The sequence below is a fragment of the Mangrovivirga cuniculi genome, from assembly GCF_005166025.1.
In the GTDB taxonomy this organism is placed as follows: Bacteria; Bacteroidota; Bacteroidia; order Cytophagales; family Cyclobacteriaceae; genus Mangrovivirga; species Mangrovivirga cuniculi.
In genome coordinates, this window is sequence record NZ_CP028923.1 from 403,700 (window position 1) to 461,370 (window position 57,671).

47 protein-coding genes and 3 pseudogenes (2 of these 50 running past the window's edge) are annotated in these 57,671 nt (G+C 35.5%); 21 read left to right on the forward strand and 29 right to left on the reverse strand.

The genetic code is table 11. From position 1 onward, the window contains the following. A protein-coding gene (locus DCC35_RS01900) for a 1-aminocyclopropane-1-carboxylate deaminase/D-cysteine desulfhydrase (RefSeq protein WP_137089193.1) crosses the window boundary here: on the reverse strand, window positions 1-13 show its 5' end (the start). Its footprint begins 887 nt before the window's first position; the window shows 13 of its 900 coding nt (coding positions 1-13); the start codon lies at window positions 11-13; its stop codon lies beyond the left edge, outside the window. A gap of 30 nt (window positions 14-43) precedes the next feature. Here DCC35_RS01900 and DCC35_RS01905 point away from each other — a divergent pair, with 30 nt between their 5' ends. Next, window positions 44-1,069, forward strand: coding sequence for an RluA family pseudouridine synthase (locus DCC35_RS01905; RefSeq protein ID WP_137089194.1), 1,026 nt, complete (start codon window positions 44-46; stop codon window positions 1,067-1,069). Window positions 1,070-1,107: 38 nt separating this feature from the next. Next, on the forward strand, window positions 1,108-2,124 hold the full coding sequence (gene hemH, locus DCC35_RS01910; RefSeq protein WP_317128968.1) for a ferrochelatase: 1,017 nt from the start codon (window positions 1,108-1,110) through the stop codon (window positions 2,122-2,124). Between the two features lie 29 nt (window positions 2,125-2,153). Here the strand turns inward: hemH and DCC35_RS01915 are convergent, their stop codons facing one another. Then, the gene (locus DCC35_RS01915; protein ID WP_137089196.1) at window positions 2,154-3,089 is read right to left on the reverse strand and encodes a DUF6263 family protein; all 936 of its coding nucleotides are present in this window, start codon (window positions 3,087-3,089) and stop codon (window positions 2,154-2,156) included. A gap of 124 nt (window positions 3,090-3,213) precedes the next feature. Between DCC35_RS01915 and DCC35_RS01920 the strand changes: the two genes are divergently transcribed. Next, a complete protein-coding gene (locus tag DCC35_RS01920) occupies window positions 3,214-4,512 on the forward strand; it encodes an amidohydrolase (RefSeq protein WP_137089197.1) in 1,299 nt (432 codons plus the stop codon). Window positions 4,513-4,568: 56 nt separating this feature from the next. Here DCC35_RS01920 and DCC35_RS01925 read toward each other — a convergent pair whose 3' ends face one another. The 3 genes from DCC35_RS01925 to DCC35_RS01935 form a co-directional block, all read right to left on the reverse strand. Beyond that, window positions 4,569-5,705, reverse strand: coding sequence for a cysteine desulfurase family protein (locus DCC35_RS01925; RefSeq protein WP_137089198.1), 1,137 nt, complete (start codon window positions 5,703-5,705; stop codon window positions 4,569-4,571). A 103-nt stretch (window positions 5,706-5,808) separates the two neighbouring features. Beyond that, the gene (gene glmM, locus DCC35_RS01930) at window positions 5,809-7,206 is read right to left on the reverse strand and encodes a phosphoglucosamine mutase (protein ID WP_137089199.1); all 1,398 of its coding nucleotides are present in this window, start codon (window positions 7,204-7,206) and stop codon (window positions 5,809-5,811) included. A gap of 82 nt (window positions 7,207-7,288) precedes the next feature. Beyond that, window positions 7,289-7,528 carry a hypothetical protein gene (locus tag DCC35_RS01935; RefSeq protein WP_137089200.1) on the reverse strand — a complete coding sequence of 80 codons (240 nt, stop codon included), beginning with the start codon at window positions 7,526-7,528 and terminating at the stop codon, window positions 7,289-7,291. An 87-nt stretch (window positions 7,529-7,615) separates the two neighbouring features. Between DCC35_RS01935 and mazG the strand changes: the two genes are divergently transcribed. Next, the gene (gene mazG, locus DCC35_RS01940) at window positions 7,616-8,437 is read left to right on the forward strand and encodes a nucleoside triphosphate pyrophosphohydrolase (protein WP_137089201.1); all 822 of its coding nucleotides are present in this window, start codon (window positions 7,616-7,618) and stop codon (window positions 8,435-8,437) included. 18 nt (window positions 8,438-8,455) lie between these two features. On the opposite strand, the gene DCC35_RS01945 is transcribed toward mazG, so the two are convergent. The 4 genes from DCC35_RS01945 to DCC35_RS01960 form a co-directional block, all read right to left on the reverse strand. Continuing rightward, window positions 8,456-9,163: a DUF4412 domain-containing protein gene (locus DCC35_RS01945; protein ID WP_137089202.1), complete on the reverse strand. Its 708-nt coding sequence runs from the start codon at window positions 9,161-9,163 to the stop codon at window positions 8,456-8,458. A 161-nt stretch (window positions 9,164-9,324) separates the two neighbouring features. Continuing rightward, complete coding sequence (locus DCC35_RS01950) at window positions 9,325-11,649, reverse strand: efflux RND transporter permease subunit (protein ID WP_317128969.1); 2,325 nt, start codon at window positions 11,647-11,649, stop codon at window positions 9,325-9,327. A gap of 164 nt (window positions 11,650-11,813) precedes the next feature. Then, window positions 11,814-13,160, reverse strand: a complete 1,347-nt coding sequence (dgt, locus tag DCC35_RS01955) for a dGTP triphosphohydrolase (RefSeq protein ID WP_137089204.1) — start codon at window positions 13,158-13,160, stop codon at window positions 11,814-11,816. 56 nt (window positions 13,161-13,216) lie between these two features. Further along, window positions 13,217-14,101 (reverse strand): universal stress protein, encoded by an 885-nt coding sequence (locus tag DCC35_RS01960; RefSeq protein WP_137089205.1) that lies wholly within the window; start codon window positions 14,099-14,101, stop codon window positions 13,217-13,219. Window positions 14,102-14,233: 132 nt separating this feature from the next. Here DCC35_RS01960 and DCC35_RS01965 point away from each other — a divergent pair, with 132 nt between their 5' ends. Next, on the forward strand, window positions 14,234-15,100 hold the full coding sequence (locus DCC35_RS01965; protein ID WP_137089206.1) for a universal stress protein: 867 nt from the start codon (window positions 14,234-14,236) through the stop codon (window positions 15,098-15,100). Window positions 15,101-15,168: 68 nt separating this feature from the next. Further along, entirely contained in the window at window positions 15,169-15,738 is a 570-nt protein-coding gene (locus DCC35_RS01970) for a TetR/AcrR family transcriptional regulator (protein WP_137089207.1), read from the forward strand. Here DCC35_RS01970 and DCC35_RS01975 read toward each other — a convergent pair. Genes DCC35_RS01975 through DCC35_RS01985 form a run of 3 tightly spaced genes read right to left on the reverse strand, consistent with a single transcriptional unit; the run spans window position 15,731 to window position 17,441 of the window. Beyond that, entirely contained in the window at window positions 15,731-16,576 is an 846-nt protein-coding gene (locus DCC35_RS01975) for a universal stress protein (protein WP_137089208.1), read from the reverse strand. The two genes, DCC35_RS01970 and DCC35_RS01975, sit on opposite strands and share 8 nt — an antisense overlap. A 20-nt stretch (window positions 16,577-16,596) precedes the next feature. Then, window positions 16,597-16,794, reverse strand: coding sequence for a universal stress protein (locus DCC35_RS01980; RefSeq protein WP_175402679.1), 198 nt, complete (start codon window positions 16,792-16,794; stop codon window positions 16,597-16,599). Window positions 16,795-16,820: 26 nt separating this feature from the next. Continuing rightward, entirely contained in the window at window positions 16,821-17,441 is a 621-nt protein-coding gene (locus tag DCC35_RS01985) for a universal stress protein (protein WP_137089210.1), read from the reverse strand. Between the two features lie 142 nt (window positions 17,442-17,583). Between DCC35_RS01985 and DCC35_RS01990 the strand changes: the two genes are divergently transcribed. Continuing rightward, entirely contained in the window at window positions 17,584-19,146 is a 1,563-nt protein-coding gene (locus DCC35_RS01990) for a sensor histidine kinase (protein WP_137089211.1), read from the forward strand. Between the two features lie 11 nt (window positions 19,147-19,157). Further along, entirely contained in the window at window positions 19,158-20,207 is a 1,050-nt protein-coding gene (locus tag DCC35_RS01995; RefSeq protein WP_137089212.1) for a response regulator, read from the forward strand. Window positions 20,208-20,240: 33 nt separating this feature from the next. Here the strand turns inward: DCC35_RS01995 and DCC35_RS02000 are convergent, their stop codons facing one another. From DCC35_RS02000 to DCC35_RS02030, 7 genes are all read right to left on the reverse strand, one after another. Then, entirely contained in the window at window positions 20,241-21,791 is a 1,551-nt protein-coding gene (locus DCC35_RS02000; RefSeq protein WP_137089213.1) for a glycine--tRNA ligase, read from the reverse strand. A gap of 100 nt (window positions 21,792-21,891) precedes the next feature. Next, the gene (locus DCC35_RS02005; RefSeq protein WP_137089214.1) at window positions 21,892-24,312 is read right to left on the reverse strand and encodes a TonB-dependent receptor; all 2,421 of its coding nucleotides are present in this window, start codon (window positions 24,310-24,312) and stop codon (window positions 21,892-21,894) included. Then, complete coding sequence (locus tag DCC35_RS02010; protein ID WP_137089215.1) at window positions 24,299-25,663, reverse strand: HTTM domain-containing protein; 1,365 nt, start codon at window positions 25,661-25,663, stop codon at window positions 24,299-24,301. Before DCC35_RS02010 ends, DCC35_RS02005 begins: the two co-directional genes overlap by 14 nt. Before the next feature lie 5 nt (window positions 25,664-25,668). Then, on the reverse strand, window positions 25,669-26,784 hold the full coding sequence (locus DCC35_RS02015) for an imelysin family protein (protein WP_137089216.1): 1,116 nt from the start codon (window positions 26,782-26,784) through the stop codon (window positions 25,669-25,671). A gap of 9 nt (window positions 26,785-26,793) precedes the next feature. Beyond that, on the reverse strand, window positions 26,794-27,930 hold the full coding sequence (locus DCC35_RS02020) for a DUF4856 domain-containing protein (RefSeq protein WP_137089217.1): 1,137 nt from the start codon (window positions 27,928-27,930) through the stop codon (window positions 26,794-26,796). A gap of 82 nt (window positions 27,931-28,012) precedes the next feature. Continuing rightward, window positions 28,013-29,941: a cation:proton antiporter domain-containing protein gene (locus DCC35_RS02025; RefSeq protein ID WP_137089218.1), complete on the reverse strand. Its 1,929-nt coding sequence runs from the start codon at window positions 29,939-29,941 to the stop codon at window positions 28,013-28,015. Window positions 29,942-30,016: 75 nt separating this feature from the next. Further along, window positions 30,017-30,487 carry an Lrp/AsnC family transcriptional regulator gene (locus tag DCC35_RS02030; RefSeq protein ID WP_137089219.1) on the reverse strand — a complete coding sequence of 157 codons (471 nt, stop codon included), beginning with the start codon at window positions 30,485-30,487 and terminating at the stop codon, window positions 30,017-30,019. Between the two features lie 156 nt (window positions 30,488-30,643). On the opposite strand from DCC35_RS02030, the pseudogene DCC35_RS02035 reads away from it, so the two are divergent. Beyond that, a pseudogene (locus tag DCC35_RS02035) lies at window positions 30,644-31,888 on the forward strand (cystathionine gamma-synthase family protein); the annotation flags it as partial. Between the two features lie 68 nt (window positions 31,889-31,956). On the opposite strand, the gene DCC35_RS02040 reads toward DCC35_RS02035, so the two are convergent. The 6 genes from DCC35_RS02040 to DCC35_RS02065 all read right to left on the reverse strand — a co-directional run bounded on the left by DCC35_RS02040 (window position 31,957) and on the right by DCC35_RS02065 (window position 37,991). After that, the gene (locus tag DCC35_RS02040) at window positions 31,957-33,030 is read right to left on the reverse strand and encodes an alanine racemase (protein ID WP_137089221.1); all 1,074 of its coding nucleotides are present in this window, start codon (window positions 33,028-33,030) and stop codon (window positions 31,957-31,959) included. Window position 33,031: 1 nt separating this feature from the next. Beyond that, window positions 33,032-34,183 (reverse strand): alanine racemase, encoded by a 1,152-nt coding sequence (gene alr, locus DCC35_RS02045; RefSeq protein ID WP_137089222.1) that lies wholly within the window; start codon window positions 34,181-34,183, stop codon window positions 33,032-33,034. Then, complete coding sequence (locus DCC35_RS02050) at window positions 34,161-35,318, reverse strand: M20 metallopeptidase family protein (RefSeq protein ID WP_137089223.1); 1,158 nt, start codon at window positions 35,316-35,318, stop codon at window positions 34,161-34,163. The genes alr and DCC35_RS02050 overlap by 23 nt, the downstream gene beginning before the upstream one ends. Beyond that, window positions 35,315-35,755 carry a GNAT family N-acetyltransferase gene (locus DCC35_RS02055; protein ID WP_137089224.1) on the reverse strand — a complete coding sequence of 147 codons (441 nt, stop codon included), beginning with the start codon at window positions 35,753-35,755 and terminating at the stop codon, window positions 35,315-35,317. The genes DCC35_RS02050 and DCC35_RS02055 overlap by 4 nt, the downstream gene beginning before the upstream one ends. Window positions 35,756-35,768: 13 nt before the next feature. Next, complete coding sequence (locus tag DCC35_RS02060; RefSeq protein ID WP_137089225.1) at window positions 35,769-37,370, reverse strand: sodium:solute symporter family protein; 1,602 nt, start codon at window positions 37,368-37,370, stop codon at window positions 35,769-35,771. 135 nt (window positions 37,371-37,505) lie between these two features. Beyond that, window positions 37,506-37,991: a MarR family winged helix-turn-helix transcriptional regulator gene (locus tag DCC35_RS02065; protein WP_137089226.1), complete on the reverse strand. Its 486-nt coding sequence runs from the start codon at window positions 37,989-37,991 to the stop codon at window positions 37,506-37,508. A 195-nt stretch (window positions 37,992-38,186) separates the two neighbouring features. Between DCC35_RS02065 and DCC35_RS02070 the strand changes: the two genes are divergently transcribed. Further along, window positions 38,187-38,573, forward strand: coding sequence for a response regulator (locus tag DCC35_RS02070; RefSeq protein ID WP_137089227.1), 387 nt, complete (start codon window positions 38,187-38,189; stop codon window positions 38,571-38,573). Window positions 38,574-38,580: 7 nt separating this feature from the next. Here DCC35_RS02070 and DCC35_RS02075 read toward each other — a convergent pair whose 3' ends face one another. Then, window positions 38,581-40,143, reverse strand: coding sequence for a hypothetical protein (locus tag DCC35_RS02075; RefSeq protein WP_137089228.1), 1,563 nt, complete (start codon window positions 40,141-40,143; stop codon window positions 38,581-38,583). A gap of 330 nt (window positions 40,144-40,473) precedes the next feature. Between DCC35_RS02075 and gldJ the strand changes: the two genes are divergently transcribed. Further along, a complete protein-coding gene (gldJ, locus tag DCC35_RS02080) occupies window positions 40,474-41,670 on the forward strand; it encodes a gliding motility lipoprotein GldJ (RefSeq protein ID WP_137089229.1) in 1,197 nt (398 codons plus the stop codon). Window positions 41,671-41,719: 49 nt separating this feature from the next. Here gldJ and DCC35_RS02085 read toward each other — a convergent pair whose 3' ends face one another. Beyond that, entirely contained in the window at window positions 41,720-42,406 is a 687-nt protein-coding gene (locus tag DCC35_RS02085; RefSeq protein ID WP_137089230.1) for a ComF family protein, read from the reverse strand. 72 nt (window positions 42,407-42,478) lie between these two features. Here DCC35_RS02085 and DCC35_RS02090 point away from each other — a divergent pair, with 72 nt between their 5' ends. From DCC35_RS02090 to DCC35_RS02130, 9 genes and pseudogenes are all read left to right on the forward strand, one after another. Beyond that, on the forward strand, window positions 42,479-42,838 hold the full coding sequence (locus DCC35_RS02090; RefSeq protein ID WP_137089231.1) for a carboxymuconolactone decarboxylase family protein: 360 nt from the start codon (window positions 42,479-42,481) through the stop codon (window positions 42,836-42,838). Further along, entirely contained in the window at window positions 42,831-43,193 is a 363-nt protein-coding gene (locus DCC35_RS02095) for a hypothetical protein (RefSeq protein ID WP_137092575.1), read from the forward strand. The genes DCC35_RS02090 and DCC35_RS02095 overlap by 8 nt, the downstream gene beginning before the upstream one ends. A gap of 166 nt (window positions 43,194-43,359) precedes the next feature. Then, entirely contained in the window at window positions 43,360-46,527 is a 3,168-nt protein-coding gene (locus tag DCC35_RS02100) for a DUF4175 family protein (RefSeq protein ID WP_137089232.1), read from the forward strand. Between the two features lie 2 nt (window positions 46,528-46,529). Beyond that, on the forward strand, window positions 46,530-46,931 hold the full coding sequence (locus DCC35_RS02105) for an ATP-binding protein (protein WP_137089233.1): 402 nt from the start codon (window positions 46,530-46,532) through the stop codon (window positions 46,929-46,931). Next, window positions 46,931-47,380, forward strand: a complete 450-nt coding sequence (ybeY, locus tag DCC35_RS02110) for an rRNA maturation RNase YbeY (RefSeq protein ID WP_137089234.1) — start codon at window positions 46,931-46,933, stop codon at window positions 47,378-47,380. Before DCC35_RS02105 ends, ybeY begins: the two co-directional genes overlap by 1 nt. A 96-nt stretch (window positions 47,381-47,476) precedes the next feature. Further along, window positions 47,477-49,341: pseudogene (mnmG, locus tag DCC35_RS02115) on the forward strand (tRNA uridine-5-carboxymethylaminomethyl(34) synthesis enzyme MnmG). Continuing rightward, the gene (locus tag DCC35_RS02120) at window positions 49,341-50,228 is read left to right on the forward strand and encodes a methyltransferase domain-containing protein (RefSeq protein WP_137089235.1); all 888 of its coding nucleotides are present in this window, start codon (window positions 49,341-49,343) and stop codon (window positions 50,226-50,228) included. Before mnmG ends, DCC35_RS02120 begins: the two are co-directional and overlap by 1 nt. Continuing rightward, window positions 50,218-51,927, forward strand: a complete 1,710-nt coding sequence (locus DCC35_RS02125; protein WP_137089236.1) for an Ig-like domain-containing protein — start codon at window positions 50,218-50,220, stop codon at window positions 51,925-51,927. The genes DCC35_RS02120 and DCC35_RS02125 overlap by 11 nt, the downstream gene beginning before the upstream one ends. Before the next feature lie 318 nt (window positions 51,928-52,245). Continuing rightward, complete coding sequence (locus DCC35_RS02130; RefSeq protein ID WP_137089237.1) at window positions 52,246-54,090, forward strand: tetratricopeptide repeat protein; 1,845 nt, start codon at window positions 52,246-52,248, stop codon at window positions 54,088-54,090. A gap of 55 nt (window positions 54,091-54,145) precedes the next feature. Here DCC35_RS02130 and rho read toward each other — a convergent pair whose 3' ends face one another. Further along, window positions 54,146-55,825: a transcription termination factor Rho gene (rho, locus tag DCC35_RS02135; RefSeq protein ID WP_137092576.1), complete on the reverse strand. Its 1,680-nt coding sequence runs from the start codon at window positions 55,823-55,825 to the stop codon at window positions 54,146-54,148. A 241-nt stretch (window positions 55,826-56,066) separates the two neighbouring features. Here rho and serS point away from each other — a divergent pair. Then, window positions 56,067-57,337 (forward strand): annotated as a pseudogene (gene serS / locus DCC35_RS02140) (serine--tRNA ligase). An 8-nt stretch (window positions 57,338-57,345) separates the two neighbouring features. On the opposite strand, the gene DCC35_RS02145 reads toward serS, so the two are convergent. After that, window positions 57,346-57,671 carry the 3' portion of a hypothetical protein gene (locus DCC35_RS02145; RefSeq protein WP_137089238.1) on the reverse strand. The gene runs 184 nt beyond the window's last position, so the window shows 326 of its 510 coding nt (coding positions 185-510); its start codon lies beyond the right edge, outside the window; its stop codon occupies window positions 57,346-57,348.

Here is a 57,671-nt window from a genome sequence, read left to right on the forward strand (position 1 = left end):
CTGGCTTTTCCATAAATTAAAAATAGACTAACTTCGCAATTCAATGCAAGATATAGAAGAGTATTCAGATAGCGATGAATTATACGAACACTATCGTATAATCTGTGATCCTAAACAAACATTATTAAGGATCGATAAGTTTTTGATGGACCGATTGCCTAATGTAACCCGTTCAAAATTGCAAACAGCCATCAAAGATGGTTTCGTGAAGGTTAATAACAAAAATGTCAAACCTAATTACAAGGTTCACCCTGATGATGAAATTATTATTGCCTTACCAGAGCCTCCAAAAGAATCGGAGGTAATACCAGAGGACATTCCTCTGGACATAAAATATGAAGATGATCATTTATTGGTAGTCGAAAAGCCCGCAGGTATGGTGGTTCATCCGGCATATAATAACTGGAGTGGAACTCTGGTTAACGCCCTGGCTTTCCATTTTGAACAACTGCCGGAAATGCCAGGTAATACAGGAAGGCCAGGTCTCGTCCACCGCATTGACAAAGACACAAGTGGATTACTGGTTATTGCAAAGTCCGAATTAGCTATGACCGGATTAGCAAAGCAATTTTTTGACCACACCATTGATCGAACTTATATTGCTATGGTGTGGGGTATTCCAAAAGAAGAAAAAGCAACAATCAATTCTCCATTGGGAAGGCATCCAAAAGACCGAAGGGTAGTAACTGTGGTGGATGAAGAAAAGGGAGGAAAACACGCCATAACTCATTATAAAGTGCTCGAAGACTTGAGGTATGTATCTCTGGTGCAATGTAAACTAGAAACAGGAAGAACCCATCAAATAAGAGCACACCTGAAATCTATTGGACATCCATTATTTAATGACAGCACATATGGTGGAGATAAAATTTTAAAAGGGGCCCGTTTCTCTAAATATAATAGTTTCGTGGAAAATTGTTTTAAGTTGATGCCAAGGCAGGCTTTACATGCGAAGTCTCTTGGCTTTATCCATCCAATTACCGAAGAAAAATTATATTTTGAATCTGAGCTACCAGATGATTTTAATTCCGTAATAGAAAAGTGGAGACATTACGTTCAATATAATTAAACATATACTTTCTTTTAGTGTTTGATTCAAATATGAATATGAAAAATAAAAAAACCGGAGTTTTACTTATCAATCTAGGAACACCTGATAGTCCAAAAGTATCTGATGTCAGGTCTTATCTATTTCAATTTCTTAATGACCCAAGAGTCATTGACATTCCTGTCGTCTTAAGAAAAGTACTGGTTAATGGAATAATAGTTCCTTTTCGAGCTCCCAAATCAGCAGAGGAGTATAAAAAATTGTGGACAGATAAAGGCTCTCCGCTTCTATACTATAGCGAACAAACTAAAGAAAAACTACAAGAGTCTTTAGGCAACGACATCACTGTGGAACTGGCGATGAGATACAAGAACCCATCAATTCCTGATGTTCTTGAAAAAATGAGAAAAGAAAATTATGACAAAATAATTATCCTTCCTTTATTTCCACAATATGCATCAGCTACAAATGGATCAGCTATCGAAGAGGTTTTCAGAGTCATTAGTAAATGGTGGGTAATTCCTGAGCTTGAATTCGTAGGCCAGTTTTATGACCATCCTCTTTACATACAAGCCTATGCTGAACTAGGGCGTCAATTTAAGATTGAAGATTACGACCATGTGATTTTTAGTTATCATGGACTACCAACAAGACAGGTTGACAAAGTGTACGACAATGGTCTTTGCGAAGACAGAGATTGTGAAAAAGAGGTCAATGAAGAAAACAAGTTCTGCTACAAGGCCACCTCATATGCTACCACTCGAGCTATAGCTGAAGCGTTAAACATTCCTGAGGAAAAATATACAGTTGCTTTTCAGTCAAGGCTAGATAATAAATGGCTTGAACCTTTTGCTGATAAAACCATCATTGAACAAGCACAAAAAGGAGCAAAAAAATTGTTATTTTTTAGTCCTGCATTCACTGCAGACTGCCTGGAAACTATTATTGAGATAGGAGAAGGATATCAGGAACTATTTGAAGAACATGGAGGTGAAAAAGTTCAATTAGTACCAAGCCTAAATGATCATCCGACCTGGATAGAGTGTTTAAAAGATATTGTAAAGAATAGAGTATAAAAAAAGGCTGCAAATGCAGCCTTTTTTATTTATTCCAAGTTTTGTACTTTGATCTGAGTTGTCAATTCCATTGGTATTACCATTAATTGACCGCTGGTTGGTTCAGTGATTTTCACATCTCCTTTAGCTACTTGCATAAATAATGCTTTTTGAGGGATAGATTCAGAATCTAACAATGCCTCTCCCTGGAGCTGTCCGGAAAGATTAATTTTAGCTGGCATTCCCATCAAATTCATGGTTGCACCTTCAGAAGTCTTCATATTTCCCTTGATATCAACTTTAGCCATCTTATTTTCTGTAGAGGCATAATTAAAATCTTTTGTCGCCTTCATACTAAAGCTAGATACAGAAATTTCACTGGTCTTATTCCATGTATCGCCCTTAGAAGCTCCTCCGTCTTTAAGAGTAATGAAAATCTGATTAAACATTTCTGCAATCTGATCTTTTGACATAGATGCTTCCAATTGACTTTTTAACATCTCAACCTGTGCTGGAGGTAAGTTCTCCAGAGACCCTACTATTTTATTAACCAGCTCATCCGCTCCTTCGAGATCTGAAATATTCCCGTTGTTATCTATTTTAAAAGAATATTTATGACCCTTTAAATTTTTATATATCATCCCGGTTTGACCTCCGGCTTTTTCCGGATCTTCTGAATCGTATTCGGATACATTTCCATTCGCTGAGGATACATTCTTGAACGATGAAATTACAGCCTCCATGGTGTATGAGGATCCTGAGGCTTCTAATACATTAATATCAAATACATAAACTGAAGAGTTTTCAATTTCCTGTTTTTGACTCATGATGGTTTGCACCACTTTTGTATCTGAAGAATATGAATACTTGAATTTATCTCCCTCATTAAAATCATAGCTGATTTCATTTTTAATTATAGTGAAAGCAAAAGATATCGCCACACCAATGAAAATCAATACAGGTAATAGTTTTAGTTGTCTAGTCATTTTTCTTATTATTTCTAATTGAATGATCATAAAGAAAAGCTAATTTAATAAACAATTTAGGATTAGATAAGATAAATTTTATATAATCATCTATAATTTGATAAATGGTAAAAACAATACATCTATGAAGCGACATATTATCTCTTTTTTCTTTTTATTACCTGCAATAATCTGTGGTCAAAAGCTAAACGAAAAGGCAGGACAAAAAGCTGAAGAAATTGAACAAAAAGTTATTGAACTAAGAAGATATTTTCACCAAAACCCCGAACTGAGTAACCGTGAATTCAAAACAGCTGAAAAGATTGCAAATCATCTGAGATCATTGGGTATTGAGGTTCAAACAGGAGTTGCAAAAACAGGAGTTGTTGGAATACTTAAAGGGGGAAAACCCGGCCCCGTTGTCGGCTTAAGAGCTGATATTGATGCCTTACCTGTGACTGAAAGAACTGATCTTGAATTCAAAAGTAAAGTAATTGCTGAATATAATGATCAGGAAACAGGTGTTATGCATGCCTGTGGGCATGATACACACATTGCTATTTTAATGGGAGTAGCAGAAGTACTTTCTTCCATGAAAGATGACTTAAAAGGAACTGTAAAGTTTATATTTCAACCTGCAGAGGAAGGAGCTCCTCCCGGAGAGGAAGGTGGCGCTGAATTAATGGTCAAAGAAGGAGTGCTAAAAAACCCAGATGTAGATGCAATATTTGGCCTTCATATTAATGCAGGAACTCCTGTAGGACAAATAAAGATAAAAAAAGGAGGTATAATGGCTGCCTCAGATAGGTTTGTAATAAAAATAAAAGGAAGTCAGACTCATGGTTCTACTCCATGGGGCGGAACTGATCCCATTGCTATTTCAGGACAGATAATTAACGGTCTACAGCATATTATCAGCCGTCATACAGAATTGACTAAAGAAGCTGCTGTTATTAGTGTGGGAATGATAAAGTCCGGAGTTAGGTTTAATATCATTCCGGAAGAGGCTGAACTAACGGGAACGATCAGAACTCTGGATGGTGATATGCGAAAAGAAATACATCGGAGAATGAAACTGGTAGCTTCTAATATTGCGGAATCACATGGAGGTACAGCAGAAGTAGAAATCCAAAAAATGGTACCCGTAACCTACAATAATCATGAACTAACAGAAAAGGTAATGCCTTCTCTTAAAAAAGCAGCGTTAAATGGAGACTTAGTGGTTACACAAGCCATAACCGGAGGAGAAGATTTTGCTTATTTTCAGGAAAAAATTCCAGGCGTATATTTCTTTATCGGAGGAAAAGTCGAGAGCGATGACAAAAGAAAAGAAAAAATCACATCTCAACACCATACTCCCGATTTCATGATTGATGAGGCTGGTATGCTTACTGGCATGAAAGCCTTCCTTAATATTACCCTCGATTACATGAATAGCAATTAATAAAAAAAGCCCTTCAAATAATGAAGGGCTTTTCTATAGTTCCTTAACTATTATATTCAGGCATTTACCCTGTCAAATTCTTTGATTGTATCAATAAGATAATCAGCCTCCTCTATAGTGTTAAACCTTCCAAAAGAAAACCTCACCGCAGCTTGATTTTCATCTCTATCTAATTCAGCCAACACATGAGAACCAGTTGCAGCACCGGAAGAACACGCCGATCCACCGGAGCAGGAAATACCCTTAAGATCTAGATTAAATAACAGCATATCTTTATCCATTCTTTCAGGAAAATTAACCGAAAGGACAGTATATAAACTATTATTTAAGTCTCCGCTCATACCATTAAAAGTAACACCTTCTACCTCTTCTTTCAATCTCTTAATCAGTCTGCTTTTAACTCTTTCAATCTTTGCTCTGTCTTCGTTCATTTCATTGTAGCTTAGCTCAAGTGCTTTAGCAAGCCCCACGATACCATATACATTTTCGGTGCCTCCTCGGAGCCCCCTTTCCTGAGCTCCTCCATGAATAAAGGCAGGAATCCTTTTATTTTTATTGACATAAATAAACCCGGCACCTTTTGGTCCGTGAAATTTATGAGCTGAAGCTGCCAAAGTATTCAGATCTAGCTTTTTAACATCATGTTCGAAATGCCCCATGGTTTGGACCGTATCGGTATGAAAAAACGCATCATATTCTTTGCAGAGGTCAGAAACCTTTTGGATATCCGTTAGATTCCCAATCTCATTATTTGCATGCATTAAACTGACCATCGTTGACTTTTCTTCCTTCAGTAAGCTTTCAAGGTGTTCATAATTTACCACACCATCAGAATCTAATTCAACAAAGGATAGTTCTACCCCATGTTCGCCCAAATATTGTGAAGTATGTAAAACAGCATGATGTTCAATCCTGGATGTGATTAACCTTTGATAGCCAAAAGTTTCCACAGCACATCTCAAAGCCATGTTATCTGCTTCAGTACCTCCGGAGGTAAAAAATATTTCAGAAGGTGTTGCATTGATAAGTTGTGCTACTTTTTTCCTGGCACTTTCGATTTCTGATCTGACAGCCCGCCCATGAGCATGGGTAGATGATGGATTTCCGTATCCATCTCTCATAAGTGGGATCATAACCTCCAGCACCCTTTCATCTATTGGAGTTGTCGCAGCGTTATCAAAGTAAAACCTCATTATTGAATTATTTTATTTACAAAGATACATAAAATTCATTTTGATTAAATAAAAAAGGGATTGGCTATTCACCAATCCCTTGAATTTTCTTACTTAGTTTATTCTATTCTCTATGGTGAATAATCTCTCTGATATCATCCATTATTTTATGGGCTAAATGCTCTGCTGTGGCCTCAGACTCAGATTCACTGTAAATTCTGATAATTGGTTCAGTATTACTTTTTCTTAAGTGTACCCATTCCTTATCGAATTCGATCTTCACACCATCAACCGTGTTTACAGGTTGCTTTTGATATTTCTTCTTTACTGAATCTAAGATTTCATCGACATCGATTCCCGGAGTTAATTCAATCTTATTTTTCGAAATGTGATAATTAGGATATTTTGATCTCAGCATGCTCGATGATTTACCAAATTTTGCTAAATGAGTTAAGAACAAAGCTATCCCTACTAGCGCATCTCTGCCATAATGAAGTTCTGGATAAATAATTCCTCCGTTTCCTTCTCCGCCAATTACAGCATTTACCTCTTTCATTTTTTCAACAACATTTACCTCTCCTACTGCAGAAGCAGAATATTCACCGCCATGCTTTTCGGTTACATCGCGCAATGCTCGTGTAGAACTCAGGTTTGAAACAGTATTTCCTGAATTATTAGTCAAAATATAGTCTGAAACGGCTACCAGGGTATATTCTTCACCAAAAGGTGTTCCATCATCACAGATCAATGCTAATCTGTCAACATCGGGATCAACAACAATTCCAAGGTCAAAGCTTCCTTTTTCTATTGTTTTAATTATATCTCCCAGATGTTCAGGCAAAGGTTCCGGATTATGGGCAAAGAGACCATCCGGTTCGCAATGTATTTTTTCTACAACGAGAACTCCAAGAGCCTCAAGCAATCTTGGAACAGCAATACCTCCGGAAGAATTAACAGCATCTACAGCTATTTTAAATTTCGCTTCTTCAATTGCCTTTTTATCAACTAATGGAAGTTCAAGAATCTTATTTATGTGTAGATCCAGGGCATCTGGCTTTTCTGAAATCGAACCGAGTTGCTTAACACCAGCGAAAGTCGTATTTCCCTCTTCGGCAATTTCAAGGATTTTTTTTCCTTCATCACCGGAAATAAATTCCCCTTTATCATTAAGAAGCTTTAAGGCATTCCATTGGATAGGATTGTGAGAGGCTGTCAGAATAATTCCGCCGTTGGCATTTTCCTCAACGACCATCATCTCAACTGTTGGAGTTGTAGATAAACCGAGATCAATAATATTAATTCCAAGTCCCTGCAGGGTTGAGCAGACCAGATTATTAATCATTTCCCCGGATGGGCGGGCATCTCTGCCGATAACAACTTTAGCCTTATTTCCATTATTCCTTTCGAGTAACCATTGACCATATGCCGATGCGAATTTTACAGCATCGAGTGGGGTCAAAGCCTCACCTTGTTTTCCCCCGATTGTTCCTCTGATTCCGGAGATAGATTTAATTAATGTCACTGATTAATAAGTTTTAATTCCTTCGGACAAATCTAGTGAATCTGAAGGAACTATTTTATCGACCTGAAATTATAAATGAAAATTATTTGAAGCGGGCCAACACTTTTTCGACCTCATTATTGCTCTCCTCTTCTTTCCCGCAGGTTTCACCGGCTTCCATTGTTTTCCCGCAATATCCACAAGTCGCTCCTTCTTTATTTAAAAAAGGACTCTGAGAAGCACATGTTCCTTTAAACTCTCCGTTTTTTAAAAAGAGCAATCTGACTGACATTAATGCAAAAAACAATGCAACAAAACCTATTCCTAATAAAACTGTCCACATGATTGTTTACTTTTATGCAAAGTTACCTCTGTTTGGTTAAACGACACTTATTCAGGAATGTTTTTTTAAGTAAAAGTAAATGTAAACATGCATCATAAACCACTGGCACCCAAAGACAATAACCGCGAAAAAAAGCTTGAGGCGTTCGATCGGCTACTCACTATTATGGATGAGTTACGCCTTAATTGTCCATGGGATAAAAAACAAACTATCGAAAGTTTAAGACACCTGACCATTGAAGAAACTTATGAGCTCTCTGATGCGATAATTGAAAATGATTTAAGCGAAATAAAAAAAGAGCTTGGTGATATTATGCTCCACATGGTGTTTTATTCCAGAATTGCTGATGAAAAAGGAGCCTTTGATATTTCTGATGTTTTACATGGGGTTTGCGATAAGTTGGTTCATCGTCACCCCCATATTTACGGTGATGTAAAAGCAGATAATGAAGAAGCAGTAAAAGCAAATTGGGAAAAAATCAAGCTTAAAGAAAAAGGAGGAAATAAAACAGTATTGGGCGGCGTTCCTAAATCACTTCCTGCGTTGGTTAAGGCGATGCGTATCCAGGAAAAAGCTCGGGGAGCTGGTTTTGACTGGGAAGAACGTGGACAGGTTTGGGAAAAAGTCCAGGAGGAACTAAATGAATTTAAAGAGCAAGTAGATATAGAAAAAGGAGATATCACTAATACTGATGAGGCCACAGAAGAATTTGGAGATGTTATATTCAGCCTGATAAACTATGCCAGATTTGCAAATATAAACCCTGAAGAAGCTCTGGAAAAAACAAATAAGAAGTTCATCAAGAGGTTTAATTATATTGAAACAAGATCTAAAGAAATAGGAAAATCCTTAAGTGACATGTCACTCGCAGAAATGGATGAACTTTGGGAGGAAGCAAAGAAAAAGTAAAAGGTGATTGTTCACCCTTTACTTTCCAAAACTCATCATTGATTTATATCCTTCAGTACTGATCGTTACCGGAGTATCTGTATTTAATTCAGTAACAACCATTTTATATTTTTCGCCTTTTTTAGTTTCTCCTTCAGATTCCATCATTATACCTTCCGGATAAGCACCCATCAAAGGATTTTTATTTTTCCCTTTGTTTCCCATTCCAAGAAGGCCGGCTATTTGAGAAGCAGAAATATTAGCCTCCTCAGTGATCCAGCTTGTTCCTGATGCATCGTCAGACTCAAATCTGTATTCATGGCAAGTATATCCTAATATCTCTTTGGTTTTCCCTGTTTTTTCGAAAGTGAAATCTTCCGGTTCCATGTTTTCAGAAGCTTTTTCAAGTTGCTTTGGATTAAAAGGCATTGCCATTGCAGTCTTTTCGCCCTCATTATCCATCAGCATGTGCATCTTTTTATCAGACTTATTATAAATAATAATGGTCTCGCCGGTAGCCTTTTTATCATTCATGATCATTTTAACTCCGAACAACTCGTCTCCCTCATTGAAATATATAGTATAGGGAAAGTTCTGTTCACGACCTTTCTTATCAACATATGTCATATCATAAGTTATATGACCATCGAATTCAAATTCGTCTATTGCTGGAGCTCCTTCTTTTTCAGTAAATGATAACAGAGCTAATACTAGAAATGCTATTGGTACTAAGTTTTTTATTTTCATGGTTAGGTTGTGTTTAAATGATAGACAACTTAGAATTAACCAATTAAATAGAGGAAAGCAATATTTTAAAGCCTTTTTTTTAATCAGTGAATTATAAAAAGATAGGTTCTTGTTATTGAACTGAAGTAATTTTAAGGACCGTAAACAAATTAACCTTTTGGTCAATTCTCTTTTTTTACTTCAATAGCTTTTATTTCGATCTCTTCATCCTCGTCTGCGAGATAAAACTCATCATATTGTTCAATCAGCGGATGAGAATCTTTTTCCCTTTTTCCTTTATCAAACACCATTAGTAAAGCTGGCAAAACAACCAGATTGGTAATCATGGCGACCAGTAGAGTCAGGGAAGTTAGGATACCCAGGGCTACAGTACCACCAAACTCAGAGAAGGCAAAAATCACAAACCCAAAGAATAAAACGATCGAAGTGTAAATCATTGACTGGCCTACTTCCTTCAAGCTTTTAGAAATAGCAATCGGAACAAAAAAGTTACTGTTAAAGAGAGCTTGTCTGTATTTGGCGAGAAAGTGAATTGAATCATCTACGGAAATACCAAAAGCAATTGAGAAGATCAATGCGGTAGAGGGCTTAAGAGGAATTCCTGCATAACCCATAATACCAGCTGTGATGATCAATGGTATAAAGTTAGGAATCAAACTGATGATGATCATCCTGACGTTAGCAAAAAGAATTGCCATGATTATACTGATAATTATGAAAGCAAGAACCAGGCTTTGCCTCAGGTTTTCAATCAGATATTTATTTCCCTTTATAAATAATAAGGTGGTACCAGTCAGGCTTACATCTATATCCGACCCTTCAAAAATTTCATTTTTAGCTGGAACGATAACATTTTCTACCAGGCTATCCATTTTATTCGAGCCGATGTCAGCCATTTTTAATGATACCCTCATTTTTTGACCCGTTGAATCAATAAAAGACTCTACCAATTCATTACTAGATTCGGCATTTCGTAAATAGCTATAAATAAAAGCTTGTTCACGACCTGAAGGTAGTCTATACTGTGAAGGACTATTGTTGTAATATGCTGACCGAACTGCCTTTATAAAACTTACCATTGATACAGGACCCGAAAGGTCTTGAAGAGATGTTAATGTATCCTCGAATTGTTCAACTCTTCTTAAAACTGATAACGACCTGATTCCCTGCTCTTTTTTCGTATCAATATATACTTCCAAAGGCATTACCCCTGAGAAATTATTTTCGAAGAAGGCAAGGTCTTTCTTGATCTTACTATCTTCAGGGATATCATCAACCATGTAAGAGACACTTTCTACCTTTGTGGCTCCATAAATAAAAATTGCTAATAATGCGCCAGTCACTACAAAGACAGCATATCGATGTCTGTGAACTAACAGGTCTAAGATTTTTATTGACTTACCAACCAATTTAAAATCGAGATGCTTTAAGTGTCTGGACTTTGGAGCCGGCAGGAACGAAAATACACTTGGAATTAATATAATACTGACGACATAAGTCATCATGATATTAATACCGGCAACAATTCCAAATTCTTTTAAAATGGTAATATCATTGAATGCAAGGACAACAAACCCCACTGCAGTTGTAAAATTAGTTACAAGCGCCACAAGGCCTATTTTTCTAATCATTCTTGAAAGGGCAAGGACCTGGTTTCCGTGATTTGCAACTTCCTGATGATACCTGTTGAGTAAATAGATACAATTAGGAACTCCTATGACGACTATAATCGGTGGAAGCAACCCTGTCAATAAGGTCATCTTGTATCCCAAAAGGTGTGTCGTACCCATAACCCAGATCACCATTACTCCAATAACGATCATAGGAAAGAATACAGCGGAAAATGACCTAAAAAAGAAAAACAGAATTAATGCTGTAACGACTCCTGAAAGAATAAGAAACTTATTTAATTCTTTCTGCACCTTGGCACTCATCACCGACCTGATAAAAGGAATGCCGGCATAATGTATGTCGATATCAGATACTTCAGAAAACTTTTCAGCGGCCAGCTCAATATCATTGATCAGTCTCAACCGCTTATCTGAATTAATTATTTCCGAATCTAAAGAAAGCAGCAATACTGTTGATCCATTTGATGGATTTATGATCTGGCCGGTATAAAACCGCTGGTCCGCAGCAACACTTAATAATGAATCGAGTTCTTCGTCTGTTTCAGGTACTGATTTAAAAATCGGTTTTGGATCAAATCTCCTTTCAGAAGTGTTTTTCTCCAGTATTTGCATACTTGCTAGAGACAAAACATTATTAACTCCTTCTAGATTTTCTAACTCATTAGTCAGATAATAGAGGTTTTGAAAGTTTTCCAGCTCATAAACCGAGCTATCTTTCATCCCCAGTACGAGGAGATTAGCATCTTCACCAAATTGTTTTTTAAATGCCTGATAATTGATCATCAAGCTATCAGAAGGGGGGACGATTTTAGCAAAATCATAAGATACCTCCAGGTCTTTAGCTTTAAAAGCCATAAAACCCGTAATAACAGCTATAATAGCTATTAGAATAACTCGGAATTTAAGTATTATATGTGATATGCTTGTCCACATGATCTCGGCAAAAGTGCAAAACTAGGGAAATAAAATCTTTTATTTCAGTTCATTATTATATAATCACCCAATTAAAATTACATCTGTCAATTTCTCATACCAGGAATAGTTTGACCGGTAATCTTACGATAAATGCTTACTGCATGACTATCAGATAACCCGGAAACCATATCGATGATTTCACGAATTAAACTGTAAACAGTCTTCGCCTCTAAAACATTTATTCTATTTAGCTCAGGAAGCATTTGAATGAGCCTTTTATCAGCACCAGAGCGATTTTCATTATCAAAAACCATTCTAAATCCTGCTTCGATAAATTTATTTAAAAGACCATCTACTACTTCAAAACCGGCAACTTCTGTTTCAACGACCTGGATATTCTGGTAAATTTCTTTAACCGAAACCTGTTGGATTTCATTTAAGACCTCTTTAGAAGGTAAAAGATTAAATATCGATTGATCGAATTCACCTGAAAGAATCTGTTTTTCGCTTTCAACGAATATTGAACCTGCCTGATCTACCAATTTGTTTATCGCTAAAGCTCTTAATATAGCCAGCTTTTCTTCTCTTGTAGATAAACTATTGAACTTTTTCTCATTAAACTTATCTTTAATGATTTCAACAAGAAAATTTTTGGTTTGTTCGAAACTGATTATCTCAAGTCTACATGCGTCTTCAAGGTCGATAATATGGTAACATATATCATCAGCGGCTTCAACCAGAAATGCTAATGGATGCCTTTTCCAGGCCATGCCTTTATCCATATCGACTTTGATCAGCCCCAGGTTACCTGCCAATTCCTGAAATTGCTTTTCTTCAGAAGAAAAATAACCATATTTCTTACGAGACTTAACACCCGCTTTTTTGTCCATTCCGAGAGCACTGCATGGATATTTAGTGAAAGCTCCTAAAACAGCATCGCTTAACATAATTCCAAGACTCTTGTTTTTTGCCAGCCTGAAGCCCTGAGCGTTTCCTTCAAAGGATATTAATTCCTGCCATTCTTCCTCCGAACAATGTGATTTAAACTTTTGTCCTCTACCGGTCTTAAAATATTCAGAAATAGCATCCTCTCCCGAGTGTCCGAATGGTGGGTTACCAATATCATGACAGAGTCCGGCAGCTGCTGTAACAGTACTAAAATCAAACGGGGTAAGCCCGGTTGATTTAATGTCATTACTTGCTTCGCAGAGCATCTCCCCGGCCTTTCGACCAAGGCTTCTGGCAACAGAGGAAACTTCAAGAGAATGAGTTAATCTTGTATGTACAAAATTACTTTCAGGCAAAGGATGTACCTGTGTTTTATCCTGAAGACGTCTGAAAGGTTGAGAAAAGATAATTCTATCATAGTCACGTTCAAACCTGCTCCTAATGTTATATCCATTGGAGACAGTATTTTCATCTAAACCAAAAAGCTTAATCCAGTTTCCCATCAGTCAAATTTTGGCGCAAGATACATTATTTTAAAACTTATTAAATAATGATCCGATCATACCTTTAAAATCGCTTCAAAAAATGACAGGTTTTCCTTTCTGTTCTTAAGGATTAATAAGGGCACATATCTATTTATTTTCAGGATTTTTGCCGCGGTAGATCCCAGCACCAGTCCGGCCCATGAAGATCTGCCCTGAGAAGAAACCACTAATAGATCAGAGTCCAGAATTTTAGCCTGGTTCAAGACTTTATCTGCGGGGTTATCATCTTCATCAAGTAAAAAATTACAATGTATGTTACCGAGTTTATTCTTTTTAGTAAACCTCTTGAAGTCTTTTTCCGCATTAACTCTCATAATCTCAGAAAACTCTTCATAGGTTTTTCCACTTAAATGATAACCTGAAGGAACTGTATAAACATGAATAAGCTCTGATGTAGTTTTTTCAGGAAGATTATCTCTTACAAATTCGATACCTGCAAATGAATGATCTGAAAAATCTGTGGTAATGGCTACGCTATTAATGTGATCGTGAAAGTTTTCCGGCACAAAAAGCAAGGAACATGGAGCCATATTAGAAAGCTTAGTTCCCAAAACGTTGTGTCCTTTAAAAGAATCCTTATTTCCGATGAACATCAGATCGGCATGCTTAATCTTAACCCATTCCAATAGGTCCTTTGAAGGGTTTCCCTTTTTGACCTGTATCTTGTAATTCGTGTTCGCTTTAAAATGTTCGTTAACTAACGATTGAATATGTGATTCTATTTTTTCATCCAGGGGAGTGCCTTCTGAATCATCATATTCCATGTTTTTAATGATGTGAATAAAATCTACCTGCTCAAGATTTGCCACGTTGGAAAATAAGGATGCATATTTTACCAGGTTCACATCCATTTCTGTATTATCCAGAGCGACTATGGCGTGCTTAAACTGATTAACCATTCTTTTTTTCTTAATTTAATCAATTATAAAGATTCGTAATTTGATGTCGGTCAGGAGATTATATGACCTATATCATTTAATAAAATGAAGTAATTTTTGTATATTAAAAGTAATCTACAAAATAAAAATGATATGGCCGGAATCATGCACACCCATTCTGCTTCTAAACCTTTAAAATCGATTGCAAACACCCAAAGTGCAATCAATAAAATACTCGTAGCAACCGAGGCGTGCTCTACTTGTGTTCCGATATTAAATTATGGTGCAGGCCTGGCTGATACGCTCGGTGCTGAACTGGTGATTTTACATATTGTTAAAACTGATCCAAGCAAAGGTGATTATATAAATGACTATAAAATTAACAAAGGGCGTCAAAACCTTATTCAGGCCCTTAACAGAATGAATATTAAACCGGATAATGTCATTCTTTTAGTGCGTACCGGAGATCCTGAAGATATCATAAACAAGACAATCCTGACTCACAATGTTAGTCTTTGTGTAATGGGAAAGTCAAAAAGTCGAAGTGACAAAGAAAGAGTGGGTAAACTGACCAGTAAAATTGTAGATAACCCTCCTTGCCCGCTAACTATTATAAATCCTCAACACCGAACCAAGCTTCCTAAAAAAGTTCTAATTACATGGGGCAACTACGACCTGGACATTCTGGAACACCAAAAAAATTTCTTTGATAGCTTTATGAAAAAACTTCAGGCAGATGATATTCTTTTTCATGTAACTCATGATTATGAGTCTTTTCATCCTGATGAAGTTGAAGAAGCTTTTAAAGGTATATTACATCATAAAGTTAATTTAGAAACATCTCATAGTGATAATGCCTACCTGGCAATCAAGAATAAGCTTTCTTCCGAGGATTTTGACATGGTTGTTTTATTCCATAAAGTGAATAAAACGACTGATGATAAATTTAAAGGTAGTATTAGTAAAAAATTATCCTTTTCCGCCAACACTGCAGTAATGATAATCCCTGTATTTAATTAATACACAAAGATTTGTAATATAAAAATTATATAATTTTTACTATATTTGACCGAACAATCAGTCAAACTATGGAAACTGCAACCCGAGAAAAAGACTTCAAAATTCAAAAAAGAAAAAGAATCTTATTTTCTGCTTTGGAGCTATTTGCCACTCAAGGTTACGATGGCACTTCGGTAAGTCAGATCGCCAAAGCTGCCGGAATATCCAAAGGCCTTACCTATGTCTATTTTGAAAGCAAAGAAGATTTATTGCTTCAAATAATAAATTATTTTAAAGCTGAAGAAGAAATACGGCTTGCTTCATTATATGACGATGATCCGAATATTTTTTTAAAAAGGCTTATTCATGATTTTTTTAACAGGATTAGGGAACGTCCAGAACATATTAAGCTCGTCACTTCGTTGATGCTACAGGTGAGTAAATACAAGTTCATTCAGGAAATGGCTATTGATAAATATCTGACCTATTTTCAGCTAATGCAGGAACTACTGGATAAAGTTGGATTTCCGGATTCCCGAAGAGAAGCTAAATTATTAACGGCTATGCTGGATGGTGTGGCAATACAATTTAATGTAGTAGGAGAGGATTATCCATTAACTGAAACTGAAAAGTACATTTTAACAAAGTACGTCAGTTAATAACAAGCATCGGAATACTCTTATTATTCACTAGGCTTTTTGAGACTGATTCTGAAAATAAGCCATTATAAAAGTGCTTTCCGGGAAAAACCACAATTAAATCTCCTTTGATTTCAAGAACTTTTTTTAATATCGTTTTAGAGATGAATTCATTACTCTTTTGAGGAACCAGACAAGTCTGAATATCAGGCAGGGTCATTCTAAGAGTCTTCATAACTTTTTCCTTTTCATCACTAAACTTTTGTTTAAGAGACTCTTGTGTAACTGATAGCAAAACCTGGTTTGATGATAAAACACTTAATAATTGAGCTGAATTGATCAGATCTTTTTTCTTATTCTTTTTGCTATAATCACAGCTAATGCATGCGTTTTTAAAAGGAAAATGACCTTCAAATTGTTCAGGTACAATAATTGAAGGGCATCCAATACTATTTAATATTCTAACAATATTAATTTTAAGGAAAGACATAAATCCAGAAGGGTTTTTCTTTCCCAGAACAATCAGGTCAACTTTCTCTTGCTCGACAAAGGCTGACAAACGTGTTTCAAGATAACCGAGCTTAAACTTCAATTCATAGGCAATACCACTGTTAGAAAGATATTCCTCCTCGAGCTTTTTGAATTTTTTTGCAATACTAGATGAAAATACAGCCGGATCGTTTTCTTCCTCTACATATAAAGGAAGGCCACCAACCGGCTGAGGAATATTAAAAACATGAAGAACAGTCAGCTTCGCGTTGAGCTGCCGTGCAATATCAATTGCATATTTAAGACCGGTATAACTGGCATTACTAAAATTTACCGGCACTAAAATGTGGCTGACTACTAGGTTACTCATTAAACTAATCCCGTCGATTACTATTTAATATGACAAGTCCAAACTGGTTTATTAGTATGATTAACAAGGTCCTCCGCTATGCTTCCGGAAATTGTATGCATCAACCCTTTTCTTCCATGAGTTCCGATAGCAATAAGATCTATATCATTATCTTCCGCAAAAGCAGAGATGCCGGCATCTTCCTTATATGCATCATAAGTACTTACATTGACATTCACCAGGTGATTCTTTTTAGCAAATTCTCTTAAATTATTCTCCGCCCCCGGGTTGGAATAAAATTGTAAGGGGTATTTACTCGCACCAGGTAAAGCTCTGCATCCATTACTTCAAGCAACCTGTCAAAATGATTTAGCAAATTTTCTTGAGTCTCTGTATAATCAGTAGCAAAAGCGATTGATTTAATTTGCTCTAACCTGATTGGATCTTTAACAGTAATCACAGGATGCTTGGAGTATCTGACTACTCGTTCAGCATTTGAACCAATCATAACCTCATCCATACCGTGTGCACCTTTACTTCCCATAATTACCAGGTCAGCATTTAGAGCTGCTATCTTTTTGGTAATGTTTTGGTATGGGTTACCTATTTTAACAATCGTTTCAACATCAAGGCCATCAAACATTTCTTTGGTTCGAAGTTCTTCAAATTGCTTTTCAACCTTTTCAATCATCTGAGCAGTAAACGCATTAGCAGGCATTCCGCTTTCCGGGGCAGGCCCCATAGTAGTAAAACTAGCAGTTGGATAATATTCTATAACATGTATAATTGATAACTTTGCACCTGTCTTTTTTGCGAAATCCACCGCAAGTTGAAGTGCGTATCCTGCTTCTTTCGAAAAGTCTGTGGGTACTAATATATTCTTCATGGCTTTCGTTGTTTTTTAACAAATAAGACATTTATTTATTGATACCACCTTGCATCTTGTCAGCAGGTCGTATGATTAATATCATTAAGTCAAAAATATTATTATCTTGAGTGTCGAATAAAGCGGAAAACGATGGTTGCTAATGGAAAATGAACAAAAATTATTTCAATCTATATTTGAAAGTGCAGTTGAAGGGCTAATAATTTGTAACAGGGAAGGGGAAATAGAATTAGCCAATAAAAGAGCTGAAAGTCTTTTTGGTTATGATAAGGATGAACTCACTGGAAAAAAAATTGAATTATTGGTTCCTGATGATTTAAAGGCTATACATAGAGGTCACAGAAGAAAGTATTCACAAAAACCCTCCAAAAGAATGATGGGGGCAAACCTGGAATTGTATGGTAAAAGAAAAGATGGCAGCGAGTTTCCTTTAGAAATATCTTTAAACCATACTACTGTCGAAGACAAAACATTGATAGTTGCCTTCATCATTGATATTACTTCCAGAAAAAAAATGGAAAAAGACCTGGAAAAAAACCGAAACAGGCTGGAAAAATATTCTGTTGAGCTAGAGCAAAGAGTAAAACAAAGAACATTAGAACTTGAAAAGTCCAATATCAACCTGATTGCCTCACAAAAGCTATTCAGAACAATTTCAAAAAACTTCCCAAACGGCACGATCAATGTAATCGATAAAAACTTTAATTACATTTTTGTAGAAGGGCGTGAACTTCAATCCCAGGGAATTAATAGTAAAGATTTGATTGGGAAAAAATATGTTCATTATCAACCCGGTTCTGAATTAGAAGAAAAGTTAAAAAATGCACTGATCGGGCAAAACAGCACCCATGAAATTAGAAATGGCGACGAATATTATATTATGTATATCGTCCCACTTTCTTCCGGACATGAAGGATTAATTGAGCGTATTCTGATTGTAGAGAAAAACATTACTCAACAGAAAAACGCTGAAGACAATATCCGTACATCACTGAAAAAGGAACGAGAGCTTAATGAACTGAAAAGCCGATTCGTTTCCATGGCCTCCCATGAGTTTCGAACACCGTTGAGTACTATTCTGAGTTCTGCTTCCTTGCTGGATAAATATTTTGATCTGGGCAATAAAGAAAAGAAAGATAAACACATCACCAAAATTAAATCATCGGTCAACAACCTGATTAATCTGCTCAATGACTTTCTTTCTCTTGACAAAATTGAAGAAGGTGTAATAACGCCAAGTTTCCATCAATTTAATCTTAAAAAATTAATTGAAGACATACTGGATGAACTACAAGAATCATTAAAACCGGGTCAGGAAATAAACTTTAAATATAAAATTGAAGAGCATGTTATATTAGATAAACAGTTAGTAAAAAATATTTTTATAAATTTAATTTCTAATGCAGTTAAATACTCCCCGGTTGATAAACCGATTCTCGTTTCGGTTTATAAGGAAAATGGATTAATTATTTTTGAAATATCTGATCAGGGAATCGGAATCCCGGAGGAAGATATGAAACATTTATTTCAGCGTTTTTTTAGAGCACATAATGCCAGTAATATTGAGGGAACCGGTCTTGGTTTAAATATTGTAAAAAAATATGTTGAAATGATGGGGGGTAATATTAGTTGCGTAAGTGAGGAAGGGTTTGGTACTACATTTAAAATCTTTCTGGAAGAAAAAGTCGTTGAAAAATCTGAGTAATTTAAATATCTATGAAAACAATCCTGGTAATCGAAGATAATGAAGGGGTAAGAGAAAATATTTCTGAAATTCTCGAGCTATCAAATTATTATGTAAAACAGGCTCCAAATGGAATCGAAGGGGTTAAAATAGCTAAAAACAGTAAGGTAGATTTAATTTTATGTGACATCATGATGCCAGAGCTCGATGGGTATGGCGTTCTTCACATGTTAAATAAAGACCCAAAAACTTCTGCAATTCCATTTATATTTCTTACCGCAAAAACTGAAAAAGGCGATATAAGAAAGGGTATGAATTTGGGAGCAGACGACTACCTGACAAAACCATTTGATGATACTGAATTACTTGAAGCGGTTGAAATTAGATTAAAAAAGGCGGAAGCGATAGGAAAAGTTCAGGATGGGGGGAAACCAGGAATTGAAAAGCTTCTTGAGAAAGCGGAATTAAGCGGAATGCTTAAAGACCTGAGCAGCAATTTTAAAACCAGGCATTATCGCAAAGGTGACCGGATTTTTACGGAAGGTGATCTTTTAAATTACTTGTTCCTCATTCAATCCGGAAAGGTAAAAACCACAATGATCAATGATGATGGAAAAGAATATATTGTGGATATTCACAATGAAGGTGATCTCCTCGGGATTGAAAGTATAATTGACAATATAGAAAGCAAAACTAGTGCTGAAATACTGGACGAAGCAGACATTTATCTTATCCCAAGAGCAGATTTTAATGAAATTCTTGCTTCGAATCGTGAATTAGCAAACAAATTCATCAAAGTCCTTTCACATAATATAATCGAAAAGGAAGAAAAGTTATTAAAATTAGCTTATGATACTGTTCGCAAGCGCGTTGCGGATGCTTTAATCGTTTTCAAAGAGAAAAACGAAGATGCAGAACTACTCAAAGTTTCAAGAGAAGATATCGCTAACGCAGTAGGAACGAGTACTGAATCAGTAATTAGAACATTGTCAGAATTCAAAAAAGACGGATACATAGAAATCGACAAAAAAGGAGTGATCAAGTTTTTACATCCTGAAAAAATTAAAGAAATTAGGTTTTAAATAAAAAAGCCGGCTGAACAGCCGGCTTTTGTTTTATAGAAGTTTCTTCAGTAATGAGTTTATCGATACTCTTTCATTAATCTCTCCTTGAATTTTATCAATTGGTATTCTTATTTGTTCTAAAGAATCTCTTTCTCTTATTGTCACCATATTATCTTCAAGACTCTCGTAGTCTACAGTAATACAATATGGTGTACCGATGGCATCCTGTCTTCTATATCTTTTTCCGATAGCATCTTTAACATCGACCTGAATATTATGATCCAGTTTTAGAAGGTTGGCTATTTCCATTGCCTTTTCTGGTAAGCCATCTTTATTTACTAATGGCAAAACAGCTACTTTGTATGGTGCAAGTGGAGCAGGTATTTTCATTACAGTTCTTGAACTTCCGTCTTCAAGTGTCTCTTCAGTATATGCATGGGCTAAAACACTTAATACCATTCTATCCAGTCCGATAGATGTTTCAATCACATAAGGAACATAACTTTCGTTATCTTTTGGATCGAAAAATTGCAGTTTCTTTCCGGAAAACTCTTCGTGAGCTTTAAGGTCAAAGTCTGTTCTTGAATGAATTCCTTCAAGTTCTTTAAAGCCCATTGGAAAGTCAAACTCAATATCGCTGGCAGCATTGGCATAGTGGGCAAGTTTTATATGATCATGGAAACGGTAATTTTCTTCACCCATGCCTAAAGCCAAATGCCACTTCATTCTGAATTCTTTCCACTGACCATAGTATTTCATCTCCTCACCAGGCTTGACAAAATATTGCATTTCCATTTGCTCAAATTCCCTCATTCTGAAAATAAACTGTCGGGCAATGATCTCATTTCTGAATGCTTTTCCAATCTGTGCTATTCCAAAAGGCAACTTCAGGCGACCCGTCTTTTGAACATTTAAAAAGTTTACAAATATTCCCTGAGCAGTTTCTGGCCTTAAATATATTTTATTTGCTCCTTCAGATAACGAACCAATCTCCGTATCAAACATTAGGTTGAATTGTCTTACATCAGTCCAATTTTTACTTCCTGATACAGGACAGGCAATCGCAAGATCTTCTATTAATTTCTTAAGATCTTCCAGGTCTCCTTCCAGCCCCTTTTTTAATCGGGCTTTTATAGTTTCAATCTCACCGAGATATCGCTGCACTCGCGGATTGGTTTCCATGAACATTTTACGATCAAAATCATCAAATCGCTTAGACGCTTTGGTTACTTCTTTTTCTATCTTCCCTTCAATTTTGGCAATGTGATCTTCAACCAAAACATCGGCTCTATATCTCTTTTTAGAGTCTTTATTGTCTATCAGCGGATCATTAAATGCGTCGACGTGGCCCGAAGCTTTCCAGGTTGTCGGATGCATAAAGATTGCTGAGTCTATACCAACAATATTCTCATGCAACTGAACCATTGATTTCCACCAATAACTCTTAATGTTATTTTTCAATTCTGAACCTAGCTGGCCATAATCATATACTGCACTAAGTCCATCATAAATTTCACTCGACTGAAAAATAAACCCGTATTCTTTTGCATGAGAAGCAACCTTCTTAAGGAGTTCTCCTTTTTGATTGTTTTGATTTGCCATAGTCGCAAAGATAGAAAGGCAGAGTATTTTCTACTACCTATGTGAATAAAAAGTAGTCCTTATTTAAATTTTGGTAAAAATCTTAACAGTTTTTAAATCCTTAAAGGGTAAGGCCAGCTGTTATAGACATGTTAAAACCATCTGCAGGAATAATTCCAGGACCAGGATAAGCAACAGCTCTTCTTGTGAAATAATAATTGTTTGTCAAATTATTAATTCCCAGAGTGAAATCCCATTTTTTAATATTATAAGTAGTTGTAAAGTCTAAGGTATAATATGCAGGGATTTCTCCAACTACAGCTTCAGGGGTCTGAGTTGCATTAGAAGCATCTGAGTATTGCTGCCCGACATAATTAATCTGAATTGTAGATTTGAGATTTCTAAAGGCAAGATTAAAGCCTCCTCTGAATATCATTTCAGGAACAAACTCCACTTGCTTTCCTTCATATGTTTTGTTTTCTTCGCTTTGGTATCGCGCTCTTAGTAAAGTCAGATTAGAAAATAAACTTAAGCCATCATTGATTGAAGGATCAGTTCCAAAGCTTAAAAGTTTATATTCAAAATATGATTCAACACCGACATGAATAGCGTCTGCAATATTTGTTCTTTCGCGATAAACTCTGAAGTTTTCCGTATCAACACGCTGTACAGAACCAATTTTATTGTTATAGGATAAAAAGAACGCTGTTACTTCTCCGGAAAACCGCTCGTCTACTGCGTATCTAATTCCCAGGTCAAGATTATAGCCGGTTTCATCCTGCATATTTGGATCTATGCGTACACTTGGATTGTCAATTCTTAGGTCACTAAATCTTACAGGCCGGTAATTTTGAGCATAATTGGCATATAGCTCTAAATTGTCTTTAAATTTATAACTCAATCCTAATCCGGCAAGCCACAGGCTTCGCTCGTATATTTTCTCTTCCTCCCTGATTATCGGCTCTAAAATATTGGTTGATTCATCAGTGTAAGTTCCTTCAGAAATTGTTTGAATATGTTCAAAGCGAAGACCTGGTGTTACACTAAACTTATCAGTGATGTTTAATACGTTTTCAGCAAAAAAGGAATAATTTTTTCCCGGGTGATCAAAGTCTGAACTTAGAGAATCCGGGTTAATAAAAGTGAAGTCAGGATCACTTGACTTACTTGCTTCTCCTTGTTGCTGATAAGTAGTTCCTTTATAGAAACGTCCTCCGATTAATAAAACTGATTTACTTCCAAAAGCATTATAGTGTTGCAAAACTCTTGCTTCACCACCAATATTTCTAAATTCTCCATTTATAAGACTTCGTGGTTCATCAGGATTATCAGGCCTGTCTATTCTTTGTAAATTACCCAGGGCTTTTCTGGAAGAAATCAAACCAAATGACCGAATGTTCAGTTTCGTCTGAGGCCCGATTCTCGTATCTAGTTTTACAGAAAATAAATTCCAGTTAACTTTAAACCAGTTCCGTTCACGGTTAGATTGTTTCGGGTCATTCAAAAATTGCCTGTCTGTTAATCCCCCTGGTTGTTGTGACAGGTAACTCATATTAGTGTAATCAAACTTCAGCTGGGTATCAGAAGAAAACTTATAACCTAGAGTGACATAAGTATTACTGCTTTCAAAATCAGAATTACAGCGCCAGCAGTCACCGACAGTATATCGGTTATAAACATAATAATTAAGCTTATTGTCTAGTATGGTTCCTCCTACGCTATTGAAACTATTATAATATCCTAATGTATTGTAGGTTTGCTGTGTCTTAAACTCAACTTCTTTATCTTCCGGGCCATCTTTCATTACAAAATTTACAAGCCCACCAAATTGAGGACCGTATTGTAATCCGGCTGCACCCCGAACAATTTCAATACGCTCTACACCTTGCAAAGCCGGAGAATAATAAGTTTCAGGATACCCCAGGGCATCGGCGGCTATATCATATCCATTTTGTCTTGTGTTGAAGTTTGCTGTTCTGTCAGGACTAAGACCTCTTCCACCAACACCAATCTGCAAGCCGGCGCAGTCACTCTCCCAAATATTAATTCCGGTAATACTTCTAAAAATCTGTCTTGCATTATTGGATGCCTTGTCTGCAACAACATTTTCAAGAACTATTACCTCATTCTTTTTAGCCTCATAAATCCCGAAATTATCCACGGCTTCCAAACGGGTCAACGCCTTGTCGCTATTTCTCTTTCCGGAAACGACAACCTCTTCAAGAGATTCATCAAGGTTTTTTAATTTAATCTTTAGACCTGCAAGATTTTTATCAATTAAGACTTCCGTTTTGAATGTTTTATATCCCGGTAAAAAAGCAGCCAGAGTATATTTTCCAGCAGGAATGTTAACTATTCTAAACTTACCATTGGTATCAGTACTAGTACTATATGAAGTGTTTTCCAGAAAAACCTGTACGGATATTGCTTCGCTATTCTCCTCCTCAAGTAGAACCTTTCCGGTAATTCGAAACTTTTCCTGACCATTAACAGTCAAAAAACATATAAAACAAAGGAATAAAAATAAATTAGCTTTTTTCATCAACACTGTTATTATTGTATGGCAAAATCCATTTCTTTGGTTTCCAACTATCTTCCAAATCACTTAAATCGACTGATGGGTCAATAAACAGTTTAGATCTTCGTCCATTTAATGTGACATACACATCTGCTGTAACACGGAGATCGTTTTTATTATATTTCTTCTTGTAAACCTCTTCTAAATAATCAGCATATTGTATTATAAAGTCAGGTTGAGTAGCCATCATTTTTTCCTGAAAGGGTGTAAGAAATTGACTATTATCAACTACGGTATATTTCCCTGTTTCTTTGTTATGAATATAAAAAGTAGCATAACCAGCCTTTTCCATCAACATAACTCTCCAGGAGAACCGATAACCTTGTTCAGTCCAAAAAAGCTTACCATCGTATAAGGAATATCTGAATGGAAAAACAATCTGAAATACAAAATATAATGATAAAGCGATTACAGAAAGTTTAGGTATTTTAAAATCATTAGTTTTTGAACTGATATTAGGCAAGTTGCTTCTCCAAAAAATAACCCTTTCATGATATTTTGAAGGAAAAAATATCAAGGTTAGCATGATCATTATATAGGGAAACATCCCAATTTGAAATAGTGCGGCAGTTGTAACGTGAAATACAACTACTGCAAAATAAGCGGCTACTCGAGTTCTCTTGTAGCTTAATGCAAATGGAACCAGCAAATCATAAACAGCTCCAAACCAGCTGAAAACATAAGCGACTGAAGTATATTTTAAAAAATCTCCTATAACAGGCAAATTAGATTTGGCCGGTAACCATATTTTTAAGGGCATTGCATTGACCAACCAGTCATAATTTAATTTAGCTACTCCGGCCATAAAATATACAATACCAAGTTGCATTTGTATCACTAATATTGGCCACCTGGAGATTTGCTTAGTTTTTATTTTTGGCCATATAAATGCATCAACTGAAAGATACCGATTTGCCGGAAACCAAATCATTAAAAAAGCCATTAGGCTTATAAAATAATAATGGTTTAAATAATAAGTTGCGTCTAAAAGTTCGAAATATGTAAAAAGAATAAAAAATGCTGCTGATGAAAATCGATAAAACAGCCCTAAAGTAATTCCAATGGCTGAAAGTAATAGGAGAGAATATAAACTATATAATACTAAGGCTGAGGAGGGTTCCTGTATCCAATAGAAACCAAAAAACTTAAAGTGAAAATCAGGGTCAATATAAAACTCATCAACCCAACCATTCAGATAAAACCGTATAATACTAAAAACCATTACTGCTCCAAACAAAACCCGGAAGGTAATGAGTGGAGCAATACTGGAAGGCTGTTCAAGCCAGCTCTTTATATTTTTAAACCGGTTAATCATAAAGGTTAATCGCCATCATTATCTGCATAGGATATACTAATTCCCATAACACTTGGCATATCACTTTTCATGAATATTATTTGTTTTTGAAGCAATAGGTATAATTGGTCGCAATCATCAAAATTTGTTTCAACTTTCGACTTTAGTGGATCTCCCACAATCTGGGCCTGATCGATCGCATCCTGGAAAACTGTCGACATCACCTCAGCAAGGTCATTATTATCCAATACATCTGTTGCGCCTAATTCCTTTAAGTAATTACTCAATGATAACTGACCAGCAATGCCTTCTTTATTCCTTCCTTCGAATAAATATTTATAGGCCTTAACATTTTCAGAAAGCAATTCAGTAGAATAGCCAACATAATATGCTTCTGTTCTATCCGGCAATAACGTTCCAAGACTTCTTTTACCTAAAGGAATACCTAGCTTTTTATCTCGTGTTGTGGTTTCCCAATATTTATTAATTTCGTTAATCAATATTGATAATGATGACCCGGCATCAGTTCCGGCTTTGGACTCTGACGCATATTGATCTAAATAAGTACTCCAGTTATCAATAGTCGCTTTAGCCTTTATAGAAATGAGGTCCGAAATTGCTTTTAAATATTGACCCCTGGCTTGTGAATTAATAAATGAGTTTACCACCTCTTCATCAGAAAGGTTGTTTCCATATAAAAGGTATCCCATTGCTTTGAACCCTCTGGCATTAGCCTTGGAAAGAGATTCTAATTGATAGTCCTCATTAGAAATATTTCTTTCAATATCTGCCTCAATAATTACGTATTCATTTACTACAGAAAGTAGCCCCTGATTCAATGATGGTCCAAAATTATACATTGAGCACCATTGCCAGTTCAACCGGGAATTTTTCAAGTTGGCTCTTAGAGTAGTTAATCCTTCGAGTGAAGGATTATCTGTAAAAGAACTAACCGATTGGTCAAGCAAAGAAGTAGATGTCGAAAAATCTTGAAAAGATGGGATTATGATTTGTTCGGCAGTATAAAAATTTAAACCCTGCCTGTCATATGTATCCACATTACTTTCACTATCGCTGCAGGAAAATAGTCCTGCAGCAATAATGAAGTATATAAGTATATTTACTCTTCGCAAAAAACTCATAATAGATTGTTAAATTTCGTCACTAACGATTTTTAGGTTAGGATAGCTTTCAATTAACATTGATTTTGCTGAATTAAGTCCTTCAGTAGTAACTGTCCAGAAATCTCCGTCTTGACCTAAGTGTGTATTTAAAATTTCATTTATTCCTTCAACCGTCAGATATGGCTGAGGAAGATACTTTAATGCTTCAATAAACATATATGCTTCAGAAAGGGCATGAAATTTTTCTCCTGTTGGAGCAGACTGGTTTTGTAAAACACTGTTGATGTAGTGAAGAGCAGTACCTGCAATCACTAATTCCATGTTATTTAATATAATCTCCCTTTGAGCATCCCTTGCTATATAATCTTTTGCCACGATAGCTGCTCTACCTGTCCTGAATGCTACGGAAAGAGGAGATGCTACTGGTAAATGTTCATCTACACCTTGTGTGTACTTAGCCCAAAATCTGTTATACTCAGTTGGCAGAGTACTTACCGGGTAATCAACAGGAACACCCCAATAACCAAAGGCTTCATCCCAGTAGTGTTCCATCTTTGTGTAGTTTTTACCGTCTACTAAGCTTTCATTATCTACATTAATCTTATTTCCAAGATATCCATTTTCAAGATTAAGCATTTGATAAATGAAAACAGATCCCATTAGACCTTTTTCGATAAACTGAACATGTTCCCAGCCTTTTCCATTAACGATAATCGGTTTCGTATCATCCGCATTTCTGTATAAAATTCCCGACTTCCCTTCAGAAGCCATGGTATTATTAGCTGCAACGTCAGCACTGATTGTCGCCAGCTCTTCCATGATTGCAAGCATTTCAGTGTCTTCACCTATAGCAGTTTTGTTTTTTAATTGCTTACCAGATGTATTCAGACTTTCATCCTGAAAAGGACTTTCAAGATTTGAATACATGTTTCTAAGCTTAGTGTAATCAACTGCTTCAAGGTTGTGTGCTGTCGCTGCATATGCCTTTATTTCAGAAAGCATATTTAATCTCGCTGTTTGCCCACTGTATGATACAGAAGACTGCCCGTTTCTTTCAAATGTGTAGGTTGAAGGGACCTCTAAGTTGTTAACTGGCTCAACCGGGTCTTCTGAGCATCCGAAAATCACTGCCGCGAAGGCTAGTGGTAAAAATAATTTTCTCATTAGCTATTAGTATTTTTATTTAGACTTTTTCTAAAGACAAGGCAAAACTACGCCTTGTTTAGAATTAATCCAAATAAGAACACTAATCTTTTTCGAATCTTAAACTGACTTCTTCCAGGCTATCTTTATCACCCACTAAAGTTACCAGATCTCCTTTTCTAAGACGGGTATAACCATGTGATATGATCAAATGCCCTCGTCTCTTAATTGATAAAACAATCACATCTGCCGGCAGGGAAATATCTCTTAATGCCATTCCATGAAGTTCATCACTAACCAATTCCAGTTCGATGGTGTCCTGATGCTCCTGCATACCCAAAAGCAGGCTTGTTGCCTCCGGCGAACGAACGTAGTGATCCAAAAGAGACAAAATAGCGGTCCCAGGCTCGATGATTTTTGCTCCCAACTCATGAAATTTATTGAAAAAATAGCGGTCGTTGAGTTTGACTACGATCCGGTCTATTCCAAACTTTTCATATACCTCTTCACATATTTGCAGGTTTTCTTCATCATTCCTCATCAGCACTATTGACTCTACTTTTTCCATTTCCAATGCGTCAAAATAGGTCTTGTTAAATTTTGGAATAATAACCTGGTCAAAGCCTTCTGTAATTCCATCAAGACTTTCATTTTCCAGCGTTACTATTTTAGCATTCCATTTATTCTCTTTAAGAACCTGGGATAAACTAATTGCTTGTCGATCATTGCCAAAAATCAAAACATCTCGTGATCCTTCAAATCCTTTTAGTGCACCTTTAGTATGTGCTTCTCCCGCTTTTTGGATATAATACTTATACAATGGAGGCCCGACAAACTGATTAATTACGATTAGGGCAATCATTGTTGTCGAAAATATTTGCTGCCATTCCCCAAAAACCACAAATGACTCAGTAGTCAATGATAATGCGACTCCTGCCTGTGTAATGTAAGGCATCCAGCTCCTCATTGTATTAGGCCAATTAAATCGGCTAAGGCGACCAACTGATACAGACCCGACAAAAAGTGCTATTATCCTAATAACAAAAAGGCCCAGTGCAATCGGCCAAACTTTCAACAAAACATCAACTGATACAGATGCACCAGTCAGTGTAAAAAATATTAAATATATATATGGACCCAGGTCGTGAATTATTTTTGAGAAGGCTAATCTTTGACGACTGTAATTTGTAACCTGGAAACTGGCAACTATACAGATTAATAGAGGTTCCAGGTAAACTTCTATATGAAAGAAATAATCGAAGACGTGTTTTACAAAATCAGTAAACCTGAAAATCCCGAATCCAAAGAATAAAATTAAAGCTCCACTAGCTTTAAAGTTCAGGTTAAACCTTAACACTTTGTCTATCAATGCACCTAAAAAGTATCCAATTGTTATAGTTACGATTAGGTTTGCACATAATAAAAGAACAAACCAGCCACTAAATTCCTGACCGAGTAATAAAGATTGAACGATAGAAAAGCAGACTGCAAAAACCATTATAACCAGCACATCTTTTATCACAATCACACCCATAGAGATTCTGGTCAGAGGTCCATGTGCCCTCAATTCATTAACAACTGCTATGGCTGCTTCCGGGCTCCTGGTAATAAAAATGGTTGCAGCTAAGAGGCTAACGCCAAACTTAATCTCAGAAGATACTTCAGATAATACTTCCAGGTTATTTACCAACCAGTAAATCAGTGCGAAAGAAACCAGAAAAGTCACAACCATTTGGCCTAAGGTTTGCCAAAAAATAGCCTTCCCGGAAGACCGAAGCTCTTTTATCTTTAATTCATTTCCTGCAGCAAAAGCGATAAATGCCAGGCACAGATCAAATAAATATTCGAGCCGGATAATTGAATGAGAAGGAATAAGATTAAAAATAAACGGTCCTGCAATTAAACCGGAAATCAAAAGGCCTGTAATCCGTGGAAGTCCTAATCGGCTCTGAATAAATTCAGCAATCTTCCAGGCAGCAATTGCCACAATCGCAAAACCCCCAAGTGCTACCCAAAAATTTAAATCAAACATATTGCTGGCCTAAAAATTTTTTAAAAATAAAATCCCAGTCTAATATAAAAGGGATTTGAATAAATTAAAATTGAATTAATCAGGAATATGTATTGGGACTGCAGTATCAGTTTTAATATCATCCAAAATAAACCAACTATGGACCTGGGCAATATTTTCCATTACAGCGAGCTTATTTACCACAAATTTTTGATAAGCATCCATATCATCTACACAAACCTTTAGTAAATAATCCATTACTCCAGCCATATGATAACACTCCATCACCTCTTTTAAAGGTAAAACCTCCTTCTCGAATTGCTCAATCATTGGTCTTTGATGGGAGGTTAGAGTCACTGACGCAAAAGCAAGTATTTCCTTTCCAATCTTTTTCCTGTCAACCAATGCCACATACTTCTTGATATATTTTTGCTTTTCAAGATACTTTATCCTTTCATAAACAGGAGTAATGCTTAAACCCATTGAGGCAGCAAGTTCTTTCATAGTCAGTTTACCATTTTGCTGAAGGGCGTTAAGAATCCGGAGGTCTGTTAGATCTAATTTCATAAGATGGTCATAAATATTTTTCTATAGGACAACCTAATCAGCTTTCAATAAAGAAAAATTTTCTATTAAATGTAAAAAGAAATAAACCTTTTCTAAAGGTAATGCATTTCTCCATAATTATTTTCATACTGCGATAAGAACAACCCAAATAAGACATATATGAAGCCAGAAAGCTTAATGGTGAGTTACGGTTATAAGCCGGAATTATCTGAGGGAGCACTCAAGTGTCCGATTTTTTTAACGTCAACATTTGTTTTTAAAAATGCTGAGGAAGGTAAAGCTTTTTTTGAAGTAGCCTATGGACTCAGAGAGAAAGAAGAAAATGAGGAATTGGGATTAATCTACTCTCGTTTAAATAATCCGGATTTAGAAATTTTGGAAAACCGGTTAACCCTTTGGGATAACGCTGATGATGCAGCTGTTTTTGAAAGTGGAATGTCAGCTATTAGTACTTCAATGCTGACTTTTTTAAACCCGGGAGATACTTTATTGTATTCAAATCCTCTTTACGGTGGCTCACATCACTTTATCAATCATGTATTAACCCGATTTGGTATTAATATCATTGATTTTAATGCAACCGATTCTAAAGCTGATATCCAGAAAAAACTGGAAGATAAAGGGCTTACTGATTCGGTTAAAATGATCTATGTCGAGACGCCGGGAAACCCAACCAACTCCTTGATTGACATCAATATGTGTTCTGAGCTTTCTAAGGAATTAAGCACTGAGGAATCAAAAACTTTATTTGTAGTAGACAACACCTATCTTGGACCGGTATGGCAGAACCCTTTGAACCTGGGTGCGGATCTCATTGTATATTCTGCAACAAAATATATCGGAGGTCATAGTGATGTTATCGCTGGAGCAGTCTTGGGCAGTAGCGAATTGATGGCAGAAATAAAAGGGATGAGAACATTCCTCGGAAATATGGCCGGGCCTTGGACTGGCTGGTTATTAATGAGGAGCCTTGAAACTCTGAAAATGAGAATGGAAACTCAGGCAGTAAATGCTGCAAAAGTTGCTGAATTTTTAAACTCTCATCCAAAAGTTGAAAAGGTTTATTACCTCGGAAATTTATCTGCTGAAGAGAATCCAAAAGAATTTGAGATTTATAAAAATCAATGTAAAGGACCGGGAGCAATGATCAGCTTTGATATTAGAGGTGGTGAAAAAGAGGCTTTCAAGTTTCTAAATAGCCTAAATCTAATAACACTAGCCGTATCGTTAGGAAGTACTGAAAGTTTAGCTGAACATCCGTTCAGTATGACTCATGCTGATGTTTCAACTGATATAAAAGAATCTGTATCGATTACAGAAAAGCTTGTGCGATTAAGTATCGGTGTGGAAAATCCGGAGGATATAATTTCAGACATTAAGCAAGCACTGGATAGAATTTAATACCCTTCTTCAATAAACAACAAAAGGCTGTCGAATGACAGCCTTTTTTTATGCTTAAGTAATTTATGTTAATCTACAACCTTCTTTTCTATGTAGTTAGAATTTAAAATACTGAGGGCTCCCATATATTTTAAATTGAAAGCAACCAGATCACCAACTTTCATATCCCGATCGGTTTCTCCGAGATCAATAATCAGCATATCCGAACTAGCTCCGGAAATGGAAAGGTCATCATCTTCTGGAATTAAATAATCCGGATCGATATCAAGCAACCCAATATCAATAATGGCACGGTAACTACTCTGCCCATAGTCCTCTTCGTTTATTTTAAATGTTTCACCACTTGGGTTTTCATCTAAAACACCAATTGGGACTTTAGGCTTTTCAGTTATCTCAATTATCTCAGTATATAATTTAAAAACATCGTGCTTCATTCCCTCAACCAGTTCTCCGGTAAAGAGATTATTACCAAAGTATAAAATTTCTCCTACTCTGAAGTGATTTATACCTACGGGAACCTGATGTTTAAATAAGAGAGGTACCACTACAGAAGTACCACCGGTTACCCATGGAATTTTTACATTAAACCTGGTTTCAATTAATTGCTTATAGAGGCTGAGCTGAACAAGCTTATCCGTAGATGGCATAACACCATACAGACAATTCAGGTTAGAACCAATTCCGGTAACTTTTATATTTGGCAATTTGAAAACCGATGCATAAAAATCCATGAGCTCTTCACCCATAACGCCTTCTCTGAGGTCGCCGAGCTCAATCATAATTATTACTTTGTGCTGTCTGTTTTGCTTTACCGCTTCCTCACTGAGCCACTTAATTGTTTCATATTCGGTATTAAAACTAGCATCTGCATATTTAACGATTTTGGATATGCTTCTTTTGGCCGGGGGTTTTATATAAACAGTTTCAACATCAGGATTTAAAGACTTAACCTTTTTTAGATTAGAAATCCGGCTATCACAAATCTCTGAAATACCTAGGTTAATGATCTCCTGTAAAAACTTTTCATTCCCGCATAATAATTTCGAAACAATAGCCCAATCGATACTGTTCTCCCTGAACAGATTATTAAGAAACTGATAATTATGCTGTAATTTTGATTTATTAAGTGTTAGATAAGCCATTTTATTTTATAAATCTGGGTATGTCTAGTGGTAAACGGGTGAGTAATTCGTAATTGAGCTGATCACTCAATTCTCCAAACGAGGACACAGTAACTTCAAGGTCACCCTGATCACCTATTATTACAACCTCGTCTCCTATGGAAACATCTTCAATTCCGGTTACATCGATTTGAAGGCAGTTCATATTTACAATACCAATAACCGGTAACCGTTCTCCCCTTATTAGTACACGTCCTGTGTTGCTTAAAGTTCTGCTAAAGCCATTTGCATATCCAATCGGAACAATGGCTATTTTCATATCATGTCCAGCAAGATAAGTAGTACCATAACCAATATATTCTCCGGTCTTTACTTTCTGGATACTCATAATATAGCTTTTCCAGTTGATTAATCTCCACAGTGGACTTTCCTTTATCGCTTTGTTTTTAAGATACTCAATAAGGATTTCTCTACTTGGCCAGAAACCATATTGTAAAATACCTACTCTGACCATATCAAAATGCATCGAAGGATATCGTATCATTGCTGCTGAACAACAGGTATGATACATCTCTGGTTTAACACCCGATTCCTCACAATGTTTTTTGACATTCAGAAACTTTCTGCATTGTTCTTCTATCCGCACATAGTTTCCAATGCTTTCTGCACCTGCAAAATGGGTGCAAAGTGCTTTGAATATAAGTGTATCTTTATTTTCTTCAAAGAACTCTAAAACACTATCGATATCTTCGGGATTAAAGCCGGTTCGGTTCATCCCTGTTTCCAGCTCAACATGACAAATAGCCTTTTTGTCGAGTTTTTGAGCAACTTCTTTTACTTTTTGTAACCTGACCTGCTCAAAAACAAAAAACTCTATCTCATTTTCGATCAACCATTCAAAGTCATTTTCAGTTATATCTCCCATTACCAGGAGCGTACAGTTTTCGTCTTTTATAACATCAAAAACACGTCTTGCTTCATAAGAGCTATATACAGAAAAATGATCAACTCCAGCATTGAGCGCAATTTTTATGAACTCTTCAATACCATGGCCATAGGCATTGCCTTTAACAACACTTGAAAACACAGTGTTTTTACTTATCTGGCTTTTGATAAATTCCAGATTGTGTCTGTAAGCCTCGGTACTTAGTTCAATGCAAGACGAATGATTCATTTAAGTGATTTTTTTGATCAACTAAATCCATGAACATTTCAATGGATGGACGGATAATTTCATCCGGAAAATCATAGTCTGGATTATGCAGGGCAGAAACATCTTCTCCGGCACCTATTCCAAACATTGCTCCGCTAAATTTATCCGTGAAAAGCCCGAAATCTTCTCCCCATTTAAATGGGAGATCTATTTCTTCATATTTTAACCCGCATTTATCAGCCGCATTTTTTATTGCATTGACTGCATGTTCGTCATTGACGTTTGCGAAGAATGATTCGGTCCAATCAATTTCATAATTTATTTTTCCATCACAAACTTCCCTGACTATATCCTTTACACTTTTTTTCAGACCTGCCATCCTGGCATTGAGTTTAGTACGCAAAGTATAATGCAACTCCCCATATCCAGCACTTACACCATAACTTGTATTTCCTACGTGGGCGTAAATGGGGGTCATTAATTGAAAATCATTATTACTTAAGTCAGGATTTTGCAATTCTGCGAATTGACTGATCATTTTACTGATAAAACCCATAGGGTTAATTCCGTGTTCAGGTTCAGCAGCATGAGCAGTTACTCCTTTTAATTTAATTATAATACTATCTGCAGCACAAGAAAAACTCCCTTGCTTACAAAGAATTTTACCTCTTTCTACTCCAGGAATGTTATGCAGAGAATAAACTACATCCGGATTTACCTCTTCAAACAGAGGGTCGTCGATTACTGCCCTTGCGCCATGGCCGTTTTCTTCAGCTGGTTGAAATAGTAAATGAACTTTCCCTTTTTTTATTCCGGTCTGATCTAAAAGCCTGGTAGTTCCTAATATTATAGTTGTATGACCATCATGCCCGCAAAGGTGGGCAACACCATCATTTACAGATTTATATTCCAGATCAGATTCCTCCTGAATAGGTAAGGCATCGATATCTCCACGCAACATAATTTCAGGCCCGGGCTCATCACCTTCAAAGGTGACTATTACCCCTGTTTTACCAATTGAAGAAACCTTCCCATTCTCAATCTTCTCGAGTCTTTTTAAAATCCACTTTTGAGTTTGCTTTTCATTATCTGAAAGTTCAGGATGCTTGTGTAAAGTCCTCCTGAACTTTACAAGATCGTCAATCTTTACTTTCATGCGTTTTTAAATCTCATTTCAAGATACTTATTGGTAAACCCAATCTTTTCATATAAAAATTTAGCCGGGTTATTTGGTTCCACGTGTAGAGCTATATCTCCTTTTGAAACTTCAATTGCTTTTTGCATTAATTTTTTACCAAGTCCAGCTCCTCTTTTATCACCGTGAACAGCAATGTAGACGAGGATATTTTCAGGAATATATCCACCCATTCCTGTTTCGTTCAGAACTACGGCTCCTACTATTTTATCACCATCCGCCCCAACAATTATATTTCCTCCGCGGTCGTATACATAATCTATGGCCTTGAGTATATCTGACTTATCGTCTCCGAACTCGTCAAGGTGTTCTGCTAAAAATGTAGCAATAGCATCATTAGTAAATTTGCTATCTTCACCTGTCTCACTATTAATTACTGTTAATGTTGTCTCTGACATTTTAAAAGCTGTTTTATTTTGATTTTGGATATATTAAAGATAATACAATAAACACGAATGCTGAAGCGGTAATACCGAATACATTAGGATCCAGATTATACGGAAGTTTAAAGTACACATCCAGATAGTCAACGTGAATTATCTGTGATGAGTTTATTGAACTGATAATTTTCCCGGGACTTAATGATTGAGTTGCAATTCCTGACAAATCAACCTGGTTTGATAATTCATTAAACCTGGCCATAACTTCGGGCCCGGTTAGAGTAGTAGGCAGAGTTATTTTATTTGCCTGTAACATTGCTGTAGCCAATCCTCCGGTAATCATTCCCCAAAAGGCTCCTGTCGGACTGCTTCTTTTCCAGAAAAGGGCTCCCATGATCGGAACAAATAATCCCGAAACCATAAAAGCATAACTGTATAACATCAGGCTTAATACATTCTCCATTACGCTTGCAATGAGAATTGCTAATACTCCGACGGCTAAAGTGACTATCTGTGATAATCTTAAAACCGATTTTTCTGAATCAAACTTATTTGTAAACTTCTGAATGAAATCTGAAACGATGTTTCCTGAAGAAGCCATAAGGCAACTATCAGCTGTTGAAAGAATAGCAGAAAAATAGGCTGACATCATTAACCCTAAAAGACCAACCGGCAAAATGGTTCTCAATAACATCGGAAGTCCTTGTTCGGGATCTGTCTGAGCTATATTTTCTGCTCCCAGGTAATCAAACATACCCTGGTCTGCAGCTACACGTGCAAAAAGTCCGAGTGCTACCCCCATGAACGCCATTATTGGCCATTCAAATAAGCCTGCAATGTACCATGCTTTTTTAGCGGTTTTTACATCCTTACAGGCATAAATTCGTTGGTATAAAGTCATTCCGACAAACCAGATCGGAATAATTGTAACCACCCAATACACAATATCCTGCCAACTGATATTTGCAAGCGAAAGCATTTCGGGTTTTACTGTACCCCGAATTCCTTCAAGCCCACCAATTGCATAATAAGAGAGTGGAATTCCGATAAAAATTAGGCCGGACAATAAAATTATCCATTGAATTGTATCGGTATAGATTACTGCTTTTATTCCTCCCATCACTGTGTATACCACAGCTATTGATCCCATTATGATCAAAGCCGTAGATAAATTAAGTTCCTGGAAAGTACCTGAAGCTAATTTTGCGCCGGCTAATATCTGTGAACTTGTAAATCCTGCATAGCCAATAGCGGATATAACGGCTGCAGTGATCGCTACCTTTTTATCAAAGAAATACTCATAAACCTGGGGCATGGTGTGGAATTTACTGAATGCAGCATTTCCCCTAACTACCGGGATAAGAAATACAGCGGCGAGCCAGGCTCCGAGCAATCCGGTAAAAAGCATCCAACTCCCGGAAATTCCCATCGTAAATCCTAATCCGCCAAGGCCAATCGAAAATCCACCTCCGACATCAGTTGCAACTACACTTAATCCGATATGCCAGCTCGACATCCCTCTACCACCTACATAATAATCATCCAGTCCTTCATTTTTTCGTAAAAAGAAGAACCCAACACCTAACATGGCAATCATGTAAATGGCAAAAATGGCCAGGTCTATAATATTCATAAAGAGATTTGATTTCTACTGAACTTTCTTTTTGCTTTAGTGCTACTAAAAATGGTTGTGATAACTTTTTATTAAAAATAGTTTCAGGTGAAACAAAATTAATATGAAATTATCCGTTGTGCCAATTAAAATGTTTTATTCCTTGGAATTTGATATTATCTCACCGGTTGTTAATAATGGAGAAGCATCAATTTTGCCTGCATCCATTAAGTTAACCAATGTATTAATTGATGATTTAATCTGATTAATTTCTATATCGTCAAGTTTTTCCAGACTGGTCTCCAGCTTTTCCTGCATCAGGGGAGGAATTTTGTCAAAAGAATCCTGGCCGGTTTTAGTTAATGCGATGAGGCTGCTTCGCTTATCTTCGATTCTTGGAAGTCTTGCTACATAACCTTTTGATTCCAAACGCTTTATTATTCCTGTAACAGTGCTCGCATTTAAATTTAAATGGGCTTTAATATCTTTTTGCGTTGCCATCCCTTTGTCTGACTGCTTAAGAAATTTCAAAGTGAGTAATTGGGGAATACTAAGACCATATTTTTTTTGAATCCTTTTACTTTCAAGGTTTATGGCTCTTATTATCCTTCTCAAATCAATAAGAATGTCAGTATATTCCATTTTGTTCCTGCAGAAAATATTTTCTCAAAGATAAATAAATATTTGAATGAATTTTAGCGATAAATAAGGTCTATATTTTTCATTTGTACCATTAATGCAAATTAAGATGCTTAAACTGTTGACAATAAGATAATTGTTGCCTATTTTCGACACATTCCAAAAATTTTTTAACCATTTAGCCGCTAAATTTAAAGAATGAGTCCAAGAGAAATCAGTAAAGTTTTTATTATCGACGATGAGCCTATTTGCAATAAGTTGTGTAAAAACATGCTTTCATATCACTACCCTCATTTTAGTGTAAATGAATATACTGATCCGGATGAAGCATTGAGAGATTTAGAAAAGGGAGAAGACCCGGACTTGATCATTCTTGACATCCAGATGAAAAATATGTCAGGCTGGCAATTTCTTGACAAGTATAATTCAAGTAAAAAAAAGGGTAAAGTTCTAATAGTAAGCAGTTCGCCAGATTTTAATGATTTTAAGAAAGCAAAAGATCATGAAAGAGTGTACAAGTATATAGTTAAACCTCTTGACACTCTCAAGGTGGCTAATTTACTTGAACCAGCTAAAATTTTATAGGTCCTGCTTAATCTTCATCGAAGCTGTCAGCTTGAAATCCATTGAATTTCTTTTTCAATTTGTTTTCTGTGATCTTGTGATTCACAGTGTAGGACGGATCGAGTTCCAGTCTAACTAATCTTTTATCTGCTAATACGAGCATTAGTTTCTGATAGTCATTCTGAAATTCCTGAGTTCTGCGTGCTTCTTTAAATGCATATTTTCTTGCAAAAGCATCAGCCTTGGTGATCACTTCTATTTTTAACTCTGCAGCGATATTTCTTTTTTCCATGAGATCTTGTGCAGAACGCCCAATAACCTCGGTTGCTTCCAGCGTATTTATTGTTACAACAGTAGTTCCACCTACTCCGGAAACCATTTTACTTGCATCGCCTTCAAGAAAAATAGGAGAAAGTCCGGTGGTAGCACCTAAAGTCGCATTCAATATGGATCGATTCTTTTTTCCCTTTCTGGCTCTCTTGTAATTTTTTTCTAATTCCTTTTCTTTGTCTTCCAGTTGTTCACTTAGAATATAGACCTCACTCAGCACATTAATATACTGTTCGTAAAAGATCTTATCCTTTTTAGCCAGATTTTCTGCGTGCTTTACCAAAATAGTGACATTCTTTTGATCCTTTTTACCACTTTTATCCATAGCAAAAAATGTCAGTTTTGCACTATCTATTTTTTCCTCTTCTGAGACAAAATCATAATCAGGAGTCCAGATCATCTCATATTGTGATTCCGTATTTTTTCTCAAAGCTGAATCATCAATTTCCGCTTTATCACTCACAAAATAAAACCCACTTATATCATCGTCTCCGTTAGGGTCTGATAAGAAAAACTTAATATTTACTGTTGAGTTTTCATATATCTCTATAATATCCGTTTGGGGTACCATGCTAATCTGCGGTGGCAAATCGATCTGAGTAGTTTCAATAATAAGCCTTCCTTCAGATCTTGCTTTATAAGGTTGGTCTTCTACATAAAATTGTAATTCATATGGAGTCCGGCGTAATTTATTAAATTGATAACGAGAGGGTTTCCAGGTAACCTCACCTGACTGAGAAACTTTTAGTCCTTGCGGAAGTCTGGCAGGATCTGCAAAAAACACAACTGGATCACCATCGGGATCTGAGAAAGCCTGTTTATCGATTTGATATTTATTTTCAACACCATACTGAACATAAAACTTATTAATAGTCGAGGTTCTCGGCTTCCGGTTCTTATGTTTTACACGAAACCACAATGTTTCTTCTGATAAAATTTCATCTCCTTTTCGGATAAAGACAACCGATTGAAAATCTGTAAGGGAATCAAGTCTGTTTACTGTAGAATAATCAGGAGCTATAAACAAGGTATCATTCTGGATATAAGAAAATTTTCTGGCTGTTCCCCGTAAACCTATCTCGACAGAATCAGAAGATACCGAAGCATTTACGGGTAAAATAAGAGTATCTCCTTCTTCAATAGTATAGGTACTTTGAGGAAAAGATAACAAATTTTCATTCGTATTTTGTGCAAATACTACAAGTGTTTGAAAAACAAACCATGCTATTAAAAAGACTTTCTTTCCAAAAAAATTATTCATACTTTTAAAAATCCAAATACGCTTATTCTAAAATTAAGAACGTTAAAGATAAATGTAATACCACTATTTATGTACGCAATCATAAATATTATCTTACATTTGAAGGATAATATTGAAGGGTTTTTTCCTTTCATAGTTTTTTTTTACTAATTATGCGTAATAAACAGGCAATTAAACAGTTTTACTTATTGAAGATTAATCTCTTTCATTAAAACTGTAAAAATGTTGCATTTATCTACCATTGATTACATAAGCGTTAACGGTAATCTTTGAATAGATATTTAAATATTAATATATTAGCATTCATTTTTTTCAAAATAGCATAGCACAATGAAAAAACTTTCAAGAACTGCAAAACGCTTATCACTTTTTTTATGTGTAGCAGCAGTGATGGGTTCCTGTAAAATGAAGACGCAGCCAAATGCGCAAAACCCGGGACCTGTCAGTACAACAACCGGCTTAGAATATAATGCTGATGAAGGCTTTCAGGTCAGCGAATACCGCGACCAGCCTGTGGGACCAAACCTTGTATTTATCGAGGGAGGAAGAACGGTACTCGGATCTTTCGAAGAAGATATCATGAACAGTCGTGATAACGTCGAAAGAACTGTTACAGTAGCCAGTTTCTATATGGATGAAACTGAGGTAGCCAACATTCACTGGTTAGAATATCTTCATGCCATTAAAAAAGACTCAACTCCTGAGTTTTATCAATCAGCTCTTCCAGACACTACTGTTTGGAGAAAAGAACTGGCATTCAATGATAGTTACGTAGATCATTATCTAAGATATCCTGGTTTCAGATATTATCCTGTTGTAGGAGTTAGCTGGATTCAGGCAACAGATTTCTGTAAATGGAGAACTGCAGTAGTTAACCAAAGATTAAGCGAAGAATCTGGAATTGAAGTAGATGCTAGTTCAGGAGGCAGAATTCCTCTGGAAAGTGGTGTTGTTGTTCCGGATTACAGACTACCAACAGAAGCTGAGTGGGAATATGCAGCTTATGCATTGATCGGTACTCAGTGGTTAGACGAAATTCAAACACACTCAAGAATTTATCCTTGGGATGGTCATGCATTAAGAAATCCATACGGAAAAGAAATGGGTTACTTCCTTGCTAACTTCAGAAGAGGTCGAGGTGACTACGCTGGTATTGCCGGTAAGTTAAATGACGGTGCAATGATCACAGCTTATGTATATGATAACCCACCAAATGATTACGGTCTATATAATATGGCAGGTAATGTAAACGAATGGGTACAGGATGTTTACCGCCCACTATCATTCGAAGATGTTGATGACCTTAACCCATTCCGAAGAGGAGGTTTCCTTGATGAGGAAGATGGTTACGATACTGAAAACTTTAACTCTCTAATCAGTAACAGAACTAGAGTTTACAAAGGAGGTTCATGGAAAGATGTTGCATACTGGATGTCTCCAGGTACCAGAAGGTACTTAGAAGAAGATTCAGCGACATCTACTGTTGGATTCCGTTGTGCTATGATTAGAGCAGGATCTAATTACTAGTAAATAAAATTTTGAAAAAGAAAACCCTGGCTAATTAGTCAGGGTTTTTTTATTTGGTGATAGCCAGAGAGATCACACCGATCTGAAGTTCTTTACTAATGTGATCCGGAATACATTCATATATCGCCTCCAGGGTAGCACCGGTAGTTACTACATCATCTACTAATATAATCTTTTTCGGTACGTCTTTATGATCTTTGAAAATATAGGTTTCCGAAGTGTTTATCCATCGGTCCCACCGCGATTTACTTGTTTGGCTTTCCATATTAAAAGCTCTGTATATTAAATCGTTCCTTAACTCACAACCAATAGCCCTGGACAACCCCTTAGCAAATTCTTCGCTTTGATTAAATCCTCTCATAGATTTTTTCTTTGCATGAATCGGAACCGGAATTAAAGTGTAATCTTCAAGTTTTGTGTTGTTTTCTATTAATAACTCTCCATACCTGATTCCCAGGTCAAAAATTAACTTTTTATTTCCCTTATATTTGATTTCATCTAAAAGAATACTGGTTTGATTTCCTTTCCGGTAAAATAAATAAGCCAATGCAAATGCAACCGGAAACCGAATACTCAACCGATATCTTAATTCATTCTGAAAGAAATGGTGAAAATCTGTAACCGGAAGGGAAGAAAGACAGTTAAAACATAGTCCCTGATTTTCCTTTTTTAATAATAGATTGCCACACGAATGGCAATATTCAGGAAAAAATAATGAAATAAAATCGGAAAGCATTGAATAATGTTTTGGTTGTGTTTTCAATTTCGGTTTCAAAATTTAGCTTTGCATTCTTATAAATAAAAATATATGAGTAATTCAGTTACAGAATTTAATGAGTACCGCGCAAAAATGAACGATGAGATTCTGGGCGCTAATAATAAAATATTAAAAAGAATCTTTAATCTGGACACAAATGCTTTTCAGGAAGGGGCTCTAGATAAAAGAACAAAGGAAATCGTAGGCTTGGCTTGTAGTATGGTATTAAGGTGTGATGATTGTGTTAAGTATCATTTGACAAAATGCCATGAGCTAAATCTAAGTGATGATCAGGTTTACGAGATTTTCTCTGTAGCAAATTTAATTGGAGGAACTATAGTCATTCCTCATTTACGCAGAGCCGTTGAGTTCTGGAATGAATTAAAACAAAGTGAAACAAATGATCTATAAAAAAGATCTTGACCTTGAAAGGTCCTGGCAATCTTTACTTAATAAGCTGGAGGATTCGGTAGGCAAAAAACCTGCTGATCTTAATAGCGTATTATTTTTAATTGGTGTCCAGGAATTAGGTTATGGCCCAAAAAGATTTTCGAAAGAACAAAAACAAGATTTAATGCATATTGCTATTTGCAAAGTATTGAGTCTTTCCGGATATTATGAACTTGAAGGAATTGATGAAGATGGATGGCCTCACTGGAAACCTGTAAAGAAATTACCACATTTTGACTTGCTTGATCAGGAAAAACTGTTAAAACTTAATATTATCGATTATTTTAATACTGAAATGGATTTTAATATTGAGTAGGTATTAAACGGAAGCCCCTCTTTCTCCGTTTAAAATATATTGCTTAGTTTAAGTTTTCAATTAAAAAAATAATATAGATAGTATATCCAAAAATATCGCCAAGTATAAGAAACGATTTTATACGCGCAAGCTGATAAAGAATAGCATTATTGGTTTGACTTCTTTTTTGGGAATATACCTTATCGTTTCAGCCCTGGAATATTTTTCCTATTTCTCAGGGTCAGTGAGGTTTATTTTATTTTTAATTCTGTCAATTACATTTATTTCATTAGTAATCGCAGGCTTGATTATACCCTTTATTCGGCTTTTACGATCTGATAAATTACTTACTGATGAGAGTGCTGCAATATTTATAGGAAAACATTTTCCAGAAATAAATGACAGGTTAATAAATACATTGCAGTTACGATCTATCTCTTTAGGCGATCAATCATTAATTCAAGCTGAAATTTCCAAAAGGATAAATGAACTGGATAAATTTGATTTTTCAGATGCGGTAAATTTTAGCAAATTAAAAAAATATCTCAAATACGCTGCTCCTCCTATTGGATTAGTTTTAATCCTTTTATTTTTCTATCCTTCCTTTATAACTCAAAGCACAGAACGACTGATTAATTTTGATAAACACTATGTAAAACCAGCTCCGTTTAATTTTGATCTTCTATCAAATACACTTACATATAAAAGAGGCGATAAAGCGATAATTTCAGTGAGTTTAAAAGGCGAGAAGATTCCTGAAAATTGTTATTTAGTTACACCGACCAGAACATATTCACTAAACAAATCAGAAGATAATACTTACTCTTTAATCATAGAACAAATTCAAAGAGGTTTTGAATTTTACTTTGAGGCAGCAGGGTATCAATCTGTAACATATAATTTAAAAGTTGTCGACAAGCCAATGATAACTTCTTTAAATATTCAGGCAGATTATCCCGCATATACAGGACTTAAAGATGAGAGCTTTAGTAACACAAATAATATTATAGTTCCTGAAGGAACCAAGCTTTTATTCAATTGGCAAACACAATTTGCTGACCAGGCAGTCATTTCAGATGACACCAACAGAATAATTAAAAATATTAGTCAAAATATAAGTAAATTAACTTATAATAAAAGCGCTATTTTCCCTCAGAATTTATCACTTTCACTCATAGGTAAGGATGGCCAAAAAGAAATAGCTTCAAATATTGAACTTTCAGTCATAAAAGATAAATATCCGGCCATCGAATATCAAACCCAACTTGACAGTGTACTTTATTCCTATGTTATTATAGGAGGGAAGGTTACAGATGATTATGGATTAACAAGATTAAAGTTATTTTTCAGAAATAATCCTGAAAAAAAATTCCGTAGCATTAACATTTCAATACCCAAGCAAAACAGCGCGGGTTTTTATTATCAATGGAATATTGATTCCTTATTAAATAATTCTGATTACGGGGTAGAATATTATCTTACTATTTGGGATAATGATGCGGTTAACGGACATAAAGCGACCAGTACCTCAAAGCGAAACCTAAACCTTCCAAGCACAAAGGAAATTAAAGAGGAACTTGCTCAAAGAAAGGCTGAAACAGAATCAGGTATTCAAAAACAAATTGAACAAGCACAAGAATTAAACAAACAACTTGATGATGTCAATCAAAAGCTTAAAACGAAGAAAGAATTAGAATATAATGATAAGCAGGAATTGAAAGAGGTTCTTGAAAAGCAGGAAGAGCTTAGAAAAGAGCTTCAAAAGATGAAAGAATCTTATAATGAATTAAATGAGCAGCAAAAAAGGTTTAATAAATTAGATGAAAACCTAAAAAACAAGAGTGAGAAGTTACAAAAGTTAATGGATGACCTTTTAGATGAGGAGACTAAAAGGTTATATGAGGAGCTTCAAAAAATGCTTGAAGATCAATCAAATTTAAATGAGATTCAGGAACAATTAGAGAATATCCAATTCAATGAAAAGGAATTAGAACAAAACCTTGACAGAGCATTAGAACTTTTTAAGCAACTTCAATTTGATCTTAAGCTTAAGGAAAATATTGATCAGTTAGATGAATTACAAAAGGAGCAGCAGGAACTTTCTGAGCAAAACGAAGGAAATCAGGAGCTTAACAAGCAAGAAAAGATTAAAGAAGAATTTGAAGATTTAAAAAACTCCATGGATGAGCTGGAGGAAATCAATAATGAATTATCAAATCCGAAAAATCTTGAAAACACAGAACAGGAACAGGAGAATATTGATGAAAATTTAGAAAAAAGCATAGAAGAACTCCAGAAAAATAGTAATCCTTCAAAAATTAATGACCAACAGAAAAAGACAAATGAAGAGATGAAAAAGATGCAACAGTCTCTTTCTGGCATGCAACAAAGCATGGAAATGGAATCTATGAATGAAAATCTGGATGACTTAAGATTTTTACTTGAAAATTTAATTAAAATCAGTAAAGACCAGGAGGAACTTTTTCAATCTCTTTCAAAACTTGACAATAGTGATCCTCGTTATAAATCACTGTCTAATAAGCAACTAGAAATAAAAAATGATTCTAAAATTATTGAAGACAGCTTGCGAAGCCTGGCTTCAAGAGTTTTTGTGATTGAAGCGACAGTAACCCGGGAGCTTGCTTCAATGAATAAACAAATAGATGAAGCGGTAACTCTTTTAAAGGAGAAAAAAGTTAAGGAAGCAGTAGCTGATCAGCAATTTGCAATGATGCATATGAACAATTTGGCCTTATTATTAGATGACGTTATGCAGCAAATGCAACAAGCGATGGCTAATGCAATGGGTATGCCTAATAATAAAGATGGTAAACAACAAGGAATGCCAGGCTTAAAACAGCTTCAGCAACAATTGAGTGATAAAATAGAGCAACTAAAGAAAAGTGGTAAAACAGGAAGGCAACTTTCTGAAGAACTTGCTCGTTATGCAGCAGAACAGGAGAGAATAAGAAGAATGATGGAGGAAATGAAAGAGGAGCTAAATAACGAAGATGGAGGTTCTGGAATAGGTGGTGATATTATAAAGAAAATGGAGGAAAATGAAGAAGACCTCGTTAACAAGAATATCACGGAAAAAACCATCGAGCGTCAAAAAGAAATCATGACTCGAATGCTTGAATTTGAAAAAGCAATGAAAGAAAGAGAAATGGACGATGAACGAAAAGGGGAGACGGCTAAGGAGGATTACCAGAAAATACCACCATCATTTAAAAAATATATAAGGGAGATGGAAAAAGAAATAGAATTATTAAAGACGGTTCCATTAAATTTGAACCCTTATTACAAAAGAGAAGTAAATAAGTATATTAACAAAATACAAAAAACGACAAACTAAAAATGAAATCTATTAAGATTGATTTTCCCTCCATTACGGAAAACATTCGCATTGTAGAAAGTTTTATCGACAATGCGAAGGAAAAATATCAATTGACAGATGAGGTTTACGGTAACATAATGGTAGCTGTAACAGAGTCTGTAAACAACGCGATCCAGCATGGAAATAAGAATGTGATGGATAAAAGTGTATATTTATCACTAATATTTACCGAGGGGTCAATACAATTTGAAATAGAGGATGAAGGAGAGGGTTTCGATTATGAAACGCTTCCAGACCCTACTGCACCTGAAAACATTGACAAACCCGGTGGGCGTGGAATCTTTTTAATGAAACACCTTAGTGACGAAGTTGCATTTGAAGATGAGGGAAAAAGGGTGATATTAACTTTTTATCTTAACTAATGGATCAATCTATTTCTTTTCACTGCGAGGATATTTCATTTGATCTTCAATCAGAAAATCAGGTTAAAGAATGGATTAACCAGATGGCAGATTTTTACGATGTAAAAATCAATGATATCAATTATATCTTTTGCTCTGATAAATATTTATTAGATATCAATAAAGAATATTTGAATCATGATTATCTAACCGACATTATCACGTTTGACAATAGAGAATCTGAAAATGAAGAAGTAGAGAGTGATATATTTATAAGCATTGATCGTGTAAAAGACAACGCTGATTCTTTGGGTTTGTCGTTCAACGAGGAAATCAGAAGAGTAATTATACATGGATTTTTGCATCTGGTAGGATTTAAAGATAAAACAGATGAAGAATCAGATAATATGAGATTAGCTGAAGATAATGCATTAAACAAATACAACAAGATGTTCCACGTGGAACAATAATTATAATAAATAATCAGTAAGAAAATTATTACAACTGTTCCACGTGAAACACTTAACAATACTGTTCCACGTGGAACAATTTAATTATAGAACTATATGTTTCAAGAGTACGATGTTATTGTAGTTGGTGGTGGTCATGCAGGTTGTGAAGCTGCTTATTGTGCTGCTAAGATGGGATCTAAAGTTTTATTAGCTACCATGAATATGAATACTATAGCGCAGATGTCATGTAATCCGGCTATGGGTGGTGTGGCTAAAGGACAAATAGTCCGAGAGATAGATGCTTTAGGTGGAATGTCAGGTATTGTATCTGACAAATCAATGATCCAATTCAGGATGCTAAACATGTCTAAGGGTCCTGCAATGTGGTCTCCCAGAACACAAAATGATCGAATGCGGTTTGCGGAGGAATGGAGATTGGCATTAGAACGCAATACAAATGTTGACTTCTGGCAGGAGATGGTGACTGGCCTTGTTGTAAAAAACAATAAAGTTACCGGTATTCAAACTTCCCTGGGCTTAGAAATAGGAGCAAAAGCTGTCGTATTAACAAATGGAACATTCTTGAATGGCCTTATACATATAGGTGAAAAACAATTCGGAGGTGGAAGAGCAGGGGAAAGATCTGCAAAAGGTATTACAGAACAACTGGTATCTCTTGGTTTTGAATCTGGAAGAATGAAAACTGGTACACCTCCCAGAGTAGATGGTAGATCATTAGATTATAATAAAATGACAGAACAGGAGGGAGATGAAAATCCTGGGAAGTTTTCTTTTAGTGACGAAACAAAACCACTAATTCAACAAAGATCATGTTACATTACCTATACAAGTGAAGAAGTTCATGAAACATTGAGACAGGGTTTTGATCGATCTCCAATGTTTAATGGAAGAATACAGGGACTAGGACCGAGGTATTGTCCTTCCATTGAAGATAAAATAAATCGATTTGCGGAGAGAAACCGTCACCAGATATTTGTAGAACCAGAAGGATGGGACACTGTTGAAGTATACGTTAATGGTTTCAGTACATCTTTGCCTGAGGATATACAATACAACGCCCTAAAAAGATTGAAGGCTTCGAGAATGTTAAAATGTTTAGACCTGGCTATGCTATCGAATATGATTTCTTCCAGCCAACACAATTAAAAAATACTCTGGAAACTAAAGGTGTTGAAAACCTTTATTTCGCAGGACAGATAAATGGTACTACTGGTTATGAAGAAGCAGCTTGTCAGGGATTAATGGCAGGTATAAATGCTCATAATAAAATCAATGATAAAGACCCTTTTATTCTATCAAGAGACGAAGCATACATTGGAGTACTAATTGATGACCTGATCAATAAAGGTACTGAAGAACCGTATCGTATGTTTACATCCAGAGCTGAATTCAGAATTCTTCTTCGTCAGGATAATGCAGATCTTCGACTGACTGACATAGGTTATAACCTCGGGCTGGCTGATGAAAAAAGGGTAGAAGCGGTTAACAATAAAAGAACAGATCTTAAACATTTACTTAATGATCTGAATCAAAAAAAGGTTACCCCGAAAGAAGTTAATGAAACATTAACTGAAATGAATTCTGCAGGCCTTAAAGAAAAGCAAAGCCTGAGCCAACTTATAAAAAGACCAGAGCTCTCAATTAAAAAGGTTAAAGAATTGACTCCCGTAACGGATGAGTATCTTGGAAAATATCAAGACATCATTCTCGAGCAAGCAGAAATTCAGATCAAATACGATCATTATATTACCAAAGAAAAACAAATGGCCGAGAAGATGAAGAATATAGAAACTCATCGAATTCCTACAGCTTTTGATTATGATAAATTATCAGCCCTCTCAGCTGAAGGTAGGGAGAAACTAAAAAAGATATCTCCTGAAACCATTGGCCAGGCTTCAAGGATTAGCGGGGTTAGCCCTTCTGACATTTCAATATTAATGGTTTATTTAGGTAAATAATGAATAAGATAGAAATAAAAGATTGCCCCATCTGTGGGCATTCTTCTTTTATAGACATTTTTAAATGCAGAGATAATACAGTAAGCGGTGAACTTTTTCAGCTAGTAGAATGTAGAGACTGTGGGTTTAGATTTACTAGTCCAAGACCAGCAGATGAACATTTAGGTGAGTATTATAAAAGTGATACCTATATTTCTCATTCAGATACTGATGAAGGACTAACGAATAAAGTATATAAAAGGGTGAGGGATTTCAGTCTCAAAATTAAATACAATCTTGTTCGTAAATACAGTAAAGACAAAAATGGAAACCTACTGGACGTCGGAGCAGGAACCGGATACTTCGTTAACTTCTGCAATAGAAATGGTATGCAAGCAGAGGGATTTGAGCCTGATTCAGATGCTCGAAATGTAGCAAAAACAACACATGGTATTACCTTAATTGACAACTGGGAAAAGATAAATAAAAATTTTGATGTTATAACTATGTGGCATGTGTTGGAACATGTACCGGACTTGAAAAATCAATTTGAAAGGTTAAAAGCGATTCTTAAACTCAATGGAATCCTGATTATTGCAGTACCCAACAGAGAAAGTTTTGATGAGAAATATTATAAAAGTGATTGGGCAGCATATGATGTTCCCAGGCATTTATACCATTTCAGAAAAAATGATTTAATAAAATTAGCATCAGATTTTAATATTAAATTCGTTGATGATAAACCGATGTGGTTTGATGCTCCCTATGTTTCTATCCTTAGTGAAAAACATAAGAAATCATATATGGCAACAATCAAAGGAAGTATCTTTGGCATGATATCTAATTTAGCCTCATTATTTACAAACCAGCAATCCAGTAAAATATATATTTTTAGAAATGGGAAATAAATACTTTTTAATATTCATCTTTATATTAATAATTTCCTTATTTGGAAATTCTTGTGCCAACCAGGTTCCTCCAACTGGTGGACCTAAAGATACAATTCCCCCTGAGTTGGTTAATATATATCCCGATGATCAATCAACCAATGTAACTCCGAATGAAATAATTTTAGAGTTCAATGAAGATATTAAGGCAAATAAAATAAAAGAAGAACTAATAATAAGTCCCAGGATTGAAGACTATACATACAGTGTAAAAAGAAACAAACTTACTATTACTATTAATGATGAGCTTGATTCCAATACAACTTATACACTAAATTTCCGCGAGGCAATTGGAGATCTTAATGAAGATAATAGTCCGGAAAATTTATATCTGGCATTTAGTACCGGATCATATATTGACTCTCTTTCCATCGGTGGAAAAATAAAAGATCTATTCACAGGGGAACCTTCAAAACAAGCTATTGTAGGATTATATATTCCAAACGATACTGCAGATTTTAGAGAGGTTAAACCAAGATATGTTATAGAAACAAATGATTCAGGTTTATATAAATTTACAAATATTAAAAATGGAAGATATCTTCTGAGAGCTATAAAAGATCAAAATAGAAATCTCTTGCTCGAATCAAATTCCGAATCGTTTGCCTTTATACCAGATACCCTGGAATTAAATTCTTCTTTACAGCAGGTAAATATGGATATGATAAAAATCAATATCCAGGATATTAAATTAAACAATTCTAGACCTGACGGTTTAAATTTTGCTGTTAATTATAATAAAGGAATAAGTGTTGAAAAACTACAATCTATAAATGATAAAGAAATACCTGCATTCAATCTTTCTTCGAATAATAAAAAAGTAATATTCTATCCTGATACTACGATGATCGATAGTATCCATACAGTAATTACAGTATCCGATTCTATTGATAATACAGCGACAGATACTATATGGATTAAACGCAGACCATCGAGGAGAGGGAGCGAAGAGTTTACTACAAAAATTAATTCTGATAGAAAATTAGTATTAAATAATACTGTTTACTCAGAAATAATATCTAACAAACCCATAATTAAAATAATAAAAGATAGTTTAAAGCTATATTTAGATACAGTTTTGATAGATGAGGATAATTACCAGATAAATACTTCACTTATCAACGAATATAAAACTATTGCAGCCACTACTATATTATTTAATGATACCTCCTTCGTTTATGATATTATTAGAAATGATTCATTGAATAAAATCAACAGAAACAAAATCATTCTTAATTATAGTACCGCTTCATTTATATCAGTAAGAAATGATTCATCTCAAAGTTTAAATCAAAGTTTCACATTTCCAGACAGGGATAAGTATGCGATCCTTTCTGGAGCAATTGAAAATCTTACTTCCGGAGCAATCATTCAACTTCAAAAAAATAATAATGTCGTCTATGAGAAATACGTCACTGAAGAAAATCCGGAGTATCGATTTGATTTTGTGGAGCCCGGTGATTATAAAATGAGAATAATTGTCGATCAAAATAATAACAGACAACATGATATAGGAAACATCTTAAAAGGAATACTCCCGGAACCAATAATTAATAATGTAAAGCAATTCAATCTGAGAGAAAAGTGGGAATATACGGGGGAGAATTTTGATATGGATATCCTGTTGACAAGTGAGTCATCAAATGTGGATAAAGGTTAATAACTTATCGAGGTATTCAACATCAACAATAAAATAAAAGTTATCCCTAAAAACAGGACCTCAATCCACAGACATATGTTGGGAAGAGTTATATACAAATAGCTAAAAAACTATATCAACATAAGTGGATAACTTTTTCCGGTAATCGAATCCGGGGTGTTTAAATAAAGAAATAAATAAAAGAGGGAAGTGGATAACTTTGTAGAGAAAAATTAAGTAAATTAATAGGAGGTAGTTTTCCACAAATCCACAGTATAATAGTTTTTAATAATCTTTTTTTAAATAATATATATTAATATATATAGGGGAGTTGAATTTGTGAATAAGTTAAAAAACATCATTTTCTATTCAGTTTTATTATTCTTTATTCCGGTAATAATAATTGGACAAGACCGCGACAGGATTGCGCTTGCCGATTCATATTATAAGGAAGGATCTGTTGATAAAGCTTTAACGATTTATAGAGATCTTTCCGGATCCCGGCTTAACACATCACTTATCCACAAAAATTATTTTGATATTTTATTAAATAAAGCCCTTTATGACGAGGCACAAGTTCATCTCGATAAACTGATCAAACACAATCCTGATAATATTTTTTATCAAATCGATCAGGGCATTCTATATAAGTACATGAATAAAGATAGAAAGCTGGAAGACCATATGGATATGTTGGTAAATCGCATTGCATACAATCCATCACAAGTTCAGATGGCTGCACATTATATGGTAAGAAATGACCTTTCTGATTATGCAGTAAAATCATATTTAAAAACGAGAGATGTAACCGGAAAAGCAGATATGTATGCAATAGATCTTGCTAACATATATCGTATTTTGAATAGAAAAGACGAAATGGTCAATGAGTTTCTACTTTTCGCAGAGCAAAATCCCCAGAATATATCTTACATTAAAAGAGTCTTTCAGGTATATCTTACAGAAGATGATTTTCCCAGTTTGAAACAATTGTTGATCGAAAGGATTCAAAAAGAACCTAATAATTATCTTTATAACGATCTGCTGGTTTGGGTTCATATTCAGATGAATGATTTCTTTGGTGCTTACATCCAGGCGAGGGCATTTGATAAGAGAAGAGGAGCTAAAGGTCAAATAGTATTAAACCTTGGAAATACTGCGCGAGCAAATAAGGAATATGAGATAGCTGAGAGGAGCTATCAGTATGTAATGGAGCAATACCCTGACAAGGATCATTCGAACTACGTGATAGCCAAGAAAAGCCTCATAGAGGTGAAGCAGGAAATAGTCATTAACACCTATCCAATTGATAGTGTCAGAATCAAAGATCTTATCACAGCTTATTCTGAATTGAAGGAGGAGATTGGAATTAATAATTATGTACTCGAGGGCCTAAAAAATAAAGCATATTTACAGGCTTTTTATATGGGAAATGTGGAAGAAGCTGTAGAAACATTAAAGTTTGTAATTAATTATCCAGGTGTAAAAAAAGAACTTCGGGATGAAGCTAAATTAGATTTGGGTGATATCTACCTGTTAAAGAGGGAACCCTGGGAAGCTACCTTGCTATATGGACAGGTGGATAAGGCAAATAAGGAAAGTGATATAGGGTTCAGGGCAAAATTGAGAAATGCGAAATTATGGTATTACAGTGGTGATTTTAATTTAGCAAAATCACAGCTTGATGTTTTAAAAGAAGCAACTTCCAGAATCATATCGAATGATGCAATGGAATTGAGTTTGCTTATACAGGATAATCTTGCCTATGATACTTCTTCAGTTGCACTGCAGCGATTTGCAAAAGCTGATCTTTATATTTTTCGAGGCCAGTTAGATAGTGCAGAAAGTATTTATAATGAAATAATTAATAAATATCCTGAAGATCCAATAATTGATGAAGCCCATTATCAACTAGGAAGGATTTATAAGTTAACCAACCGATACGAAAAAGCAATTAATGAATTTAATATCGTCATTGAAAATTATTCTTTTGATATAAAAGGTGATAATGCCCTTTATGAAAAGGGAATTTTGCTTGAAGAAAAAATTGGAAATGTTGATGAAGCAGTAATAATCTATCTTGAGTTTTTAAAAAAATATCCGGCAAGTGTTTATTCGACAGATGTACGGAGGAGATTGCGACTTTTAAGAGAAGGAGATCAGAGTTCAGATTCAGGATCTATTTAAAATAAAAAAAGGCCGGTTAATCACCGGCCTTCTTGTTTATATTTTTTATAAGTAATTATCCGTTCATTGAAAGAAGGAATTCTTCATTACTTATCGTACCTCTCATTTTACTTAAAAGGAAATCTATCGCTTCATTAGAATTCATGTCTGACATGTATTTTCTAAGTATCCAAATTCTTTGAAGTTCTTCTCTATCGATCAACAGATCTTCCTTACGAGTACCCGATGCCATTACATCAACAGCAGGATAGACACGTTTATTAGATAATTTTCTGTCGAGCTGAAGTTCCATGTTACCGGTTCCTTTGAATTCTTCAAAGATGACTTCATCCATTTTCGATCCGGTGTCGATTAATGCTGTAGCAATTATTGTTAAGCTACCACCATTTTCAACATTACGGGCTGCACCAAAAAATCTCTTAGGTTTGTGAAGAGCATTGGCATCAACACCACCAGATAATATTTTTCCTGAACTAGGAACTACAGTATTGTATGCCCTTGCCAGCCTGGTAATAGAATCTAACAGAATCACAACATCGTGACCTGATTCAACCAGCCTTTTTGCTTTTTCCAGAACCATGCTCGATACTTTTACATGACGTTCTGCTTGCTCGTCAAAGGTTGAAGAAATTACTTCGCCATTAACGCTACGAGCCATGTCGGTAACTTCTTCCGGACGCTCATCAATAAGTAAGATCATCAGGTAGCATTCCGGATGATTTTCTGCAATAGCGTTGGCAATTTGTTTAAGAAGAACAGTTTTACCGGTTTTCGGTTGAGCAACGATCATTCCACGCTGACCCTTACCGATAGGCGCAAACATATCTAAAATTCTAACACTGTAATTATCCGGACGAGTACTTAGTTTAAGTCTTTCTTCAGGAAATAACGGAGTTAGATATTCGAAAGGAATTCTATCCCTGATTTCTTCAGTGGTTTTTCCATTGACAGTTTCAACTCTCAATAGGGCAAAATATTTTTCACCTTCTTTTGGAGGTCTGATCTGACCACGAACGGTATCTCCGGTCTTAAGACCAAAAAGTTTAATTTGAGAAGGTGAAACATAAATGTCATCCGGGCTGGCCAGATAATTATAATCAGATGATCTTAAGAAGCCGTATCCATCCTGCATGATTTCAAGAACGCCTTCATTAATGATAACGCCTTCAAATTCTTTCACGCTGAATGCTTCAGAACCATTTGATTTTTGATTACTTCTTCGTCCCTGGCTTTTGTTTTCTCTACTATCTCTATTATCCCTGCTATCTCCTCGGTCTCTACCTTTGGAACTAGTATCTTTATTGTAAAATTCTTTAGATGAACTTTTAGAGTCGGAATGTTTTTTTGATCCGCTGTCAGATAATTTTTTCTTATCATTGTCAAATTTTGTGATGCTTTCGTCTACTTTCATTTCAAAATCTTCCAGATTTTCTTCAGCAGATTTTTCGCCGGAACTTTCTTTCTTGTTACTCGTGGCTACGGGTTGCTTAGTTACGTTTGCTCTTTTAATACGCGTTCTCGGTCTTTTGCTAGGTTTTTCCTGATCTTTGGATGGGCTACTGTCTTCAGATTTGTCTTTCTTCGAAGCTTTTGAAGGATTTACAGCTTGCTCATCAAGAATGGCGTAGATAAGATCTTTTTTGTTTAACTTTTTAAAACCCTTAATCTCGAGTTTTTCTGCAATTTCCTTCAATTCTGAAAGAAGTTTCAATTGCAATTCTTCAATGTTGTACATATACATTAATAAAACAGGAGTGTTTAAGATGATTATTTAAAAATAACCAATAGGTAAATTTGATTTATTGAAATTTAGATGTGATACTGGGCAACAGATGTGCCACCCGTGTATTGCAATATTATACTAAGCTCTTGGCTTTAACAAATTATTTTAAGTTTAATTTAATAAAATTAAATCTGTTTTCCTACGATATAAAAAATGGTTTAATTTTAGGCGGAAATTTAAATAGGAATATAAAATGTTAGAAATACAGCGGGTACAACAAAATAAATCTGATGCGATTGCCGGATTAAAAAAGAGGGGAATCAATAATGCAGAAGAATTACTTGACCAGGTTATAGCGCTAGATCAAAAGCGAAAAGATACCCAGACTAAATTGGATAGTATATTAAGTGAGTCTAAAACCTTGGCTAAAGATATAGGACGCTTGATGAAAGAAGGCAAAAAGGATGAAGCCAATGCAATAAAAGAAAAAACTTCCGCTTTGAAAGAAGAAAGCAAAAATTTAGCTGAAGATCAAAAAACAGTAGAAAATGACTTGATCAAGGCTTTATATGATATTCCTAATGTACCTCATAAAAGTGTACCCGCAGGAAATAGTGAAGAGGATAATGAGGAAATACGAAGTTGGGGTACAATTCCTGAACTTCATGAAAATAATAAACCACACTGGGAACTAATTAAAGAGTATGATATAATAGATTTTGATCTTGGAGTTAAGATAACCGGTGCGGGATTCCCTGTTTATAAAGGAAAAGGATCTCGATTACTTAGAGCAATGGTCAATTTTTTTCTGGATGAAGCGGCAGAAGCTGGTTATACAGAAGTTCAACCTCCATTGGTGATTAATGAAGCAAGTGGAATAGGAACAGGTCAGCTTCCTGACAAAGAAGGACAGATGTACCACATTACTGAAGATGATTTATATTTAATTCCTACAGCTGAAGTTCCAATTACAAATATGTATCGGGACGTGATAATAAAGCCGGTAGATCTTCCTGTTAAAAATGTTGGTTATACGCCTTGTTTCAGAAGAGAAGCCGGATCATGGGGTGCTCATGTTAGAGGATTAAACAGATTACACCAATTTGATAAAGTTGAAATTGTTCAGATAACTAAACCTGAAGATTCGTATTCGACTTTAGAAAAAATGTGCGAACACGTTGAGGGGTTATTGAAAAAACTGGAGCTTCCTTATAGAGTGTTAAGACTTTGTGCCGGTGATTTAGGATTTACTTCTGCCTTAACATTTGATATGGAAGTATACAGCGCTGCACAAAAAGATGGTTGGAAGTAAGTTCAGTCAGTAATTTCGAAACGTACCAGGCGAATAGGTTAAAGTTGAGATATAAAAATGAAAATAATAAAACTCAACTACTTCACACTTTAAATGGAAGTGCCCTCGCATTACCGAGAATTCTTGCTGCGGTAATGGAAAATAACCAGGATGAAAAAGGTATAAAAATACCCGATGTTCTACAAAAGTACACCGGGTTTGACAGGATCTAATCCTGTTTTTATTTTAAAGAAGACATCGAGCTAATCAGGTTTTTGACCTGATTTTTGCTCGATTTATAGGTTTTATACAAATACCTTTGAGTTCTTTTAAATTTTATTGCATTCAAAATCGATCGTGAAAGGTTTTCTCCTGATATATTTTTATCAAGTAAATAATCCTGAATATTGAATGAATAGAACTCTTTATAATTATCATGCTTAATAAGGGTAACAGCAATATTTTCTGTATCCTTATTTTTTTGAAGATCTTCAAGCATTTGTTCAATCTCTACTTTATCAAGATTCTCATCGTCAATTACAATACATCTGGGTTTTAAACTCAGCG

Excerpts from the sequence above, each read along its gene's own strand:
- DCC35_RS01905 (WP_137089194.1), top strand. The coding sequence starts at position 44 with ATGCAAGATATAGAAGAGTATTCAGATAGCGATGAATTATACGAACAC.
- hemH (WP_317128968.1), top strand. The coding sequence starts at position 1,108 with ATGAAAAATAAAAAAACCGGAGTTTTACTTATCAATCTAGGAACACCT.
- DCC35_RS01915 (WP_137089196.1), bottom strand. The coding sequence starts at position 3,089 with ATGACTAGACAACTAAAACTATTACCTGTATTGATTTTCATTGGTGTG.
- DCC35_RS01920 (WP_137089197.1), top strand. The coding sequence starts at position 3,214 with ATGAAGCGACATATTATCTCTTTTTTCTTTTTATTACCTGCAATAATC.
- DCC35_RS01925 (WP_137089198.1), bottom strand. The coding sequence starts at position 5,705 with ATGAGGTTTTACTTTGATAACGCTGCGACAACTCCAATAGATGAAAGG.
- DCC35_RS01935 (WP_137089200.1), bottom strand. The coding sequence starts at position 7,528 with ATGTGGACAGTTTTATTAGGAATAGGTTTTGTTGCATTGTTTTTTGCA.
- mazG (WP_137089201.1), top strand. The coding sequence starts at position 7,616 with ATGCATCATAAACCACTGGCACCCAAAGACAATAACCGCGAAAAAAAG.
- DCC35_RS01945 (WP_137089202.1), bottom strand. The coding sequence starts at position 9,163 with ATGAAAATAAAAAACTTAGTACCAATAGCATTTCTAGTATTAGCTCTG.
- DCC35_RS01950 (WP_317128969.1), bottom strand. The coding sequence starts at position 11,649 with ATGGCTTTTAAAGCTAAAGACCTGGAGGTATCTTATGATTTTGCTAAA.
- dgt (WP_137089204.1), bottom strand. The coding sequence starts at position 13,160 with ATGGGAAACTGGATTAAGCTTTTTGGTTTAGATGAAAATACTGTCTCC.
- DCC35_RS01960 (WP_137089205.1), bottom strand. The coding sequence starts at position 14,101 with ATGGTTAATCAGTTTAAGCACGCCATAGTCGCTCTGGATAATACAGAA.
- DCC35_RS01965 (WP_137089206.1), top strand. The coding sequence starts at position 14,234 with ATGGCCGGAATCATGCACACCCATTCTGCTTCTAAACCTTTAAAATCG.
- DCC35_RS01970 (WP_137089207.1), top strand. The coding sequence starts at position 15,169 with ATGGAAACTGCAACCCGAGAAAAAGACTTCAAAATTCAAAAAAGAAAA.
- DCC35_RS01975 (WP_137089208.1), bottom strand. The coding sequence starts at position 16,576 with ATGAGTAACCTAGTAGTCAGCCACATTTTAGTGCCGGTAAATTTTAGT.
- DCC35_RS01985 (WP_137089210.1), bottom strand. The coding sequence starts at position 17,441 with ATGAAGAATATATTAGTACCCACAGACTTTTCGAAAGAAGCAGGATAC.
- DCC35_RS01990 (WP_137089211.1), top strand. The coding sequence starts at position 17,584 with ATGGAAAATGAACAAAAATTATTTCAATCTATATTTGAAAGTGCAGTT.
- DCC35_RS01995 (WP_137089212.1), top strand. The coding sequence starts at position 19,158 with ATGAAAACAATCCTGGTAATCGAAGATAATGAAGGGGTAAGAGAAAAT.
- DCC35_RS02000 (WP_137089213.1), bottom strand. The coding sequence starts at position 21,791 with ATGGCAAATCAAAACAATCAAAAAGGAGAACTCCTTAAGAAGGTTGCT.
- DCC35_RS02005 (WP_137089214.1), bottom strand. The coding sequence starts at position 24,312 with ATGAAAAAAGCTAATTTATTTTTATTCCTTTGTTTTATATGTTTTTTG.
- DCC35_RS02010 (WP_137089215.1), bottom strand. The coding sequence starts at position 25,663 with ATGATTAACCGGTTTAAAAATATAAAGAGCTGGCTTGAACAGCCTTCC.
- DCC35_RS02015 (WP_137089216.1), bottom strand. The coding sequence starts at position 26,784 with ATGAGTTTTTTGCGAAGAGTAAATATACTTATATACTTCATTATTGCT.
- DCC35_RS02020 (WP_137089217.1), bottom strand. The coding sequence starts at position 27,930 with ATGAGAAAATTATTTTTACCACTAGCCTTCGCGGCAGTGATTTTCGGA.
- DCC35_RS02025 (WP_137089218.1), bottom strand. The coding sequence starts at position 29,941 with ATGTTTGATTTAAATTTTTGGGTAGCACTTGGGGGTTTTGCGATTGTG.
- DCC35_RS02030 (WP_137089219.1), bottom strand. The coding sequence starts at position 30,487 with ATGAAATTAGATCTAACAGACCTCCGGATTCTTAACGCCCTTCAGCAA.
- DCC35_RS02040 (WP_137089221.1), bottom strand. The coding sequence starts at position 33,030 with ATGGCTTATCTAACACTTAATAAATCAAAATTACAGCATAATTATCAG.
- alr (WP_137089222.1), bottom strand. The coding sequence starts at position 34,183 with ATGAATCATTCGTCTTGCATTGAACTAAGTACCGAGGCTTACAGACAC.
- DCC35_RS02050 (WP_137089223.1), bottom strand. The coding sequence starts at position 35,318 with ATGAAAGTAAAGATTGACGATCTTGTAAAGTTCAGGAGGACTTTACAC.
- DCC35_RS02055 (WP_137089224.1), bottom strand. The coding sequence starts at position 35,755 with ATGTCAGAGACAACATTAACAGTAATTAATAGTGAGACAGGTGAAGAT.
- DCC35_RS02060 (WP_137089225.1), bottom strand. The coding sequence starts at position 37,370 with ATGAATATTATAGACCTGGCCATTTTTGCCATTTACATGATTGCCATG.
- DCC35_RS02065 (WP_137089226.1), bottom strand. The coding sequence starts at position 37,991 with ATGGAATATACTGACATTCTTATTGATTTGAGAAGGATAATAAGAGCC.
- DCC35_RS02070 (WP_137089227.1), top strand. The coding sequence starts at position 38,187 with ATGAGTCCAAGAGAAATCAGTAAAGTTTTTATTATCGACGATGAGCCT.
- DCC35_RS02075 (WP_137089228.1), bottom strand. The coding sequence starts at position 40,143 with ATGAATAATTTTTTTGGAAAGAAAGTCTTTTTAATAGCATGGTTTGTT.
- gldJ (WP_137089229.1), top strand. The coding sequence starts at position 40,474 with ATGAAAAAACTTTCAAGAACTGCAAAACGCTTATCACTTTTTTTATGT.
- DCC35_RS02085 (WP_137089230.1), bottom strand. The coding sequence starts at position 42,406 with ATGCTTTCCGATTTTATTTCATTATTTTTTCCTGAATATTGCCATTCG.
- DCC35_RS02090 (WP_137089231.1), top strand. The coding sequence starts at position 42,479 with ATGAGTAATTCAGTTACAGAATTTAATGAGTACCGCGCAAAAATGAAC.
- DCC35_RS02105 (WP_137089233.1), top strand. The coding sequence starts at position 46,530 with ATGAAATCTATTAAGATTGATTTTCCCTCCATTACGGAAAACATTCGC.
- ybeY (WP_137089234.1), top strand. The coding sequence starts at position 46,931 with ATGGATCAATCTATTTCTTTTCACTGCGAGGATATTTCATTTGATCTT.
- DCC35_RS02120 (WP_137089235.1), top strand. The coding sequence starts at position 49,341 with ATGAATAAGATAGAAATAAAAGATTGCCCCATCTGTGGGCATTCTTCT.
- DCC35_RS02125 (WP_137089236.1), top strand. The coding sequence starts at position 50,218 with ATGGGAAATAAATACTTTTTAATATTCATCTTTATATTAATAATTTCC.
- rho (WP_137092576.1), bottom strand. The coding sequence starts at position 55,825 with ATGTACAACATTGAAGAATTGCAATTGAAACTTCTTTCAGAATTGAAG.